This is a genomic window from Halobacillus sp. ABD4_316 (assembly GCF_056161385.1).
In genome coordinates this window covers 1,139,187-1,196,857 of record NZ_JBSWZA010000001.1, presented here as the reverse complement: position 1 = coordinate 1,196,857, position 57,671 = coordinate 1,139,187, and the positions used below count along the sequence as shown (strand labels likewise).

The window sequence follows — 57,671 nt, the reverse complement described above, 5'->3', positions numbered from 1 at the left end:
GTACACGCTCACCGGAATTTTCAACAAGCTGAACGTCCGATCCAGGACGGAAGCCCTTTTCAAAGCCCAGGAACTCGGGCTTGTGTCTAAATCATGAAAGCGTAGCACACGGGGGCTAATCCCCTCATACGATACAAAGACTAAATAATTCCCCTCAAGAAAAGCTCAGGAACAACAAGGAGGGGTACGCTTGTGAAGGAGGACGGCTATCGGCCAACACAAATTCTTACCAAGCGGGAGCGAGAAGTCTTCGAGCTTCTAGTACAGGATAAGACGACAAGGGAGATCGCAAAAGAGCTCTTCATTTCGGAGAAAACTGTGCGGAACCACATTTCAAATGCCATGCAGAAGCTAGGAGTGAAAGGCCGTTCCCAGGCAGTGGTTGAACTGCTGCGTATGGGTGAACTGGAACTTTAATTCCATGATGCAGCAGAGGCTTTGGTCTGTGGATTGGAGGGAGTCCTTTCAGGTAGGGTCTGTCACGCGGTGATGATCATACCTGAAAGGGTTTTTTGTATCACCGGATACATTCACCTTGAAATTTCAGAGAGAAACGACCACAATGATACTTATCAAGTCATTTCGTTAGGAGTGCTGAATGTGGCTGAAACCCAGCAGACATCTATGATCGCAGATGTAGAGAAGGAACTTCGTTACATATCCGGGATCATTAAACAAAGAGGACGAGTTATCCTGAATCATTACTCGATTACAGCTCCGCAGTTTGTAGCGCTGCAGTGGCTGATGGAAAAAGGGGACTTAACGATCGGGGAACTCTCCAATCATATACACCTGGCCTGCAGTACGACAACGGACCTTGTCGACCGTATGGAGAAAAACGAGCTGGTTGAGCGGGTCAGGGACCCGAAGGACCGCCGGGTCGTCAGGATCCATGTACTGAGCAAAGGACAGAAGATCATTCACGAAGTGATCGAAAAACGACAGAACTACCTGGAAAACGTGTTGAGAAATGTTCCGGAAGAAGATGTGGAAACGCTGAACCGTCTGCTCCACGTCCTTCATGAGAACATGATTGAAATCGATGAAGAAGAACATTAAGCCATAAAAGAGGGATGCAGAGTGAAACAGGCAATCGGAGTCATTGATTCTGGCGTCGGGGGACTGACCGTAGCGAGAGAGTTGATGAGGCAGTTACCAAAGGAAACCTTTATCTATCTTGGGGACACGAAGCGGTGCCCGTACGGTCCACGTTCAGAGGAAGAAGTGCGGGCATTCACATGGCAGATGGTCAATTATCTGCTTGGGAAAAATATTAAAATGCTCGTTGTCGCGTGTAACACAGCGACGGCTTATACGCTGGCTGAGCTGCAGGAAGAACTGGATATCCCGGTTATCGGGGTCATTGATCCGGGGGCACGTGCCGCCATCAAGGTGAGTCAGAACAAACGGATCGGCGTCATTGGTACAGAAGGGACTATTGAAAGCAAAGCCTATCCGCAGGCGCTTGCTTCCATTGATCAGGATATCCGGGTGAACGACCTGGCCTGTCCACCGTTTGTCCCGATGGTCGAAGAGGGGATATTATCCGGTCCGAAAGCGGAAGGAATCGTTTCCCGAACGCTGCAGCCATTGAAGGACATGAATCATATTGATACATTGATCCTCGGCTGCACCCATTATCCGCTCATCAAGGATCTGGTCCAGAACGAGATGGGGGATCACATCCAGGTCATCAGCTCCGGTGAGGAAACAGCCCGTGAAGCGAGCCTGATTCTTGCCTATCACAAAGCACTGGAAACCGATGACCATACACCAAGGCATGAATTTTACACGACCGGCGATATGGAGAAATTCCGTCTCGTCGCCAACAGCTGGTTTGAAGAGCCGATTCAGATCCTGAAATCGGTAGAACTGGAACACGTATCAAGCTCCGCCTGAAACAGGCGGAGCTTTTTCATATGCTGTTCTCCTCCAAATTACCCTGGTCTATTCCAATCGAGGGCTCGTATACATGGTAGTACAATCTATCTCAGGGGGGAAAAGAATGAGAAAATACAGCTATAAATCCTTTTTGACGGCCCTGGTGCTTCTAATGTGCACGGGGCTGCTTGCCGGATGCCTGTTTGAAGGAGAACAGTCGCTGGAGAAAATGGATGCTCCGGATGAAGCTGTGACAACATCACCGGAAGAGGATGGTTCAGCACCGGAGGAGGATGGAGAGAAAGCAGAGGATTCGACAGAACAGGAATCCACAGCAACCGTCCCTCGTGAGCTTTATTTAATGGATGCCAATGGAATGATCGCCCCACAGACTGTGGAACTGCCGGCTTCTCAGGAAGTCGCTTCCCAGGCGTTGGAATACCTTGTGAAGGATGGGCCGGTCACGAATCTGCTGCCGAACGGGTTTGAAGCCGTTCTGCCGGCAGGAACAGAAATTCTTGGGTTGAATACGGAAGAAAATGGAACGCTTGTCGTCGATGTGTCGGAGGACTTTAAAAATTACGAGGCCAAGGATGAAGAGAAAATTCTTCAGGCGATGACCTACACACTCACTCAGTTTGACAACGTGAAGCGGATTAAGCTGTGGATCAACGGACACGAGCAGGAAGTCATGCCTGTAGACGGGACCCCGATCTCACAGGGCGTCTCCCGGGCGGACGGGATTAATAACAACGTCGGCGTGCAGCGCGATGTGCTGAACAGCAAGGCCGTTACCGTCTACTTCCCTGCCCAGAACGGGGAGCAGGTGTACCACGTTCCTGTCACCACGCGTGTCGCTGAAGACAGTGATGAATATGCGGCAAGAGTAGAGGCCCTTTTTGAAGGGCCTGAGCTCGGCAGCTCTTTGACCAACCCCTTCCATGAAGGGGCAGAAATGGTCAGCTCCCGGCTGGAGAACGGCGTCCTCGCCCTTTCCTTCAATGAAAAAATCCTGACAGGATCAGATCAGCCGGCCCTGTCTGATGCTGCCCTCGCCAGTCTTGTGTTAAGCATGACGGATCTTGAGGATGTGGAATCGGTCGAAGTTCAGGTCGAAGGATCGGAGCAGGTCATCAATGAAGCGGGTGAACCGCTCGCCGAGCCTGTGTCAAGAACCGACATCAGCGGTGCTGAAGAAATGTAAAACCAGGCGCTTCAGAAGTGAATCACTTTTGAAGCGCCTTTTACGTTCATGAATAACTACCCGCACGTATGTAATTTGTGTTAAGATGGGCAAGGATAATGATGAAGAAAAAGGAGGTCATCATTGATGCGAAATGATCAACGCGAAGTCAATGAATTAAGAACCGTTACAATAGAAACCGATTATGTGAAACACCCGGAGGGATCTGTACTCATCAGCTTTGGAGATACAAAAGTGATCTGTAATGCCAGCATTGAGGACCGAGTGCCTCCTTTTTTACGTGGTCAGGGCAAAGGCTGGATTACAGCTGAATACGCCATGCTTCCAAGAGCCACGGAATCACGCAACATCCGTGAATCTTCCAAAGGAAAGGTGTCCGGCCGGACGATGGAAATCCAGCGCCTGATCGGCCGTTCCCTTCGTGCGGTCGTCGATCTTGATAAAATCGGAGAGCGCACCATCTGGGTCGACTGTGACGTCATCCAGGCTGACGGTGGAACACGTACAGCTTCCATTACAGGTGCCTTTGTGGCTGTTGTGCTTGCCCTTGGAAAGCTTGTGAACAAAAAATCCATCAAAGAACTGCCGATCACCGACTACTTGACGGCGATTTCCGTCGGTGTACTGCCGGACGGTAAAGAGATCCTTGACCTCTGTTACGAAGAGGACAGCCGTGCCGAAGTAGATATGAACGTCATCATGACCGGCAAAGGCGAGTTCGTAGAACTGCAGGGAACAGGAGAAGAAGCAACCTTCTCTATGCAGCAGCTTCAGAAAATGCTTTCTCTTGCCGATGAAGGTGTCCAGGAGCTGATCAAGCTTCAGGAAGAAGCAATCGGAGAGTGGGCAGACGTGATTCGTGCTAAAGCCGGAGCCGCCAAAGCATGAAGGAACTATTAATCGCCACTAAGAATGAAGGGAAGATCAAAGAGTTCCGCGAGATGTTTTGCAAATACGGCATCTCCGTCGTTTCCCTTCTCGATCATGATCCTTCCATCGATATTGAAGAAACCGGTAAAACGTTTGAGGAGAATGCCGTCATTAAAGCAGAAGCGATGATGCGTGCCTTGAACATCCCTGTTGTAGCCGATGATTCCGGTTTAGAGGTCGATGCCCTGAACGGAGAGCCGGGGGTTTATTCCGCCCGCTATGCAGGAATAGAAAAAGATGACGAAAAAAATACAGCTAAACTGCTGAACGAGCTGAACGGAGTGTCCGAAGAAGAACGGACCGCCCGTTTCGTCTGTGCCGTAGCCGTCGCACGACCGGGAGAAGCGACGTTTACGAAGCGTGGAACGTGTGAAGGCCGAATTGCCGGGGAGCCGCAGGGAGAGCAAGGGTTCGGATATGATCCTGTGTTCATCCCGGAAGGCTCCAGCCGGACGATGGCTGAGCACACGTCCGACGAAAAGAACGCCATCAGCCACCGTCATCATGCCATCGTGCAGATCGAAGACTGGCTGAAAACTCAATCCTGAAAGTGGGGATGAAGGATGCCGAAAGTACTCATCATCAGTGACACACACGGACTAACCGACGAAGTAATGGAAGTGAAAGAACGTCACAGTGACGTGGATGCTATGATCCACTGTGGCGACTCCGAGCTCTCCTACGGATCGAAGGAGCTGGAAGGCTTTCATTATGCCAAAGGAAACTGTGACTTCGAACCCGAAATGGAAAACGATCAGGTTTTCACTGTCGGAGACATCACATTCCTCGTCACGCACGGGCATTTGTTTCAAGTGAAATCCACCCTGATGCCCTTATCCTACAGAGCGGAAGAAGCTGGAGCCCAGATCGCCTGCTTCGGACATTCACATATTGCAGGAGCGGAAAAGGTGAAGGACGCCCTCTTCATCAATCCGGGAAGCGCAAGACTTCCACGTGACCGCGAAGAACCGACCTACGCCATTCTGGAGTGGGAGGATCTCGATCACGTCCGCCTGCAGTATTACCATGTGAACGGGCAGAAAATTGACGGTCTCTCCATGGAAACAGCAGTAGCAGCAAAGAATTAAAATTCTTTGCTGCAATCTGTTGACATATAAGCGAATCCCTAATATAATAATTCTTGTCCGCTTCAAAAGGACGTTAAAAAATATCTTTTGAAACACACATACATAGCTTTACATGCGAGTGTAGTTTAGTAGTAAAACCTCAGCCACGAGCTGAACTTCTACCGAATCCACTGCGAGTTGCCCCGACGGACTTTACTTCCCTGCGAAGCTTTCAGAGGAAGGGGCATGCTGCGAAAGATAAATGTGGCTGAAACACATTTACATATGCGGGTGTAGTTTAGTGGTAAAACCTCAGCCTTCCAAGCTGATGATGAGGGTTCGATTCCCTTCACCCGCTCCATACATATTTATTTGTCCCAGTAGCTCAGCTGGATAGAGCAACAGCCTTCTAAGCTGTGGGTCGGGAGTTCGAATCTCTCCTGGGACGCTAAATGAGAAAACGCTGAAACCTTTGATATATAAGGGTTTCAGCGTTTTTCTTTATATGTGATGATTTGAGCTGTTTGCATTAAAAAACCCCATTTGGGGCAGAAATGGGGCAGGATTTTACCAGATTCACTTTTATTGATCGATTAAGCTGAATTGCGCTAATGCATCAGATTTGAATTTATCAGGAATTTCTTTTTCATTATCAGATAGGTACATCTCCAGTTTAGGTTTCAACTCAGTCATGAGTTCATTGTATTCCGTTATGTATTCATTAAAGTGAGAATGATAATAGGACAAAAATCTTTTCTGAAATTTTTTTGTGAGCTCACCTTTGCTTTCATGTCCTGTAAAAGGATCCATGATTTTCGGGACATAAACTATGTTCCAAGGAGCTGTAAACAAGTAAGGGTTTTTCGTTCGTCCGAAGATATGCGAAACTTGAAAGTTCCTAAGCCTGTTATACTTAGTTGTGGGTTTTTCCTGTCTGGAATATCCTGTTAGCCTTTTTAATAACTTTGTTGGTTCAGCATTATTAGTTGGGTCTTTATAAAATCCCCCATGCTCAAACAGTGTCTCATATAATCTCAGGTATAAATCCGTTCCTTTAGCGTCTCTCCCATATCCTCTGACGAATATTTTTTCTTTTCCACTGTAAATATTCTTTTTTAAAATTTCCCATTCTCTTCTTACGAGATTGTCAGGAATTACAATGGTTTCATCAATACCAAATTCAATCATTTGTTTTTCATCGATGTTGAATTTCTCCATAAATAATTGGTATCCATCAATCACTTGTTTCACTCCTTGTATTTGAAAAATAAAACAGCGTACATAAAAATGCACGCTGTAGCTAATTATTTTACCACATACTTTAATACTTAGGATTCTTTTTGATTGAAGAAGGTGTTGAAGTGTTCCGCAGCTACTTGATCAACCTCTTCTATATGATGTCCATAAATGTCCATAGTAGTTCCAATCTTGCGGTGCCTTACCCTTTGACTAATGGACTTGGTAGGGACATTTTGTTGGATTAAGTAAGTCACGGAGTAGTGCCTCAAATCATGGAACCTAATACCTTCGATATTATGACGCTTCCTAAACCGTGCCCACCATTGACTGACACTATCCGGACGCATGGGCTTGCCTAATTCGTCAGCAAAAAGGAAAACCCTATTGGGATCGTATTGCCGATCCCTGGTCCGGATAAATTCTTTCTTACGCCTGGCTTTAATTTGAGTAACCATCTCCAACAGCTTACCAGGAATTGAAGCTGTACCCTCCATGCCGTTTTTAATTTCTTTGATAAGTAATTCTCCGTTCTGTTGTTGTGAAAGAGACTGTTCAAAAAGAATAGCGCTTTTTTCATTAAGTATATGTTTTTCCTCTAATGCAACGAGTTCGCCCTCTCTACATCCAGTTACAAATGCAATCCAAAACATTACTTGTTTCTCAAAAGGTTCATGGTTAATGCAATTGATGAGGTGATCTATCTTATCTCTTGAATAGGAGAGAGGTTTCTTCTGTTTAACAGTAGGCGGCTTTATATTCCTTGCAGGATTCTTTTTTATTAGGTCAAACTCATCTGCAGCTGTTAACATGCTTTTAAAAGCCTTGTAACAGTTTCTGATAGTTGAAGGAGATAATGCTTCATCTTTACCATCTAATCTATTTTTAGAGTACTTTAATTCATCTAGAAAGTTAACTACATGCATAGCGTTAATATCAGACAACTTTAGATGGCCGTAACCTGGTAGAATTCTTTTTTCAATTATACTCATATACTCTCTTAATGTCCGAGGAGAAAGTTTGTCTCCCGCATACTTCTTAACCCATTCCTGATAAAAGTCTTCGAGTCTTGTGTAGTTGGGTTTAGAATAATCCCCACTCAAAACTTCTGCTTCAAATTTTGCAAGCTCTTGTTTAGCAAGTGTTTTGTTCTTAACCTTTACGTTTTTTCTTTCTCGAATTGGTTTTCCTTTTTTATCGTAACCAGTTACTATAGACAGTCTAAATGAACCTTTACCACGTTTCTCAATACTTCCCATGAGATCACCCCTGTATCTAGTTTAGTTAAAGATCTAAAAAGAGCTGGTACAATAAGAACGTCTCTTTATTTGGTTCAATCGTTCTTTGCATAAATCATAAGAGACACCAAAATCATTTACCCATCTTTCTAACAGTTCTGGGTCGCCTATGTCGTACTTTTTAATCATATGTAAGGGAAGAGCAGCATAAAGAGTGAAATGCTTTGCATCGCGCTCTTGCAGCTCCCTAAAAGCTTCCGGCATCATGGACTGCTTGCCAACATGACGAATAGCGTGGCAGAGTTCATGAAAGAAGTGTTCACGTTGAACTAAATTATCAAGTGTATTATTGAGAACAATTTCTTTGTACCGACCAAATCGGACGTATCTACTTTGCATAGGTTTGTAGTGAATGAAAATTTCATATTTCATTGCAATTTTCCTTAGGCTTAAGTCCATAGGAGATATGAAACGGTGCTTAATGTACCAATTTGATACCCAGTCTTCTAGTGCGGTTGTAGTGTATTGTGGGAAATTCATACTAATCACCTTCCTCATTGGTTATTATAAGAACAAACGTTCCCTTTTTCAACGAAAAAAAACCGCCAAATAAAGGCGGTCCTAAATATTATTCACATCCAATACCGTCACCGTCGCGGTCAAGATGTGATCCATAACCTGGATCACCCCGCCGTACAGGCGCAGCGCCAGCTGCCTTGGCTGCACTACAATTTTTAAAATAGGTACTGCTACTACTCCCGCCACTATTACTACTATTGGAAGAATTACTTGAGGATGAATTATTTGAGCTAGAGCTGCTTGATGCAACTGATTGTAAATCCTCAACTTTCGCCTGTAAAGATGATTTATCACCCTCAAGTTGGCTAATTTGGTCTGCTTGGTCATCTATCTTATTTTTTAAGCTTTCGATTTCCTCGTTTAGCTTTTCTTTTTCACTGTCATAGCTTTTAGCAGAAGTTTTTAACTTATCTAATTCATCGGTCTTGCTTTTTAAATTCTTCTTGTTGTCTTCCAGTTTAGTTTCCAAATCCGTTTTGCTTGAAGAGACTTCCTCAAGCTGAGTAGACAAATCTTTGTTTTCTTCTTTTAGTGAATCTGCTTCTTCGGTTAATGATTCATTCTTCTCTATTTCTTCTTGCAATTGCGCTGCTGAAGTATCGTCATAAAACGATATTCCGGCTATCATAAAAATAAGGCCGCCAATCAACAAAGGATAGAGCATTTTTTTGGAAAGTACTCTTTCCTTCTTTTTTGCTTTACTGATTAAGTGATATGTAAGGTAGATAAGAGCAACCAGCAAAGCTAAAAGACCTAATAAAAATAGAAACACAAACATCTAAAAAACCCCCTTTATAGATAAGATAATTTTACTATAAATCCCTTATTTTAACTATATAAATAATACAAAAAGCACCTAATTAATTAGGTGCTTTCAAATTACTTATTTTTAAGTTTTTTCAATAAATTATCAGCAGCTTCTTGGGCTTGTTTAGTTTCTTCTGCTAAAATAGTGGCTGTTTTGATATTACCATCCTTTAATACAATATCTAAAATATCGCCTTCTTTAGCAGTAGTGGGTAGCTGATATTTTTCGATATTTACAAGTTGTTTTTCATTTGATCTATACAAAAGCACAGCATATTTTCCTTCGAAGCGATCAAGAGTGTATTTACCGTTTGAATTCATCAATCAATCCCCCTTGAGGATCATATAGTCTTGCGGTATCACCATTATTATCCCAAAGATAAGCTCTGGACCATTGTAATACACTGGGTCGATTCTCATAAGAGTTTCTTCCAGAGGTTATAGTGACGGTATCACCTTTCTTAAGTGTGTAATCACTAGGGAAGTCAAAGGTTTGATTGCCATCAACACTTACTAATATCCAACCTTCCATTGAAATGTTTCTGCTATCGATGTTTTTTATCTTAACAGTTTCTGCATCAAGGTCTAAGTTAGTAATATCAAGCTTTCCTGTGGTTGGTTCTGGATCTGGCACTGGATCGGGGTCCGGTTCAGGAGCTGGATTGTCTGACCCGCAAGCTGATGGAGAGGAACTTGCTGACATATTGTTACCATTTGTTGAAACAACTACATCTTCACCATTCAGTTCCCAAATAGTTGAGTAATCTAACCCTAGTCCTCTAAGTCGGTTAATTACTTCACTGTCAGGGTGTCCATAAGGATTATCAATACCTGCAGAAATAACTGCAAATTCAGGGTTCACTTCATTCAAGAACTTAGGTGTAGAGCTTGAGCTTGATCCGTGATGACCTACTTTGTAAATTTCTGACGAAACGTTGAAGCGATCTACCATATTAGATTCAGCTTCAGCTTCTGCATCACCAGTCAAAAGATAATCCATATCTCCATAAGTTACTTTTAAAGCTACAGAAGCATTGTTGTTATCAGAGTAACCCTTACCGTTGTTTAAAACTTGAATATCAATAAGAGGATCCACATCTACATAAGAACCAACTTCCGGAACTTCAAATTCGATATTTTTTTGATCAATTAAATTCAGGTAATCGTAGTATGTCTGTGAAGTATGTGATTTTCCACTGTCAATAACTTTCTCAACAGGGAACTCATTAAGAACATCGAGCAATCCACCGATATGATCAGCATCTGGATGGGTTGCTACAACTAAATCTAAAGAATCAACACCATGATCCTCTAAATAGCAAACAACATCGTCTCCAGCGCCTTGTCTACCTGCATCGATTAGAATGTTTTTACCATTAGGTGTTTGAATGAGTGTGCTGTCACCTTGTCCTACATAAATGAAGTGAGCTTCAAGGTCACCAATAGATAAAAGGTTAGAAGCAACCTGACTAGAAATGGCATTGGTTCCACCTAGGATGACTGCTTTACCATCAAGAGTAGAAATGTACTCTTTTGTTTCTTGGATAGTAGCAGTAGGGTGGGATAAAACGATTCCCATATCTAATTTATTTGCTAAGCCTGAGGCTGCTACAGCATCTGGATAATCTTCAGTAGTCTTACTTACAGATATTCCTCGTACAAGAATAAAATCATCGTTTGAAGTATTCAACTCCTTGGCAGCATTTATATTGGTAATGTAACGGTTTTTACCCGAGATACGATCAACTGTGATGCCATCCTGTTTAAGGGAAGATTCAACACCAGGACTAACTACACCTGTACCGCCATAGATCGTTACCTTGTCGACATTACTAGGTAAGTCGGATGGAATTCTATCTTTAGTAGAAAGATAGATTGGAACTTCATTAATAGCTGAATAGCTGGAAGCAGAGAGAGCGTCAGCTACAGTTTGACCGTTAACTAGTATAGCTTCTGAGTTATTCTCTGTTCCTGCTTCTTCGTTGATAGCCGATGCCGTTTCATATCTGTTCTTACCACTTACACGTTCAACAGAATAGTTTTTACTTTTAAGATCAGAAATAACACGGTTGCTAATGGCATTGGTTCCACCAAGAGCATAAATTTTCTTTGTTCCAAGTCTCTTTAGTTCATTATGTACAGAACTTGGAAGAGTGTTGGTGCTTGTAAGCAAGATTGGAGCTTCTTTAACACCGGCAAGACTTGCGGCAGCTAAAGCATCGGCTGGGTTATCAGCTCTTGCTAACACTACTGCCTTTTCACTAGTTTCTAAGCCATTAGGCCATCCTTTTTTAGAGATAGCAATAGCTGTCTCATAACGATTGTCACCTTTAACTCGTTCAGAACCATCAGCAGCGTTAACAGTAGTAGAAACCTGATATACTAATGACAATGAGAGCAGGAAAATAGTTATTAAACTAACAAACTTTTTCATTTATACACTCCTTGTAAATTTATGTAATACACTGATTATATTATCATATAAAGGATTGTATCAAACAGGTATTTATGAAGTTTGTACCAATTTGTGCTGTTGTCATATAATGTGGAAAATTCATGAATGTCACCGTCCTTAAAGTAGATCACACGAACTTTTGGTCTTATTTTCAACAAAATCGTTTCGGTTGCAAAAATGCCATAAAAGTTGTAAAGTATGTGCATAGATGAAATGTGGAAGGTGGTCTACTATTGGATAACTATATTGTTCCTGACAACGTTAAAGGTATGATAAAGGACAACATCCCAATAAAACTTAGGTTGGAATTGGTTAATGGAGTGAGGAAAGCTTATAAAATTGTTTATCAATTAATTGAAGATACTCCTTTGTTTAATTGGGAAATTGGTGAATATCATATAGGTTATTTAAAACACATCGCAGTGCAATTTGTTATTCAAAATGAAGTAGATTTAGAGGCGTATAGTTTTGAAAAGACCATATATAGAAGTACGAAAGGCTATCCCTATTTGCTGTTGCGGAATGATACATGCGAAATTACAATTAGCCAAACTTCAAGTCCAGAAACGATAGCTAGGCCAGCCTATTTTAGAAAGAAAAAGCAACAGGCTAACCAAATTCGTCTTAACTTGTTTAATGAAGACTTACAGAGTACAATTGACTCTCAACCAAGTTATCTTCTTTTGTCTCACGGTTATCAATCTAAAGTGCCAGAGTTCATTAACTTAGGTATGCCTAGTGAACAAGGTTGGATCGACCGAATTAATCTTGTAGAGCAACCGTTAATTGTAGAAAATGAACTGGAGCATGAAGAAAAGATTGATGAAGGTACGCTGGTTGGTTTTAAAGATTACTTAAAAGGAGTGGAAGAAGGTGAATAAGAAATCTTCATCCGGTGTTAATTCATTTCAACCCTCTAGATTGAAAGAAGCTCGCGAGTCAAGAGGGTTGACCATTTCTGAATTAGCTAAGGGTGTAGGGGTTTCTCACCAATCTATTTCGAAGTATGAAAATGGAAGAGCAAAACCAGGTCAATTAACTCTAAATAGGATTTGTAATAAATTAGAATTTCCTATTCAATTTATGTTAAAAGAGCCTTTAAGTATTAGTGAGAAAGTGACCTATTTTCGTAGTAGAGCTAACGCAACTGTAAAATCCAAAAAAATTCATCAATCGAGATTAGGTTGGGTAGAAGAGATTTATTCCTACATCCAAGAGATATTAGACTTACCTAAGGTAAATATTCCAATTGCAAATCATGCTGAAAACTTTGAACCAACGCCATTTTCTGAAATAGAAGATATAGCAAATGATTTAAGAAAACATCTTGGAATAGGAAAGGGGCCAATATCTAACGTTGTACTCTTATTGGAGAAAAATGGGGTAATTATATCAAGGTCAGAATTCGGGGATTATAAAATTGACGCTTGTTCTAAATGGAACGAGAATAACACGAGACCTTTCATGATGTTAGGTAATGATAAAAACTCTGCAGCAAGATCTAGGTTTGATGTTGCGCATGAGCTTGGCCACTTAATTTTACATCCGAATCTTTCGTGGAGAGAATTTAATAATAAGACCAATTTTAAGATTATTGAAAAAGAAGCAAACTACTTTGCAACGGCTTTTCTATTGCCATCTTCTAGTTTTGGAAGTGAAATATATTCCACATCATTGGAAAGTTTTATTAGCCTGAAGGAACGATGGAAGGTTTCAATTCAAGCTATGGCTTATCGCGCTAAAGAATTGGGGCTAATTACATCACACCAATTTATTAATGTGAGGAGAAGATTGGCAAAGAAAGATTGGTTACAAGTGGAACCTCTTGATCAAGAATTAAAACCTGAAAATCCTCGTATTTTAAAAGAGAGTCTTGAACTAATCTTAGAAAATAATGTAGTACCTAGAGAGGAACTCTCAAATATTATCGGTATTTCTTCAAAGGATATAGAAATTCTAGCTAATTTGAATAGTGGATACATTAATCAAGAGGAATCTAAAGTTTCCAAAGTGCTTACTTTTCCTCCAAGAAGTAAAAAAGGGAGTAATTCTTCCTTTAAATAATTTCGACTCAAGTGAATCTTTAATTACAGTTTCTTTGTTAGCAAGACCAAAAGAGTATTAAAAATGAACCATCCTCCTCATGAGGATGGTTCATTTTTTTAGCATTTTCTCTCTTGAAGGACTATTTTGGCATTATTCTTTTTATTATTAAAGAAATCAATTCTCAATAATTTCTAGTTCTTATCTGCTTATCATTCCTTTGTTACGACAGAATCTTTTGCGAAACTATCATAATAAATTTCAGTAAGCTTAGAGTGTAAGAAATCATCATTTAATAGTTTTACAAACAAATTTTTGGATTTCTTAGAAGTAAGGATAATCTTATCTTCAGAGTCATTGAATTTGAATCTTCCTGTAAGTGATGGGTATTCTTTTGCAAATTTTATAATTGATGACTTTGGAACAGTTCCAAGTACAGGGGAAGAAGCTCTTATTCTTGTTAATTTTCTTGCAAATGTCACATCATCAATCTCCTCTTTTAAATCTTCAGGATTGTCTAAGAGATCGGTTTCTACTATTGTTTCTATACAGTTTTCGGCGTTCTGCTTAATAATTCTATGAAATCCGAAGAATTTCTCTAATACTTTGATATTTTCGATAAATAGATTGCCGTTAATTTGAAATAAATCAAATGAAGAATTGACACGGACGATATCATCTTTCAACTTTGTAAATCTTGTGTTATTGTCAAAATTCATTTTTTTGAGACTGAAGCTATCTTTTCTAAAGATGTTAACTGGATAATGTTTTTTATATGTTACTAGCGTATTTTCATCATGAGAAATCATAGTAACTATACTATAGATTGCGCGCAAATCGTCTCTAATAAAAGAGAAAGTATTTAGATCTTGGTTCTGAATGATTTCACTAATCACTGTTAAATCCTCAGGCACCTCATCCAAATCATACTCATATAGTACATTGTTACGATCATCAGCATTTGAAATAGATAATACACTCAAATCTTTATCAGAGACTATGCTTTCTTCAATTTGCTCTACTAGCTGATCGGTTAACTCCCTTTGTGCATCATCTTCTAAATCGACAAATCTAATAGTGGTTTCATTATCTTTGCGCAGGACGAAATACACCTCTGCGAGTACTTCGCTTTTGTTATTTATAAAATTATTTAACAAGATATCCAAGTCATTTTTTTCCATTCTCAACCCTCGCATAAAAAATGTTGTCATTCAAATCTTTGTAGCTAACTTTTGACCCTACATCAACCCTTTCTCTGGTTATTATAATAATATCGTTCTTCATAACGTTGTTTCGAAACTTGCCGTTTACTTTGTAAATGCGATAACCTAACAAAGCTAATGATGGATTAGCGTAATAGATGTCAGTTTTAATATATATTCCGCCAATAGTAATAAGTAAAATGAAAAGTACAATAATATATTTTATTTTACTTAGGTCAAAAGCAATCAGAGGTACGATATATGTGGACAGAAATGTAAGGTGCTCATAGTTAACATTTTGCACTTTCATAACTTCAAATGGAGTTTTTTTACTTCCCTCAAGCTTGTACTTAAAACGTTGAACAAATATAATCCCTGTTATTAGCAACAAGATAGAGATGATTGGGATAATATTTGTCTTGAATAAATAAAAAGTACCTACATACTCCCAATTCGATCCAAAGTAAATTGGAATATCGATTGTTACTATAACTATTAGAAGAAATAGCAACCAAAGAGATATAATATATAATTCGACTTTTTCCCATAACGCTGACTTTGATTTTATTATGACTCACCCCTGGAATTATCCAAGCAAATAGTATGCTGCTTTTATTAATTAGTTTCTATTTTAGTGCAGAAAATCCTGCATAATTTGACAGATACTCCTGAATTACTCTAAAAAACAAGAAAGTTAGGAGCAATCTAGAGATATGTTTTTAGCATAGTACACTGTTAGTACCGTTCTTCATGAAATGCGCTAACATAAAATACCCATTTTGATTTTTATTCTTATACGGACGTTTTTTATTGGCTTCAATAAAAAACCCCCCCCTTAAAAACGGAGGAGTTTGCAGGTTTAATTTTTTTCAGGGAATACTGGTGTATGTTCATCCACTGTTTGATATTCTAAAAAATTCAGAAGCTCACTTACTTCATCGAAAACAATTTCTGCACCAGCATCATATAAATCGTTTTTTGAATGTACTCCCCAACTCACCCCATATGCACTTATCTCTGCGTTTAATGATGCTTCAATATCTTTCACATCGTCACCAAATGAGAGTACGTCAGAAGGATTTAACTTTAAGGAATTAATCGACTTCAACATGGGTTCTGGATTTGGTTTTCTGTTTTTTACATCGTGATATGCTATTAGCGAATCAAAAGCGATATTGTGATAGTTTAAGATTTTTTCTGCGTATGGGCGCGGTGCCATTGTAACAATAGCTATCTTCAAGCCTTTTTGATTGATATAACCAAGCAAGGTTTCTATTCCCTCATATAAGCAAGTGCTATTCAGGTTTACATAACAGCTTCTCCAGTCCCTGTTTGTTCTGAAGTTTTTTAACGAGGTTGAATCAATCAACGTTTCGTCTAAGTCGAAAATTATACCTTTCAACAACCTAGTCACTCCTTGTTATACCAATGTTTTTTCAGATAACCATATATCTCGTTCAGGTCAAAGCCTGATTGTTTACCCAAATCACAAAGTTCTTTCGCTGTCTTTTCAAATTTCTCATTTTCCTTTTTCTTTTCCTCATTTTTCAAATTGGAATTAAATAAGTCTTCTTGTACATTATTAGAGATTTCTTTAATGTTTACATACTTCTTATTTTTCGAGTCTTGTTTAGTTATGAGAGAAGACATAATTTTGTCCAACTCTTTATAATCCTTTTTGTTATTTAGGACGTATACATCTTCTTCAGACATTAACTTATGAATCCCTTTGTAAACTGAAATCTCTTCATGACCATCTTCTGAGGGAACCGGACAGAACAAAATTCTTTTTTGATCCCTTGAAAATTTTATTGTGTGCTGAGTGCCGCCCCTAATATCCGTTTGGACTGGGCATACTCCAAGGCTCATCCCACTTTGTAAACGGTCTCTTTGGACGAAACTTGCTTTATAGGGTCTGGAACCTGGAGGATATTCAGAAACCAACAATCCATTTCCCTGAACAATTTTTTCAGCAAGAGCTTTATTTTTTGCCGGGTAGATTGACTTGGCATCTACACCTCCGGGAAGTATTGCAATTGTCTTACCTTGTGCTTCTAGAGCACCTAGATGTCCTGCAGTATCTATTCCTTCAGCTAAGCCACTTACGATTACATAATCAAGACTAACAAAAACTGATGCCACTTTAGCAGCAGCGTTTCGGCCTTTTGGAGTTGCTCTCCTAGTGCCAATTACTGCAATTTTCTTTGGAATGTTCAATGACTCTAGGTTCCCCCTACAATACAGGATTGGAGGGGGGGATTCTATTTCTCTTAAGGAATCAGGGTATCTATGATCAGATATTGAAACTACTTCGATATCTTGCTTTTTGAAGTTGGATATTTCTTGTTCACTTTCGTACATCAAGCTTCGTAAATACTCCCTATCATTAAGTGCATTCGATACTTTTTTGTTATTAATAGATTGATGTAACAAATCTTCATTTGAAAATGCAATGTCTTGCAATTTTAAGTTCGGAAACAGCTTATATATATTGGCTAATGTTTTAGAGCCTACCCCAGGAATTTTAGAGAGGGTTAACCATAAAGTTGCGCTCAATATTATCACCTCTAATTTCTAATGGTTTTACCTAAGGCTAACATCACTACTCTTCTTGCACCACTCTCAATTAAAATGTCCCTACACGCCTCCAAAGAATTACCAGTTGTAGTTATATCGTCTAATAGTAACACTTCATTATTTTCTATTAAATTTTGATTAACTACTCTAATGCTATCGTAGTGTACCTCTTTGTTTCTATCGCCACCATGAGCAGCTTTCATAATGGAAGCATGGCGATCTAAACAGTGAGTTGCATCGATTCTGTTGGCTGCTGCTAATTGTTGAGCTAATTTTCTAATGCCAGAGTATTTATTCTGAGAATTAGAAGAGGGTACATGACAAATAGGAACGTTTTCATTCAAAAGAGGATTAATTCGATCAAAAAAATAGGAGATTCCAGCTTCTTTTCCATCCTTTAAATCAAGAATTAATCCACTATTTTTATCAAAGTCTGCGTTCTTAGTGCCGTCAGCGTTCCAGTATGGATGATATTCGTGAACCTTAATTATTTTTTTTCCACTGAATTGTTTATGATTAAAGACCAAAAGTAGAACCCCCTAACAGAATATAGTTCTATTATAGGGGGTAATTGGCATTATTGGTAGTAATTTCATTTTAATATTGTAAGGAAAAAGTCATTTTGTTATTGGCTTTATCTCAAATGTACTATTTTCTCGGAGTGTACACTGTTTTGTATGTCAGCAATGATTTATTAATTCTAAGGTTAATGTTTTTAAGTAAGGTCATTCTATTAATCAGAATTATACAGTTAACTATTAATTCGAATTCTTAGATTTCTGCACTAAATATTGAAAATAACTCTCTAGTTCCTTGATCTGTTCAGGACTCATCGACTTCCACTTCTCAATATCGAAGAAAGCCATATCATCGATTTCGTATTTCTCAAGAAGTCGGTTAATATCCTTTAAAGAATTGTCTTCACTATTAGAAGTCTCGGTGCTTTTTAGAGAATCAGATCTTCCTAGCAGATAATCTACGGTAACATCAAAATAATCAGCGATTTTTTGTAAGGTGTCATAATCAGGGTTTCTTTTTCCTTGTTCGTACATAGCGTAGGTGGTCCTCGCTACACCAAGCACTCTTGCTAGTTCATCCTGCTTTAGTTTAGAATCTTTCCGTAATTGAGCTAAACGCTTATTTAGCATAATTATTTACCTCTCATTTTCATATTAGTCTTATTATAACTTCACAATTTGTGAAGTTAAATAAATGACTCAAAACGTGTAATTAATTATTATTTCGGGTTGACAATTACACGTATAGTGACATATACTATGTACATCGAGACACATAATGTGTACATAGGAGGTGTCATTATGAGGAAGTGGCTTTACGATATCCGTAAAGAAAAAAAACTAACACAAGCTGAGGTAGCTTATATGTCAGGTATTGCTAGGACTACCTATTCCATGATCGAGACAGGGGAACGAGGGGTAAGTGTACAAAATGCTAAAGCTATTTCAATTACCTTAGGGTTTTCATGGACCATTTTTTTTGATGAATCATGTCACGAATCGTGTAATATATCTAAGGGGGTGATCTAAATGAATAGACGAACAATGACAGTCATAGAAGCAGCTGATTATCTCGGTGTATGCAAAGACACCATCTACACTATGGTACGCACTAATGAAATTCCACATTTCAGACTGCGACGCAGAATTTTCTTTTCACAAGAAACCATCGACGCTTGGATTAATGAACAAGAACAAAACCTCATCCAAGAATCAGAGGCTATGTAATAACTCAACTTTAGATTAGCACCATGACAACTAAATAATGGTACCTCGTTAGGTACAAAAGGAGAGCTATTAATGAAGAAAAGTAAAGCAGCTCGAATGATGAAAGAAGCAAGGGTGCAGAGTGGAAAGACTCAGCAACAACTTTCCATGGACATGTTCCAGTCACGTGAGTACGTAGCCAAGCAAGAGAATGGGGAGAGAAAGATCACACCCTCAACGGTCCAACATTTTACTGAAACATACAACGATCCTTGGCTAGCTTTAGAAGCTGCCTTTGAATATACCGGTTGGGGAGTAACCAGGTTGGATGGACCAGCCGTAGACCTTCACCGATCGGCAGTTAGAGAAAAGGCCATGGAAGAACTCCGAGAGGCTTTGGAAGCGATGGAACAAGTGAAGCTCACCAAGAATCCTTCATTTACTCAATCATTTGAACTTCAAGACATTGAACGTTCAGCTCGTGAACATATCGATGTTATCGGTGCTTCAATAACTTATGTTGCCACATTGTGTGATGAATATAACCTGAGTTGGAACCAACTTTGGGAGGATCATCATAGAAAACTTCAATCCAGGGGGTACGTTACGACATGAATAACTTAGATAACTACTTAGAGCAGGATGCAGGTGTAGCAGCAAAGGAAATTCGCTGTCTTTTTGATCTAAAGAGTAAACAGGAAGAAGCAATCGTCCAAGGGGACTTTACACAGGCAAAAATGATCGGTGCTGATATCTTAAATAGCTTAAACGAATTGGAGTTTTTACGCGAAAGAAAAATGAATCATGACAGCTTAAGAAAAGTGGCTGTAGAAATGAAGGACCAAGGGATTACAGTGGCGATTGTGAAGTATGCGTATGAGTAGGAAGAATAATTTATTGGACTTTACTTATGTGTTCTTGTTCTTTGTGTCATTCGGAATTTTATATTTCTCGTTTATTTCTTATTAAAAGGAGAGTTTTTAATGAAAGCATTAGGCATTATTCGAAAATTAGATGAACTAGGGAGAGTTGTCGTACCAAAGGAAGTCAGAGACGCTCAAGGCTGGGAACCAAGGCAACCTCTTGAAATGTTTATGGAGGAGGATTCTTTAATCATTCGTCCTTATGGTAGAGAGCAAGAAAAGCAACAGGCGCTCGAAGACTTGGCTTATATGCAAGCATTTTTACCTAAAGAAGCTCAAGAAGCTGTGAAGAGGGTTATGAATTATGTTGAATAATAAAATAGCCACCCGGATGGCGGTCCAGGTGACTAACAGCATAACCATAGCTCACTCAAAAGCTGATTAGATAATACCACGTTATGTAGTGTTTAGCAAAGTGCCACAGAAGTATTCGACAGGCTCAGCCTGTCGTTGAGACCAGAAATGTCCCCCCCTTTAAATGTGACGTTCATGCACATTTCTGGTTTCAACGATGCGCTGGCATCAGAAAGAAGGTGAGCATATGAATCATCCTGTAATTCAGCAGATTGAAAAGACAGGAAACCCTCTGGGGTTATATGAAACGAATCACTTTGGTTTGGACGCTTTAGGAAATGAAGTGTTTGATGGCGATGTGATTTATGAGCTAAATGAAGAGTTTTTCTTAAAAGAAGAGTTGTTCCAAGAGTCCATTGAAATTCTAGAGTCACTTGGAGCAGAAGAAAAGAAGGTATAAAAAAAGACCACGCTGCAACGTGAGTCTTAAAGAAAAGAACTTTGACAACATTATATCAGAAATCCTGAGGAGGTCCAATATGGGGATAACAGCACAAGTTCTTAAGAGTACAGCTGATATGCAGGAAGAAGAATGGCTGGAGTCACGCAGGAAAGGCATAGGTGGCTCCGATGCAGCTTCTATTGCAGGTTTTAATAAGTGGAAGTCTCCCATTGTCGTTTATATGGAGAAAATCGGAGAGGTAAAATCTGATTCCTCTAATGCAGAAGCTGCCTACTGGGGCCATGTAATGGAAGCAACGGTTGCACAAGAGTTTAGTAAAAGGACAGGCCTTAAGGTTAGGAAGAGGAATGCTATCCTGCAACATCCGGAACACAATTGGATGTTGGCGAATGTGGACCGGCTAATCGTTGGAAAGAATGAAGGTCTTGAATGCAAAACGGCTAGTGAGTACCTCAAGGATGAATGGGATGGAGAAGGGATTCCGATGGCGTATTTGCTCCAATGTCAGCACTATATGGCTGTTACTGGTGCTGATGCCTGGTGGGTTGCTGTACTTATAGGTGGGAATAAGTTTGTTTATAAAAAAGTTGATCGTGATGAAGACTTGATAGGAAACCTGATTGAGCTTGAAAAACAGTTCTGGGAGGACCACGTTCTTAAACAATCTCCTCCAGAGATAGATGGATCCAGTGCTTCTGTTGACTTCATTAAAGCTATGTACCCAGATGCAAATCCGGATAGTGAAACGGAGTTAGATGCAGATTCCGATAAGCTGATGGCGGCCTTGGAGCAAATTAAGGAAGAAGAGAAGGATCTGAAAACAAGAAAGAACGAGTATGAGAATCGTTTGAAACAGAAGCTTGAAAACTTCGAAAGAGGATTTACCAATCAGTATGTTGTTACTTTCAAGAACCAGGAAAGAAGAACGATTGATTCCAAACGACTTAAAGCTGAACAACCTGATTTGTATGAGCAGTACACCAAAGTAAGCAAATCCCGTCCACTCAAATTCAAGGAGGCTAAATAATGGCCACAAATAGTACGGCGAAGAACCAATTGGCTAATAAAAAGAACAGCAGCAACACTCCTCAACAATCTAGTAATCAAATGAACACTATTCAAGCATATCTCAAAAAGATGGGTCCTGAGTTTGAAAGGGCCCTTCCAAAACATATGGATGCAGACAGGCTTGGGAGAATTGCTATGACTACAATCAGGCAGAACCCTAAGCTTTTGGAATGCTCTATACCTTCTTTAATGGGCGCTGTTATGCAAGCAGCTCAACTCGGGCTTGAGCCCGGGTTAATCGGACATTGCTATTTGGTCCCGTTTTATAACGGAAAGATGAAAGAGACTGATGTTCAATTCATCATCGGGTATAAAGGGATGATTGATCTTGCTCGACGCTCTGGCCACATAGAAAGTATATACGCTCACACTGTCCATGAGAACGATGAATTCGAATATGAATTAGGTCTCCATCCAAAGCTCGTACACAAGCCTTCTACAGGCGAAAGAGGCGATATGGAGTTCGTCTATTCCGTTGCTCATTTTAAGGATGGAGGCTATCAGTTCGAAGTCTTTAGCCGTACGGATGTAGATAAGGTGAAGGAAAGATCTAAAGCTGGAAAGTTTGGCCCTTGGCAGACCGATTATGAAGAAATGGCTAAGAAGACAGTTATCCGTCGAATGTTCAAGTACTTGCCTATAAGCGTAGAGATTCAAAATGAGGCTACTAATGATGAAACAGTTCGTAAAGACGTGACAGAAGAGCCGGAGTCCGTTTATGATCAAGAGTTTATTGATATCCCTACTCAAGAGGATATTCCTGGCCAAGAAAAAGAAGAAAGGTCTAACTTATCTCCTGAACAAGCTGCCATGGATCTTGAATGAAGAAAATAACTATAGCCATCCCGCATTGCTATGTGTGGATGGCTCAACAGTCTATGAATCCTAAAACACTATACAAGAAGTATGTAAGAAGTTATGTGCGTAATACCTGCCCTGGTTGGGAGTTAGGACGAATCCAGGGTCTTAAGGCCATTATCGTCAATAAGTAAGCTGAGGGGAGGGACAGATAGATATGCAAGGGTGGATAAAGCTTCACCGAAGAATTATGGAGAGCGATACATTCCAGACATTGAAATTAAATCAAAAAATGATAGCCATCTATCTGCTATTGAAAGCAAACCACACAGACAGTGTTTGGACAGATCAATACAAGGGGTTACAGGTGAAAGTAAAAAGAGGTCAAGTTGTCACCTCCCCTCAAAAAATAGCTGAGGAATGGTTTGGTAAAGATAAAGAAATCACGAGGCAGGTTGTAAGGACGACTTTAAGCAAATTAGAAAAACTCGATTTTTTAACCAAGGAATCAACCAAGCACTATACCCTTATAACCCTTGCCAACTACGGTCTTTATCAAGAAGAGGACCACCCATCTAACCAACCGGATAACCATTCGTTAACCATGCATCAACCAGGCATTAACCATGCGTTAACCACAAACAAGAATGATAAGAATGATAAGAATGTAAAGAATGATAAAGAACTAGATAATAATAAAGGCTCGGAGAATCCACACACTTTCTACGAGCAGAACTTCGGGATTCTTAAACCTTTCGTGAGCCAGAACATAACTGAATGGGCTGCAGAAATGTCAGACGAGATCGTTATCGCGTCTATGAAGCTAGCAATAAAAAATAACAAAGCTCACTTCGGCTACTGTGAAGCTATCTTACGTGACTGGCAAGCCAAGGGAGTTCAAAGCTTGGAGGATGCACGAGCCACCCAGCGAAGTAACACGGTATCTAAACACTCAAATGTTACGCCAATCAGACAGCCTGAGAGGCAGAAAGAATATAATTACGGATTTTAGGAGGTAGTTTATGCAGGGCTTAACGCAAGACGGCCAAATCTTACAGCCGGAAAAACAAGTGATTGATTTTTATACTTGTGATGGCTGTCAACAACAGGTGGAGCGAAGTCAGATGAAAATCCCACTGGGTCCTCACAAAGGAGAATGGACGACAGTGGAATCTGGATGTAAGTGCGAGGATATTGCTCTTGCACAACAGGCTCTTACACAGAGGAATCAAGCCATATACAAAAAAGCCTTCCGGATATTTGATCAGCATTCGTTGATGAACAAGTCTTTACAAAAAGCGAACTTTGATAATTATCGTGCACCTACGCAGCAGTTAGGACAAGCCAAAGAAGACCTTTTGGATTATGTGGCCACCTTCTCAGAGGATTCTAGCAACCTTCTTCTCGTTGGCCCTTACGGTACTGGAAAGAGTCATCTTGCTGTCTCTGTTACCAAAGAATTGATGAAGCAAGGCAAGAGCTGCTTGTTCTTATCGGTGCCTAAGCTGTTTACGAAAATCAAGCAGACCTACAACGAGGATAGCCAGTTTAGTGAAAACCAGATTCTTGAATTGATTCAGAGCATGGATTTACTGGTCTTGGATGATCTGGGGACGGAATACACCAACGCTAAAGACGGGCAAAGCAGCTGGGGCCATACAAAGCTCTTTGAGGTCCTGGATGATCGATCAGGAAAGCCTACACTTTTTACAACCAATTTAAAAAGTGATCAGCTTGAGAAGAAGCTGAATGAACGGAATTTCTCAAGGCTTATGGACGGTACAGAGGTAATCAAAATGGATGGGCCGGATTACCGGAGGAAGGGGTTTTAGAATGTGTGATATATGCAATGGAACAGGCCGTGTAGTTCACAAACTGGGTAATAAGGGGAGACTTGGTGCTTCATTTATTCCATGTCCAAATGGCAGTTGTCAACGAAAAGCTCAAGAAAGGACAGATCAAGCTATTAGACGGTTAAAGCTTGAATTGGCGAAATTAGAAGAGATTTCAGCATGAAGGTTAGTGAATTGGAACATAAGACAGCGCACGTGAAGGGCCAGCTTCACACTAGGGGAGTATTCGGCACAGCAGGGCTTACTTATGATGAACTTGTTAGAAAGTTAGCTCTGAATAAGGTATTTGAGATAGATAAGAGTAGTGAACAGAATAAGTGGTTTTAAAGGAAGGATAGCTTGAAATTGTCAATATCAGATAAACAAAAGGTTAGAGAGGTAGCAGACCGAAAGGAAGATTTAAAGAATTACCTTTATCGTGTAGGCATTACTGAATCCCATGATGGGAGAGATATAGAAGGATTAAGCTTGTTTTCACTCGAGCACCTAACGATTTCGATAAAAGCCAACCAATTACGAAAATGAAATTATCAACAAAAAAAGAGTGAACCAATAAAGGTTCACTCTTTGGAATTTATCGTATAGAAGGAGTTTCGAGTGTTCTTACTTCTTCTTCAATAGAAGAGTATTGTGTTTGCAACACAGTTATCGCATCGTTCACCGCATTATTATAAAAGTGAGAGGCTAACGAATCTTTAAAGAAATCCAGAATGCTTTCCGCAGCAAACTCAGACAGTTCTTCATCTCTTTCTCTCAAGAAGAACTGTTGGATTTCTTCAACCATCATTTGTCTCTGTTCTTTAGTTAATTTGTATTTCATATGATCACTCCTTTTTAAACAACAGGAGTATTATATAACGCTGCTAATATGCTTTGAAGACTTTAATTTTATCGATATCTGTGTACAACGGTTGTTAGATATTTTAGAGAGTTCTCACAATATAAAGAGCATTTACAAGGAAAGGACGTTATTGGCAGATTCTCATAAATCTGTTAAGCAGCACATCAAGTTCTTGAGATTTAGTAACAGATTTAGAGTAATTCTTTTCGACAAGGTAGGCATGGTGCATTTCTTCACGTTTGAGGTCAATTTGGTGTTTTAAGTTTTCGCAAATATCCATGCTGAAGCCTCCTTTAAAGTTTGGACTGAATGATTATACCAAAACCTTTAAAGGAAAATCCCGCCAAAATGTGCTCGTAAACTAACATTATAATGAAATGAGAGAGAAGACCTAGCGCTGATTTGGGATAACTTGAATGTCCATCAATCCGCACTTAGGACATTGTATCCAGAGGATGGTTACGTAGGTATCTTCCAATGGCCTAACTATCAATTGGGTTATTACTGAGTCTTTATAATGGCAATTCGTACATCTTCTCTTTATGTATTGTCCTACTTGGTGCTTTGTCACGGTTTACCTCCATTGGAATAAATATCTTTTAGAGGTATAGAGTAACCTGCATACAAGTATATAAGCAAGAAGAATATTAAAAAGTTAAAGTGACTCACCAGAGAAGACGGGCATTGTCATGTATGGTTTGGTGAGCCACCAAAGGTATTATCTCCTTTACGACTAGAGAATATACAAAAAAAAGCTGAGAGCAGCGCCCTCAACTTGAATCTGACAATTCAATTATAACACGGGGGTTTGCTTTATGCGATTGAATCAATTACCGATAGAAATAGCAGATGGGAAAATAAATTTAGAATTAGATATTAAGGAAGGAGATACTCCGATTTGTGTCGTATTTTCAGATGGGAAAGTTAAAATGACAACTTTGCCTGATCATGGTGAGACGAAAGTTGTGACTCATCAAGGGAAGGTGAAGAGGGTTAAGTTTGATGAGGGGGAGGAGTTTTAGCAACTATTCATAATTAATACCCTTCACCAAAATGTATGGTAAGAGGATAAAGGTACTATTGGGAGGAGAATATAAAGGTTATCCTCAGGTATAAAGGGGGCTATATTTTGGGGAAATATTATATGAGATATGTATGGAGTAGATTTAAAATCAAATTCATTGCAATCATTAAAGGGATTTTTATTGCTCTCATGTTAACCTTATTGGTTTTCTTATCCTATCATATTCTAAAACAGGTTATGAATCAAAATAACGAGGGCGTATTAGGATTGTTCATAGGGTCATTATTAACAGGTATCGTTACTTTTATAGGTGGATATTATATTAAAAAGAAAGAATTTAATCTCAATCTTTTAACTGAGAAGAATATGAATATATATTGTCCACTGTATGATAGTATAGGAGATTTTATACGTGAGTTTGAAAATAAAGTTTTTCCCACTAAAGTAATTACATTTGAGGATGAGTGTTATCCATCTGAAAATATCAAATATATGTTATGGAACGATATAAAGAAAGACCGAAGGATCTTAGAAGTTAATCCATATATAAAACATATGTTTGATTCTTTTCATAATTCATTGAATAAATACAACTCTAAATCTGATTTTTTTTTGAGTGCAGTGAATTCAATTGTGCATTCTACATTGACAGATTATATTAAAGAAACTAAAGGTAATGAATATAATATATTTGTAGATGAATTATCTTTCCAAGGGGCCGTGACTTATTTTAACATCTCTTCGGAATTTGCAAACAACCTAAGATACCTCACTTATGAAACATATAAAGATAATGAAGTTCCAAATTCACCTTGTTCAGCAGTGGCCTATATAACTAATGATGAAGAAAAATTAGGAGAAATCTTGGTGAAAATCAGAGAAGGAGTAGATACAAGCGAAGAAGTAAAAGATTTTAAGGAATATCGAAATACACTTTTTAATCATGCTAAAGAAATCCAAGACATTATGGGTATTCATATTTCAAAAATAAATAAGAAACTGCAAAATCATGATTTTTAAATAACTTTAATTTATTTTTGGGTTATTGTTCTACCAGCCAACTGGAGGACACAAATTGATTGTGTATCACACTCAATTTGTGTCCTTTTTTATATATTTGAGGAGGGAATGTGCATGAATAAAAAACAAATCGAAAATACACTACGTGATTACAACTGGATTATTAATGAGATAAAAAGGCAGCGAAACTTATTGAATGATGCTGGCACTAACCTTGTAGCTCAGTCGGGGATTGAATCGACTCTTCCTAAGGCTCAAGGACAAACCGGTGATCCAGTAGCTCGTGAGGTAGTTCGTCGAGATAAAAAGCATTCGTGGATTCAAAAACTGGAGTTTAAAGTTTCCTTCATCCAGGAACGTATTTCTGTGATTGAGGAAGAAAGGGAGAGGGCAGTATTAGAATGTTTACTTGATGGAATGAGTATGGTAGCCATTAGTACACACATGGGCTTATCGAGAAGACATATCTATAATATTAAGGAAAATATAGTTGAGCGACTCATGAATTGCTATATTTTACAATGAGTGCATTGTTATTAGGGGGTATTATTGGTATCATACTCTTTTATAGATTGTTTAATGAGGAGCCCTTTGAGATGAAATTCAGTGCTATATATCTTGATAAAAAGAGATTGGGTGTATCAGGGTGTTATTCTCTAAGGTTAGGTGGAGCTCTGGTTTGTGAATTTGATAGGTCAATGCCGTATACACAGCTTAAAGCCTGTTCGAATTTAAAGGTACATAATATTTGTTTGGTAGATGAGGGTGGAGAAGAGTATTTGTATGGCGGCCCTTTCTATTGTGAGGAAAAGCTTGGTTTGTTGATTTTTACGCCAGAATTTTAATTCACACAATGCACACATTTCCCGAAAGATGACACGAACTGACCAGGGTGTGTAAACTGGATGGCAGGACGGACAGGAAGACATCCCAGGCCAGGAAACAAGAATAACTTATTAAGGAGGCACCCTAACGGGTGTCCTTTTTTAGAAGGTATTTATTTCTTTTTGCCGAATTAATCTTTTGGAAGGAGGGATATCAATGGAATTTAAAATTTCAATTCGATTCGGTAAAGAAGAAAGCGTAGTAAATAGGGTGAATGCGGAAACTCAGGAAGAGGTTATGGAGAACATTCCTGAAGGAGGCATTTATACTTTTACAGACTATAGAGGCGTATTGCAACGCGTTAATCTTGATTTAGTAACCTCTATATCCGTGAATCAGATAGGTAAATCAAGGGCCTCTGCACAGAGTGGTTGGTAATAAAGAGAATTAAAGCACTCCATTAAGGGGTGCTTTTTTATGGTAACAACTGAATTAGCGATTAGCGCAAGGGGGAAGGTGTTATGTAATGGGCAAGATGACAGAAAAACAGAGACGATTCGCAGATGAATACATTAAGACAGGGAACATTTCGAAATCATATAAAGTTGTATATCCTAACGTGAAAAAGGATTCAGCAGCGAGAGCTTCTGGAAGTAGACTGCTAACAAAGGCTAACGTAAAATCCTATATTGATGAACGATTAGAGGAGTTGAAAAAGGACTCCATAGCTGATCAGGATGAAATACTCCAATACCTCACATCTGTTATGAGAGGACAAGTTACAGATGAACAGTTACTTGTGTTAGGTGATGGTGACTATGGTTCTGAAGTAGAGCGTCATGATAAGCGTTCAGATACCAATGATCGAACGAAAGCAGCAGAGCTCCTGGGAAAACGTTACGTTATGTGGACCGAGAAGAACCAAGTGGAAAATGTGACTCCTGTATTTGTAGAGGATGTACCTGATGAAGACTGATCAACTTAAGATCTCCATTAGAAAAATTATAGGTGAAGGCTACAACCGGTTCTGGAACAATAAACAATTCTACAGGGTGGTTAAAGGATCCCGTGGTAGTAAAAAGTCCAAAACCACTGCTCTAAATTTCATTCATCGCATCATGAAGTACCCTTGGGCCAACCTACTCGTTGTCCGGCGATACTCAAACACGAACAAGCAATCAACCTATACTGATTTAAAGTGGGCAGCTTCCATGTTGGGAGTTGCCCATTTGTTTAAGTTTAATGAATCGCTACCTGAAATTACTTATAAACCTACGGGCCAGAAAATCTTGTTCAGGGGCCTTGATGATGAGTTGAAAATCACCTCTATTACGGTTGATGTTGGTATCCTATGCTGGTCCTGGTTTGAAGAAGCATACCAAATAGAAACAGAAGAAAAATTCCGTACGGTCGTGGAATCCATCCGTGGTATGTACGAAGCTCCAGACTTTTTTAAACAAATTACAGTGACCTTCAACCCGTGGTCTGAAAGACACTGGCTTAAGAAGGTGTTCTTTGATGAAGAGACAAGGGAGAAAGACACCTTTGCTATTACAACTACTTTTAGAGTAAATGAATGGCTGGATGAAGTTGACCGGTCCCGTTATTTGGACTTGTACAGAACGAATCCTCGAAGAGCAAGAATAGTTGCTGATGGTGAATGGGGAGTTGCTGAGGGTCTGGTATTTGAGAACTTTGAAGTGAAGGACTTCAATATCCAGCAGAAGATTAAAGAAATCCAGGAAACAGCCCACGGCATGGACTTCGGATTCACTAATGATCCAACGACGGTTGTAAGCTCAATTGTTGATTTGGAAAACAAAGAACTATGGATTTATGACGACCATTATGAGAAGGCCATGTTAACAAAGGACATCTACGAAATGTTAGGTAATAAAGGATTGAATGAAACACCTATTACCGCGGATTCCGCTGAGAAACGGTTGATTCAAGAGTTAATCAATAAAGGGACCAGGAGAATGAGGGGATCAGTTAAAGGGTCCGGCAGCATTAATCAAGGCATTCTTTTTATACAGGGATTCAAAGTGTATATCCACCCACGATGTGTATATACAGTTGAGGAGTTCAACACATATACATTTGATCAGGACAAAGAAGGTAAATGGCTGAATACACCTATTGATGCTAATAACCATATTATCGATGCTCTCAGATATAGCCTGGAGCAATATCATCTGGGTGTTGAGAAGAAAACAGACACTTATAAAGCCCTGCAGAATTTAGGCTTATAGGAGGTGAGAATGTGGCAAGTGCAAAAGAGTTTGAATATGGTCTTCACGAATCAGATAACAATAAGCGCCGTTTTAGTAAGGAAGCGAATATCCAATACACTTATGAGTCGTTGGATGAGCTCTTGAATAACACCGAAGATTTATCAGCTATGATTAAGCATCATATTGAACACCAGCGGCCACGTTTGGATGAGTTAGATGATTATTACAAAGGTAATAATGCAGCTATTTCAGTAATGAATAGACGAAAAGAAGACGATAAGGCAGACCACCGGGCAAGGCATAACTACGCTAAATACGTTTCGAACTTCATGCAAGGTTTTCTTGTCGGTGTACCTATTGCAATGAGTCATACAGAGGACGCTGCTCAAAAGAGAATTGACGAGGTTAATAAAACTATAGAGAGTGATTCCTTAAATGCTGATCTCATCCTAGACTTGTCTATCTATGGTCGAGCTTATGAATTAGTGCACAGGAATCAAGAAGATCTAACGAAGGTTTACTTATCTTCCCCTTTAGAGACTTTCTTAATTTATGACAACACTATAGAAAAGAATATTGTGGCTGGAGTTAGATATTTCGTAGTTGGATACGGTCATGATAAGAAAATAAAGGTTTTGTTCTATACGCCTAATAAGATACACACATACTACACTTCAAATTTTGGTGACTATAACCTTACTTTTGACAGCACGGTCGAACATCCTTTTGGAAATGTGCCGATTAACGAGCATTCCAATAATCGATTCAGGCAGGGTGACTTTGAAAACGTACTGGATCTCATTGATTTGTATGATGCAGCTCAATCCGATACTGCCAACTATATGACAGATTTAAATGATGCCATGTTAAAGATTGTAGGAAATGTAGAATTGGATCCAGAGGAAGCAAAGAAGATGAAACAATCTAATATTATATTCCTTAAACCTTCTGCAAATAACGTAGAAGGCAAGGAAAGTAATGTGGATGCTGATTACATTTACAAACAATATGATGTATCAGGTGTAGAGTCTTATAAGGATAGGCTTCAGACAGACGTTCATAAGTTTACGAACACGCCTGATTTGACGGATGAAAACTTTAGTGGCCAGCAAACAGGTGAAGCGATGAAGTATAAGTTGTTTGGCCTGGAGCAAATCAGGATTAATAAGGAGCGTCTCTTTAAACGTTCTCTGAATCGTCGGTATCAGTTGATTGGTAATGTTATGAGCCTGGCGAGTGAAGCAAGTAAGAAAGACTTTGAGGGAATCACTTATAAGTTCACACCCAATCTTCCTAAGTCTACAAAAGATGCTGTTGATATGTTCAATAACCTCGGTGGAGAGCTTTCTCAAAAAACAACGCTTAAGACAATTCCTATGATCGTGGAAAATCCCGAAGAGGAAGAAAAGCAAATTGAAGAGGAACGCAGCACTCAACGCCAAGCTTCAAATTACATGGAGAACTGAGGTGGTTAGTTGGCACAGGGGAAAGAATACTGGATTCAACGTGAAAAAGATAATATCACTCGAGAGCAGATGAAGGACGAAGAAGTTGCGCGACAATTGGAAAGGATTACTCAGCAAGCCTTAAGAGAGGCTGAGAAAGAGATTTATTCTTTCTATGGTAAATATGCGGAAAGCAATCAGATTAGCCGTACGGAAGCTAAAAAGCGCGTTTCTGAGTTTGACATTCAAGCGTATGAAGAATTAGCAGCTAAGTACGTAAGGGATAAGAACTTTAGTAAAGAAGCCAATCAAATGCTCATGGCCTATAACACTAAAATGAAAGTGAATCGCCAAGAGCTTCTGATGATGCAGCTGAACGCCCATTTAGTTGCAATGGCTAATGGACAGGTTAATGTCTTTCAAGACTACTTTAAACAAGCTGGAGTAAGTGAAGTGGCCAGACAAGCAGGAATACTTTGTGCCAATATAGTGATATCTCAGGAAACGCTTCTATCTATCGTAGGGGCGTCTTTTTATGGTGCAACATGGTCTTCACGTATATGGAATGACATGGCTTCACTGCGGAGTGAGTTGGAAGTGATCATTAATAGCTCCATTGTTCGCGGAGTGCATCCATATAGGTCGGTGGCCAAGATCAAAGAGCGCTTTAAAGTGAATACATTTGAGGCACGCCGTTTATTGATTACTGAGACAGCACGTGTTCAAACGGATGCTCAGAAGCTATCTTTTGAAGCTTTGGCAGAAGATGAAGTAGAGCAAGAGTACGAGTTTGTAGCTAAATTAGATGATAAAACTTCTGAGACTTGTGAAAAACTTGATGGGGAGAGGTTTAGAGTTGCTGAAATGACACCTGGTATTAATGCCCCTCCTATGCATCCTTTTTGTAGATCCGGAACAATGCTGGTAGTAGGAGAGTGGCGTGAGCAGTTCTTTTCTGATCGGAAGAAGAAATATATTCTGTAGTTTTGTCTTTTATAAAATGCTCTGCTAGTATTTATTGTTGCTATCGTTGAAAAAAACAAATGCAGCCTTAGAAGGGGGTGATTGATGTTGCGCAGATATCTTGTATTCTTATTTCCTGTCTTACTTGTTCTATCTTTACTTGTAGACGCTTATTTATTTACGACTTTTATTATTCTTGTGGCAGGGATAATATATTCTACAGTTCAAATCATTTTGAGAAGAGAATTAATCATTAATTTGTTAAATGTTATCTTACTCTTGATACCTGTACTTTATATATTCGCTTTACAGATTTCTTCAGGCTATTGGTAGTAAATACGTATAGATGCTTAGCAGTTTGAGTATTTATAGATAAATTACAATACTATCCGGGCTTTCAGCAAATAATTGAATAAGTTCTATAAAGGTAAGCACTAAACGGGCCATCATGGACTGTAAGGGGCTTATTTTTTATGGAATTAAAAGATATGTGTTAGGGACTGGATGGGATAAGGAGAATGAATGTGACTGAATGGCAAAGTAAATTATACCCGTTGAATCTACAGTTTTTTGCAGATGATGATTCCGGAGGTAAGGGCGAGGATAACCAAACCTCAGACGAAGATGACTCAGAGAACAATTCTGACCAAACTTTCACGCAATCTGATGTTGATTCGGCAATTAGTAAAGCAGTGGATAAGGCATTAAAAAATCAAGCTTCAAAGCTGGAGAAAGAAAAACAGCAAGCTATTGATGATGCAAAGAAAGATGCTGCTAATTACGCCAAGATGACAAAGGCTCAGCAGGAACAAGCTGATTATAATCAACGGTTGAAAGATTTAGAGGATCGAGAGCGCGAGTTAAACCTAAAACAACTTCATACAGAGGTAGAAGGGGACCTTAAAGAAGCAGGGTTACCCACGGATTTTGCAGGCTCATTAGTAGCACTGGATGATAATGAAAAGATTAAAGAGTCCATTTCTAATATCAAAAGGGTATTTGATGAAGCAGTTAACAATGCTGTTAAAGAAAAATTGAGACAAGATCCACCCCAGGAAGCTCAGTCCTTTAAAGGGCGACCATCCACTAGCAACAATTCACGTGCTGAAATGGCCAAGAAAGCAAGAATTATTTAATGAATAGGAGGATATAGAGTATGAGCAACCAACCATATTTGAAACTAAACCTTCAGCACTTTGCTGAACAAACATTTAACCCAGAAAACGTTATGATGAGTGACTCTAAGGAGGGTACGATCCCGAAAGATTTTGGCACATTAATCATGAACGATATGATGCAAAACTCTAAGATCATGCAGCTTGGTGTTTATGAGGAAATGAATAAGCAAGAGAAGGAATTTGATTATTTTGCTGAGGGTCCTGGAGCATACTGGGTTAATGAAGGAGAACGTATTCAAACATCCAAAGCTAAATGGCTGAAAGTTACCATGAAAGCTAAGAAACTCGGTGTCATCCTTCCCGTTTCTCGAGAGTTTCTGCAGTATAGTATGTCTGATTTCTTCGAGCAAATGAGGCCTAAGATTAGTGAAGCATTTTATAAAAAGTTTGATGAAGCAGGTATCTTAAATGTTTCAAATCCTTTTTCACAATCCATTGATCAATCTGTTACTGCAGCTGATCACGTAGTAGAAGGGGATATCACCGGAGATAACATTCTGCTGATGGAAGATGAACTCCTGGAAGATGACTTTGAAGCGAATGCATTTATTTCTAAAGCTCAAAATGCTACAGCTCTTCGCCAAGCAACTATAGGTGAAGGAAACCTGCAACAATCTATTTATGATCGCTCAAACAATCGAATTGATGGCCTACCTGCCGTGAATTTCAAATCATCTAACCTTCCAAAAGGCACACTTTATGCTGCAGACTTTGATCATCTCCATTATGGAATTCCTTTTGATATCTCATACAAGATAGCAGAAGAAGGTACCATTTCTACAATTGTTGACCAAGACGGTGAACCTATTAACCTATTTGAACGTGAAATGGTTGCTCTAAGGGCCACAATGGATGTAGCAATGATGATTGTTAAAGATGATGCCTTTGCTAAGTTAATGCCTGCTCCGGCAGTTTAAATGAGAAAGGGTGAATGAAAGTGCCTTATAAAGTAATTAGAGGTTTTCGAGATAAAAATACTCAAATACACTACCGGGAAGGGATGGAATATCCAGGAGGTAGCGTATCAGAAAAACGACTAGAAGAATTGATGTCTGAAAGTAATTCTATAAGCACTCCAGTATTAGAGGAAGTCGAAGGAGAGGCATTAGTTGGTTCCTTAAATGAAAACAATGCTTTCCAAAAAGAGTTCCCCCAGCATAAAGGAGGCCCATGGTACTTGCTATCAAATGGTGAAAAGATTCAAGGCAAAGAAGAAGCTATCCAAGCTGAAAAAGAACTGACGTGATGTAATGGATATAATTCTTAAAAACGTGAAAGTAGTCTTAGGCATAGATGATAATCTCCAGGATAGCGTTTTGACCATTCTTATTAATAATGCACGTTCTCATCTTGAGGTTTGGTTAAAAAAGCACGCTGATATAGAGGGGGTTCCTAATGAGCTAATGTTTATCATTGAGGAAATGGTTATTAATAGGTTTCAAAAATTGGGGAGCGAAGGGATGAAATCGGAATCAATTGAGGGAAAGTCAGTCAAGTACATGGAAGATGACATTAAACCCTATTGGTCTATTTTAGAAACGTACATTCCTAAACCAAATGAATCTGGAAAGGTTTCGTTCTTCTAATGAGATATGCAGATCGCGTTACTCTTCACAAAGTCGTAGGCAGTGGGTACAACCCACAAACGGGAAAGAATGAAGTTCAGGTAGATAAAGGGATAACTCTTCCCTGTAACAAATCGCCTGTGAGCCTGGAGAAAACAAAAGCTATCTTTGGATCAATCAACAAGGAAGTCACATCAGTTAGGTTGCAGCGTCCTTTTAAGGGAAACGCGGATAAAGCGAAGGTAAATAAAAAGATATTTAACGTTCTTCGACATGTAGCGTATAAGTCGGAGAGCGTTTTTTATTTAGAAGAGGTGAGTGCATGGAATTAGATGGATTAGATGCGTTACTTACCAAACTGGATAAGATGCAAGAGGATATTGATGATGATGTCGATACAGTTGTAAAAAACAATACCATAGAGATGACCGACAAAGTTAAAAACAACGAAAGGTCACGTTTTAATAAGGGATATTGGACAGGTCATACCTTAAGGAATACCAAGACTATGAAGATTGGAGAACTGGAATATAGCACATTAGTGGACTCAGAATATGCTGGGTACCTTGAATTCGGTACCCGTTTTATGGATCCAACTTGGTTTTTAAGAGATGCCTTCCACGAGCAGAAGGAGCAATTGCAAAAAGATTTAGACAGACTTTTAAAGTAGGTGAATAAATGCTGTCACCCCAGATTCAATTATTTAATGCTGTTTTCACATCGTCTCTGAAACTTGGCTATAAAACCATAGATTATTCTCCTGCAACGGATGAAAGTCTTCCATATCCATTTGTATTTGTAGCTGAGACAAACAGCGAAGATGTTGTGAACAACAAGGATGTTATAACGGGGAACTTGAGACAAACGGTACATGTATGGGGGTATGCCCGTGATCGATCATTATTTACAGAAATGGTCTACAACATTGAGATGAAACTGAGACATTTAACAAAGTTAAAGAACTATTGCTTAGAACTGACTGGATTAAGTTCTAATCAGATATTCGATAACACCACACAGGAAAATTTACTCCATGGAACGATTGAGGTGGAGTATAAAGTTACGTAAGGAGGAAAAGTAATGGCCGATATTGCTAAAGGGGTACACAAGGTATTGTACTTTCGTAAGCTTGGGGAAGCTGCAGAGGGTGCAAAGTTGGTTTTTCAGACAGAACATTCTAAATCATATTCTCGAGAAAGGGAGAAAACAGAAACAAAAGATGGGCCGGTTTCCGGCTCCTCAGTCTTAGAGGACGAAGTCAGTATCTCTGCCCTACAGTCTAAAGACGACCCTACATTCAAAATGTTAGAGGATTCTATCGTTGAAGATTTCCCTATTGAAATGTGGGAAGTTGATTTATCAACGAAAAATGATGACGGGACAAGCACAAAGTTTAATGCAGAATATCGACAAGGATACATCACGGAATGGGAACCCACAAATCCTGCAGAAGGAGATGCAGAAGTAGAAGGGACATATATGACAGAAGGGACCCGTCGAAAAGGGCAAGTAACACTCCCGGATGGAGACCTTCAAACTTTATCCTATGTATTTCATGACCTTCTTTCAGAGGATGTAGCTGATGATGGACTGGCTCCTACGGGTCCTGCTGTTTAAGAGAGAGGCTTTCCTCTCTCTTTTTCTATATAAAAATTTAAAGGTGGAATTAAATTATGCATATCAACTTTAATGGAAGAGAAATCCAATTGGTTTTTGGACTACGAACCCTCACAGAAATTGACAGAGAACTAGGGTTTGAAATTGAAGGAGCTAGTTTGGGGGAAGGGCTGGAAATGCTAATCCCTAAGCTCCAGACAGGAAATATTGTAGGTCTTTCTAAAATTATTAAAGCAGCGACCTCTCATGATAAAAAGTCACCTACTACTTTTGAGGAACTTGAAGAAGTCCTTGATGATATTGCATCTAATGAAGGTTTTGAAACTTTTGGATCGCAGATCATTGAAGAATTGGGAAAGCGACCTATGACCCGAAGCCTTCTACCGGAAGACCTAAAAGAACAGGAGAAGAAAGCCAGTCTCGAGACGGTTTAACTTACACCGAGATTGTTATATACGCTCTTAGAAAATTAGGGGTGGAGCGACTAAACGATGTTGAAATGATGACTTTATCTGAGTTTCACTACAAGCGTTATGCAGAAGAATATAAGGAAATTGACGAAGAGTATCGACTCCATAAATTAGCTTTTCTAATTAGGAATGCGAAAGCTACAAAGAATACCGGGACTGAGAAAAAACCAAAAGAAGAATATCAATTTAAAAACTTTGATGACTTTTTCGATTATGAAAAAGCATTGAAACTTATTGATGAACCATTTGAAGAGAAAAAAGAAATGGTATCGACTGCGAAATTAACTCCAGCACAAATAGCGGCTCAGCATAATAGCAGGAAGGGGGGATGTAATGGGTGAGTATTCTATTGAGGCCGAATTAAAGGCTAATGCCAGTAAATACAAGCGTGCGATCCAATCTGCTAAACGAGTAACCGAGAAATTCAAAAAAGAGTCAGAGTCCATTAAAGAAGCTCATTTAGATGCTGATGCTTCACCTTTGAAACGTAACTTGAAAAAAGCGCGCAAAATGATGAACCTATTTGCTCGAAACAAAGCTAAGGCAGAAGTCGATGTTAGTGTCGATGATTCAGAAGCAAAACGGAAAATGGGATTTCTAATGGCTGTGAAAACGGCTTTAAATAAGAAAGTTGTTATACCAATAGAAGCGCGTATTAATAACTTTCAACAGACCATGGGGCGGATAGCTAATTCTATCCAGGCATTTGGAACAGTAGCAGGTAATACGTTCAGAGGATTAGGAATCATGGTTTCTTCAAGCCTTGTGCCGATCATTGCATCCATGGTTCCGGCTATCATGGCCGTTGGTAATACTTTGGGTGTTGTAGCTTCTGGCGCGGTTGCTCTTGGAGCTGCCTTTGGTATTGCCGGTAGTGCTGCTATTGCTTATGGGGCGGCCGCAGCACCTACGATTAAATCTATAATTGATGGAACAGCAGAATCCACAAAAGAGAACCTTAAGGCTACAAAGCAATTAAACTCCATGAAAAGTTCTTGGGAGAAGGTTCAGGAAGCTATTGCTCCTCAGGTAGCCTCTGCTTTTGGAGATGCAATGGCAGGTCTAGAAACTATCATTGATTCCTTGAGTCCCATGTTTGAAAGTATGGCTGATACAGTGACTCAGCTATCTGATCGTTTTAAGACTTTTTTTGAGTCTTCAGCTGCACAGTCCTTCTTTGATTACTTAAACACGAGTGCAGCGCCTATTCTTGAGAAGTTAGTCAATGGAATATCAGGGTTTATTGAAGGACTCATGAACCTTACCGTGGCTTTTGCTCCTTTAACTGATTTTATGAGTGCTGGCTTTGAGAGTATGGGGAAGTCTTTTGTTGGGTTTACTCAACGTGTAGCCGGGTCAAAAGAATTAGAGTCTTTTATTCAATATGTAAAAGAGAATCTCCCTATTATAAGAGGCATCTTTGGCGACGTATTTAAAGGAATTATAAATTTATTCGTTGCGTTTAGTGATAATAGCTCCACTGTCTTTGACTCATTATCTTCAATGGCGACTAAATTTAGAGAGTGGTCTTCTACGATAGCTAAATCTGATGGGTTTCAGAAATTCATTCAGTATGTACAAGAAAACGGCCCTAAGGTGGTTGACCTGATCGGTAATGTGATTACGTTTATAGTCAACCTTGGCATTGCATTAGCTCCAATGGGAGCAAAAATATTAGAGCTATCCAATCAATTCATCAGTTGGACAAATTCAATGATGGAAAGTTATCCGATGATGGGGCAGATCATTGCTTGGGTTACAGTGTTATCTGGTGCGCTGATTGCATTCATACCTAATATAGTAGCCTTTCAGTCTGCATTTGGTGGTGCTTTTAAGGCAGTTTGGACTGCCACCGGTTTATTAAGAGCAAAGATGATTACTGGTTTAACTATGATGGCTAAGTCCATGGCTACTACTCTAAAAAAAGCTGTAGTATGGGCTGGTAAGATGGTTGTTCAATTAGTAAAGGTTGGAGCTAAATATGCATGGCTGGGAATCAAATCACTTATCCATGCTGCAAAGATTGCGGCTTCATGGTTTATTGCCATGGGACCGGTAGGATGGGTAATAGCAGGAGTTATTGCTCTTGCAGCCATTATTATTGCGAACTGGGATAAGATTGTATCTTTCACAAAAAAGTTAGCTAAGGTCGTATCTGAAAAGTTCATTGAGATAAAGAACAAAGTCACGAAGAAGGTTGCTGAGTTAGTAGCGAAAGCAGTTATGAAGTGGCAGCAATTTAAAACCAAAGTTCAAGCTAAAGCTGCTGAAATGCTTGCGATTGCTAAGATGAAATTCAATCGTATAAAAGCGGCTATTACTTCAAAAGTTCGTGAAGCTGTTAAAAATTCAGTTAATAAATTTATTGAGTTGAAGAACAATATTCAGAATAAAATCCAAGCAGCGAAGCGAATTGTTCAAGAAAAGTTTGAGCAGATACGTTCTGCTATTCGGGACAAAATTCAGCAAGCTGTTAGCTTGGCCAAACAAAAGTTTGATGATTTGCGTAATGCGATTAAGAATAAGATCGATCGAGCGAAGGCTATAGTTCAGAATGGTATGGATCGCGTTAAATCAATTTTTGACGGTCTTAATTTATACAAGTCGGGGAAAGCCATCATTCAATCGGCTATTGATGGATTGAACGCAATGAAATCAAAGATTACAGGAACTGTTGAAAATATTGTTGGAGCTGTTCGGGATTTTTGGCCATTCTCTCCAGCGAAACGAGGCCCATTAAGTGATATTCATAGAATGGACTTTGGCGGGCCAATTAGCAATTCGATCAAGAAAGCTAAATCGGTTATTACAAAATCAACTGAAAAACTGGCTCAAAAAACCTCCGATTCTTATAAGCCTGATTTGAAGGTCGGAAGTCATAATATCCGATCAAGTCTTAGAGGGTTAAAACGAAAAAGCGCTGCTAAGGTTCAAAGTGGAGTAAATGCTAGTGTTGAAGTTCAGCAAAAGCAACCGGCAAATATTAATGTAACTATCGGGAGAAATAGTTACAGAGCATTCGTAGAGGATATCACTAACGAACAAGAGCTAAGAAAGGAATTACAACGTCACTTTTCATAAAGGAGACATTTTGATGTATGAATTTGTGGATCTAACTGAGAAGGGTACAAGGAATGTCTCCTCTTCTATTCAAACCATTTTTAATGATATCAACTTAGATAAATCATTAACTGATGAGAGGGGAAGTTTTCAAACACTTACAGTTCAGGGGAGATCTAATGTTATAAATAGGATTGCTACTCAGGAAGTCGTGGGTATGGACGGGCTTTTAGAATCTGAGAGAGCAACATTAAGTGAACGTTCTGTTACGGTAAAATACCAAATTGAGGATCAAACAAATCGCGGTTTAAGAGCTAGATACAACGAATTAAATCTAAAATTGCAAGGAAGTCAACAACAACTTAAGTTCACCGATGAAGAAGCGTATTTTTACGGTACTTTGAGCAAACATGAAGTACCGGAAGAAGAGAGCAATACACTTGTAGGGAAGATAACCTTTCTTTGTTCCAATCCCATAAAATATGGTGAGGAATATGAGGCTTTTCTAAAAAGTGATGAATCTACAATCGTTGAAGTGATGGGTACGGCAGCTACAAAGCCAGTTTTTGAATTAGATATCTTGCAAAAAACCACGTACGTCTTAGTAGCTAAAAGTGACCAAGAGTACATGATGATCGGACAACCTCACGATGTTAACAATGAGGCATTTGAAAAGTACGAAACTATATTATTTGATGATGCCTCCAGTATCACTGGGTGGACATCAGCAAATGCAGGTGAGATTAATGGCACAATAACTGGAACAATGAGTTCAAATGGCTATCGATTTCAGACGGTTGACTATGGTGTAGGATCCTCGTGGCATGGGCCAGCTATTAAGCAGGGGTTGGTTAATCCTATTTCAGATTTTCGAGTGGAAGCAAGAATGACATTTAGCAATACTGAGGCTGAAGATATTGGACGTATTGAAGTGTATGGTTTGGACATTAATGGAAACCAACTGTTTAAGTTGGCCATGAAGGATATCTTAGGCGGAAAGAGAAAAGCTTTTGGCGAAGCTCGTGCAGGTGGAGGTGTTACTAATCATTTCTTAATTGCTGAATCTGGAGATAAAGGTTGGGAATGGAACGACTTTGAGGGGTTGTTAAGAGTAGAACGAGATGGCCGTGAATGGCGTGCATATATTGCTCAAATTACAGATGGACGACACACAGCTTCAAGAACCTCGGATGTTTGGACAGATCATGAGGGGAGTTTTACAGCTGAGTTAGCACAGGTTGTTTTCCATTCTGCTCAGAACAGCACGTTCCAATTTCCAATGCAAGGGCTGGACTCCATACGTGTAGAGAAGATAAACCAAAGTCCTAAAGGAGTACCGTATATTGTTGGTCCTGGTGACAGAGTCATCTTTGATCATAAAACTAATGAGGTTTTTATAAATGGGGAGCTTCGAAAAGATTTAAAGAATCTTGGTGCTCGCCATTTTTCAATTTCTCCTGGTGAAACTATTATATCCCTTCTTCCAACAGAGAATTTAGCAGGGAGAATGAGTTGGGCGCCGGCTTACATTTGATAGAGAAAGGGAGGTGTATAGATGGAACAAAGTGAGACGCTACTTCATATTTTTGATAAGCAATCCGGGGCGATGCTGGATTACGTCAGTGAAGAAGAATACTGGGCAGACGAACGCGTACGAAAACTTGATAAGCAACAAGATACTCTTATTTTTGAAACTTATTCGGGTCGCTCTTTTTCGAGATATCTTCGGGACCGCAATCTATTGTTGGTTAAAAATAAAAAAAGCCATGGGTATTCTGAATTTATAGTAGAAGAGAACAAACCTTATTTAGATGTAGACGGATTAAGAAAACTCATGGTTTATACGTCTGCTAGTTACGTTGAGATTAAGAAGCAGAAAATCATAGACCCCCAAGAAACGGGAGCTTTAACCGCGGATCAACATGTCACTGCAGCAGTAAGTGGAACAAGATGGACAAAAGGAAGGGTTGATTTCGAAGGCGTAAGGTCTATTAATTTCAAGGAACATACAAATCCATTGGAATATTTGCGGATAATAGCTCGAGAGTTTGGCCTCGAGTTACATTTTAGAGTCGAGACAGATGGTTTAAAGGTCACAGGTCGCTATGTAGATTTAGTAGAGCACGTCGGTGCTTTCCGCGGCTATGAGGCAACGATTGATAATAATCTACAAGGGATAGAAAGACACGAAAATAAACGTAATATCGTCACTGCTCTTGTTGGTGTTTCTCCCTCCGATGAAAATGGTCAGCGCAATACGGTTTTCGTGAGTGATGAGGATGCTTTGCGTCGTTGGGGAGATAAAGGTAATCACTTGATTGAAGCCTATTACCCTGAATCTACAGACCGAAATATGACAATTGAAAGGTTAACAACTCTAACAAGGAATGAATTAAACAAGAGGGTTAACAGCACTGTTAGTTATTCCGCGCAATTAGCAGTAATGGCAAAACGAGCAGGCATTAAGGAAGTTGAATTGCATTTCGGGGATAGCATTAGAATTAAAGATGAAAATTTCAGTCCTCCTCTTTATTTAGAGGCTAGAGTTTATGTGATGAAAGAGTCCATAAAACAGGATGGGCTTGTAGAGGTGGAGCTTGGCGATTACGTCGAGTATTCGGAAGAAGAGGTATTTTCTTTTTGGCGGGAAATACAAAAGGAAGTATCCCAAAAAGTTACAGATGCTAAGCTGAGAAGGTATGCTGAGCCAAAGAAAGTAAGAAGCACTACTCCTCCTGAGGACAAAAGAGCAATATGGATCAATACTTTAGGTGAAGAAGATGTATGGTTCACTTATGATTATAATAAAAGTAAATGGAAGCCAGGACCGAGTGGTCCTCAAGGTGTTCCTGGTCCTCCCGGAGAAGATGGCCGAAGTTTATATACCTGGATTAAATTCGCTGATTCGATTACTGGAGAATCTATGGACGATAATCCAAACGGTAAAAAGTATATTGGTATCTCGTATAATCGTAACTCTCCAGAAGAGTCTACAGATCCAAGTATGTATCATTGGAATCAACTAACCGGAGACCAAGGTGTCCAGGGACCTCCAGGAGATAATGGTCACCCAACTTACACTTGGATTAAGTACAGTAGCAATTCTCAAGGTAGTGACATCACAGATGACTCTGTGGGAGCTGAATATATTGGGCTGGCTTATAATAAATCATCGCCTGCAGAATCAAGCGATCCAAAGGATTACACATGGTCAAAGGTTAAGGGTGATAAAGGAGATCGTGGTAAGCAAGGGGAACAAGGCCCCCAGGGAATTCAAGGACCTAAGGGTGCTGACGGGAATCCCACTTATACCTGGATTAAGTATGCTGATAACGCTCAAGGCGAAGGAGCAAGTAATTTTCCGATCGGTAAAAACTACATCGGTTTAGCTCATAACAAAACGTCTCCAACGGAATCATCTAATGCAAATGATTACATGTGGACACGGATTTTAGGACCGAAAGGAAATACGGGTCCACAAGGTCCGCAGGGGGATACCGGAGCCAAGGGTCGTACAGGTGACAGGGGACCTCAAGGTGATGAGGGTCCGCAGGGTATCCGAGGCCCTGCAGGTGAGGACGGAAAACCGACTTACACGTGGGTGCGTTACGCTGACAACGCTCAAGGCGACGGTATCTCAAATTACCCTTCTGGAAAGTCTTACATCGGGATTGCTACGAATAAGGCTACGTCAACAGAGGGCAGTAACCCATCGGACTACACATGGAGCCGTTACGAAGGGCCTAAAGGAGATAAGGGTTCCACCGGCCCGCAAGGACCTGAAGGCAATAAGGGAGACAAAGGGGATCGAGGTCCGCAAGGTATCCAAGGACTAAAAGGAGCCGACGGAAATCCGACTTATACGTGGATCAAGTACGCTGACAACGCACAGGGAGACGGTGCAAGCAACTATCCCTCCGGTAAAGAGTACATCGGTATTGCGTATAACAAATCTTCTCCGACGGAATCCACTAATTCGGACGATTACACTTGGACGAAAATCCTAGGCCCACAAGGCCCGACCGGCCCGAAAGGAAGCCCCGGCTCACAAGGACCGCGAGGCCCCGAAGGGTCTCGAGGCTCTACCGGCCCGGAAGGACCGAAGGGGGACAAGGGTAACACCGGCTCCCGAGGCCCAGAAGGACCAAAAGGGAATACCGGCCCGCAAGGTATTCGAGGACCATCCGGGGAAGACGGAAAGCCTCGCTACACATGGGTTCGATACGCCGACGACGCCCAGGGCAATGGAATCTCGAACTATCCTTCAGGAAAATCCTATATCGGTATCGCAACGAATAAAACGACAGCTGCCGAAAGTACCAACCCGAGCTATTACACGTGGAGTCGTTATGAAGGACCAAAAGGTGATAAAGGGGCCACCGGCTCTTTAGGTCCCCAAGGCCCTATAGGAGATCGTGGTCCCTTGGGTCCAAAAGGGGAAAAGGGTGATACGGGTTCTCGCGGTCCAGAAGGTCCCCAAGGCCCGAATAGAATTGATGGAATGACAGACATTGAGTTCGGAATCATTAATGAGGACCACATAGGTGTTCGTGATCTTTCTGCTATTACGGCTAACCTTGGTAAAGTTACAGCTGGGAATATTACCACTCAGGCTTTTATTAATGTGGGAACAAACTTAGGTGTAGGGGATACATTGTTCATTGGGACTCCAGGTGACTATGTCAATTCAAAAAAAATAATTTTTGAGCCGGAACAACCTGTTGATCCCCAAGGGCAACCGACTATATATGGACACCATATTGAAGCAAATGGTCCAGGTGGAAAAGGAACTCTAGACCTCGGAGGAACAACAAAAATCTTTAGTCCGACCAAAGTGGAAATCTATTCAGACCGAACAGAGTTTGGTGCTTTTAGTGATGGTATATGGACAGAGTCGGAAATGATTGGGTATGCCGATGCTATTATGAAGTTTTCTGATGCAAATGTTTCACATGATGGAGCATCCTACGGTGGTTATTTCAAATTTGAAAACGACGGATCTGTTAGCAGTTCGTTACTAACCGCAGGTGGAATACGGCTGCATAAGATGCTTCATTTCACAGAAGGTCCCTTTATTGATTCTTCATCTGGCCATTTAAGACTTTACCGTGATGGTGGTAAGGATGCCATTAAAATCCTAAATAATAAAATTTACTTCCACATGAATGATGGAGGATCCAAAATTCAATTTGAATATCTGGATAACGATCACGGGCATAGAATGATAGACTTCGGAAGCTTGAAGCTTAAGGCTTTGGCCAGTGGGTCACAGATACAAGTTCGTAATGGAAATGATACTGGGTACACTCAAGTTACTGCCAGTGATTTTGTGACAGCTTCTAAGAAAGAATTCAAAACCAATATCCATCCTTATGAAAAAACAACACTTGAATCTCTAAAAAAATGGGGTGTCTATACTTACACTCTTAAGGATTATGATCAACATTATTCCGGTGAAATCAATGATAGGTACCACTTAGGACATATGTTTGAAGAAGTACCCACGCTTTTACAACGCGGAGATGGAATCGACTTATATGCTTTGTCAGCTTTTCAGACCAAAGCTTTACAGGAGCTTATAAAGTTTATTGAAAATCAGGAGGAAAGGTTGGAGCAGATTGAAAAAGAGAACAGCGTGCTGAGAGATAAAAACGCAGCATTAGAAAAAAGGATAAGTAAACTAGAGGAACTATTGCTAAACGCTGACTAGGCGTATTTTTTTATGTCCAAATACAGGGGGGAGTCCATGGATGAAAATTATGTGACCAGAGATGAATTCAATAAGTTAGATGAAAAGGTGGATGTTCTACAGATTGAACAAACGCGTACTAAACAACGAGTAGAACATGTGGAACGAAAGCTAGATAAAATTGAAACCAATACTACTTGGATTTTAAGACTAATCCTAGGGGCTATCATTGCTATGGTATTAGGTTTACTATTTCAGGCTCCGGGAGCAGCTATGACCTTAGGAGGTATCTAATTGGAAAATGAAATGATGACGAAGGTATTAATGTTTGCAACAGTAATTAGTCCGTTTGTAGCTGGGGTTTTAGAGATTGTAAAGCGGTCAACTTCTCTTCGGAAGAATTATATCCCTTTAATAGCATTTGTAATTGGAATGGGGTTAGGGGCTTTTGCATTCCCTTTTACTGATATGAATATAGCATTACGTTTATGGGCCGGAGCTGGAGCAGGACTTTCAGCAACCGGTCTTTTTGAATTGGTTCAAAAGCGTGATGGTTATACAACTACATTTAAGGAGGAATAGTGATGACATATTCATTCGAATCATTAGATCAATTGGTTAATTTAAGAGGTAAGCTTCCCCATGATGGGTGGTATAACGTCTATTCAGAGCATTATAAAACAGATATAGCTATTCACCATTCTTTAACAGATACAGGAGATTCAAAAGCTTTCGCGATGTATCATGTCTATACTCATGAATGGCCTGAAATAGCCTACCATTTTGTCATTCTCAAAGATGGAACAATAGAGTATAACCATCAATTAGGCGTATTGTCTTACCACGTAGGCAATAGCAACAAGCAAGCAGTGGGCATATGCCTTGTAGGTGATTTTAGATATTCAGATCCTACGCCGCAGCAGGAGAAGTCTTTATATGAGCTCCACCAATGCCTAATAAAAGATTTACCAAATTACCAGAGGACTCGTGGACATGACGAGTTTCCAGGTTATGCTTGGAAAGCTTGTCCAGAGTTTGATTATGAATCGGTAATACAAGGTGATCTTGATCCCATTATAAAATGGTTGTCAGGAAATGAGGGAAAACAGTTTACTGTAATTTATGATAAGCCTGATGAGGTTAATATCTATAGTAAACCAGATTGGAATTTAAAGCCTTATGCCACTTACGGAAAAGGGGTTACCAGGGATATATTGGCTACTCTCAGTGTTGATGGGCATAACATGTATAAGTTTCGTGGTGGGGATGGTGAAATATATTACATTGCAGCTAGAGATGATCTTCTTACTGTGAACGATAAGGAATTCGTAGAATTACAATCTAAGGAGGAAGACAGAATGGAACAGAACATATTCGTTGTAAATAGTAACGTAGACGCGGTAGTGGTAACAAAAGCGGTAATTCGTAATGATGGTGTTATTAAATTTCGCAGCAATGCAGAGAGAGAAGAGGTGAAAGCAGAAAAGAACGTTTATATAATTGGTGGTGGGAAAGAAGGGATTAAAGTAGAAGGTGCAAGGGTTATAGATTTATCTGGTGATACGGCTGAAAAGACCGCTTACAACGTCTATAAGCATTTTGATATACTGTAAATAATAAAAACAAGACCCTTAATATAATTAAGGGTCTTGTTTTTTGAATATTAATACGTATGTAATGAAATTCAGTGAAATGTAGTCATAGTCATTATGTGATGTGAAACCAACATGCTACATTTTACTAATAGATGAGATCGCTAACCACAAGAAGAGAATAATCAAAGATAATGCAATATTTACATAATCCAACTTTGTTGGCACTTTCTTTATAATTGCAATCATGCCAAAAACAATTCCCACTATTGGGATGGCTATCCATACAATATCTTGTGCTAGAATGCTTCTGCTTCCAATGGCTCCTAGAATATTAGTGAAAAACATTATAAACCAGATAACTATTAAACTAAAAGCCACTTTTTTACCTACGTTTAAAGCATTGCTCATAAAATTCACCTCCTTTCAAGATTTAATAAAGAAGGTCGACAGGATCAATTAATCCATTACCATAAGCTTGAGTAGTTCCAAATGGAATTGCACTTTCTTTCAAAGAATATAGGATTTCATTTGGATTTTTACTAGGATCTTTTTGCAACAACAATGCTACATAACCAGTTACATATGGGGCAGCCATAGAGGTGCCATCCTTAGCAATATATCCCCCATCGTAAAAGGTACTTAATACATTTACTCCTGGAGCAACAAAATCTAATTCCTCACCTTTTGCAGAGAAGTCAGCAATATTAGATTTTTTATCAACTGCGCCTACACTTATGACAGTATCATACAAAGCTGGATATTTTAATGAGTCGGAATTACCGGATGACGCTACTAAAATTATCCCAGATTCATGAGCTAACTGTATAGCAGACCTTAACGCTTCAGTATTATTGTCGGTACTTATACTCATAGAAATTATATCTGCATCTTTTTCTATAGCCCATAATATTCCCTCGGTTAGATCACTTACATGTCCTGTCCCTCTGTAATTCAGCACTTTTCCAGAATATAAGTCTGCATTTGGACTTATTCCAATAATTCCAACATCATTATCACTTGCTCCAATAATTCCTGAAACGTGGGTTCCATGACCGGCGTCGTCATTGTAACTAGATGTGTAAGAAACAAAAGACTTCCCATCCGTAACTTTTAAATCTTCATGATCAAGGTCGATACCTGAATCTAAAATAGCGATAGAGATATCATCTCCAGTAAGGTTTAACTTGTTATGTATATGCTTAACTTTAGAATCTTTAAACCCCCAGTTAGTTTTTTGCTTAATACCCTTTGGGAGAGGATCATAATAGTTTGAGTAGATTTTTGAGTCTTTGTCAATTTGCTTAATTTTTGGTTCTTTGCTTAAAGCATCGATCTTATCAAAAGGTAAATTTGCTTTAACTACTCCTATAGATGGGTAGGAGTGCTCAATTTGTCCTCCATGTTGGAATATTAAGTCTTGCTCTACATCATCATAAAATGAAATTAAAAAATCCCCTGTAGACATTGAACTTAATGTAGTGGCACTGGTTTTGGTAATGGGAGTTAATAAAACAAAGAATATAATTGAGAAACAAATTAGCTTACTGTACATAGGTAATAATCACCTTCCAATTATAAATATATTTAAGAAACGTCTTATTTGCACCCTTTCATCATTTATTTCAAAAAGCATTATATACATAAAGATGAACATATGTAAAATAATTTATTAATTTCAAAAAAATGGTTGAAAGATGTTTTGATCCTATGATAGATTGATAATCGTGATGTTTGAGATTGTTTTTTAGGGGGAAAATACACATGAAAATTTTCAAGAGTTTAGGTGTTTCATTATTAGTGATTTTTGTAGTGTTCGGTACATACAGCCCTATGGTTAGTGCTGAAAAAAAAGTTAAAGATAGTATCGGGAAAGCTTACACTAAATTGGTGGCTGACATGGGTAAAGAATTGAATGAAGAAGAAAAAGCACAGCTTACGGAAGCAGGTTGGGAATTTAATGGCGAGAATTGGGAAATAACAAGAAAAGTTCAATCAGGTCAACTAGTTGTAAATGGTGAAAGAACAACAGTTGAAGATGGAACATTTGTAGTAAAAGGGGCTCCAAGTGTAATTGAGGTTATTGTACAAGGTGAAACAAAGTTAATTGAAAGAAATAGTGATGGAGAGTACATATTGGTACACGAAGAAAATTGGAATGAACTAATGGATCGAATGGACAGTATGGACATGGAAGGTATGGATCATGACGTTCATGCGCAAGGGTATGGTGACAAATATTCTTATGGTGATTGGGTACACTGTAATCGGTTTAATGGGGTCTTCACTGACGATGTCCACTATAGTAAATCTGCTGACCCAGTTGGTGCTGCACGTAATTTTGTAGGGAGTGACTGTGATGTAGCATTCCTTTCTTGGTTAAAGTGCTATTCACATGATTATTGCAACATAGATGGGCCTGCTGCTGCATGTTCAGATGAAATTGGACATAAATCTTTTTATCATAGTCATAACTAAGTAATTATTGTTAGATTAAAATAATAAAAAGGTCTAAACATCACATATCCACTCTATGTTATAGAGTGGATTAATTCTTTGAGAGGAGACAAAAAATGAACAAATCTTCTAAAGTGCTTTTATTTATTATTCCAATTACTTTAATTGCGATCAGTTATTCAGTCTTCCAAATCTACGTAAACAACTTCAAGGTTATTGCAGCAGTTGATGAAACTCCTGTAAGGGTTACAGAGGATGAGGTTATACAAGAATTAAAGAGCGATTACCTAATGGAGTCAGTAAACGCAGTTTTAAATGATAAATTAGTAAATTATGAAACAAATAAATTAGAAATACCAGCACCTTCTGAAGAAGATTTAAATTCCATGGAGGATATTGTCAAAGGGAGCGACATAATTAGCTTGTCTGAAGAGGCGAAAGTTAAGTACTTGGAGAATACATATTATACTTACAAGGTTGCTTTAGAAAATACTATTAATAGTTCTGAATTAGAGGGATTCTTGATGTCTAAAGGTAAGAGTTTAGATCCTTATAATAATAAAGCATTTAATGTAAAGACAATTAGCTCTAAAGACCAATACTTATTGGACAATATATCTTTTCAAATTTCTGATGGAAAGACTATTAAAGAGGTTGAAGAAGAAAAGGATGTTCAATTTAAAGACCAATTATTGTCAAACTTTAATGAATATGGGCTATTATTAAGTGATTTGAAAGAAGGGGAGTCGGTGGTTACTTCCTTGTTAGAAGATAATGATTCCGTGTACACCCTTCTCTATATGGATGAAGTGCGCGAAAAACAAAAGCCTGAAAAGTCCAAAGTTGAAAAATTAAAAAAAGAGTATTTGAAGGAAAATTACCAAATTGAAAAAAATCAAGTATTCTCTTATCTGAGAGGTAAGTATAATGCTGATTACACTAATATTAATAATTGAAACCTAGAAGCTTGTGCACTAGATAACTTAAATGGGGCAGTAATTGGGGCATAATTTTAATATTATTGCCCCATTTTAATTTGTTACCAACCATCTTTGTCATTGAGAACGTTGATTTAATAGCATTGTGTAAGGTCTCATCAATTCCAATCATATCCATTCCAACAGCCTTCTAAGCTGTGGGTCGGGAGTTCGAATCTCTCCTGGGACGCTAAATTTAAAAAAGCTGAAACCTTTTAAAGGTTTCAGCTTTTTTTGTTACTAGTAAAATTGATTAGGAAATTTAATTTCTATGATAACAAAATAGTTGGAAAAACATGGACACACGCATGATATAATAGTATTAGGTATATAAAACTAAATAAGGGGAGATTCATGAGTGGAATCATTCTTAATGATTTTAATGCTGGCGACTTTAGCAGGGATGATAACCTTCGTCATTTTAGCATTCAGCAAAGGGAAAGATAACAGGATCAAGAACCTTGCAAGATCCGGAGGATGTTTATTTGTTTTTATCGTATCAGCCTTAATTATTGGATCAGAAAATGGTATTTTTCAAATGTTATTAAGTATTTTGATGTTAACAGCTTTAGCGGGGAACGTTGTCTTTTTTGTATCCGCCTTTATAAAAGGCAGGGAAAATAGAAAAAGAAACTTTGCAAAAGCAGGAGGAAGCCTAGTTGCGGTGATTGTCATAGCTTTAATATCTGGATCATTCAATCAAGACGATTCACCTGTTGTTCAAGAGGCTGAAGCCGGCACTACCACTGAAGAAATAGAAGTTGAAGAGAAGGCAAAAGAGGAAGAAGAACGTAAGGCAGAAGAGGAAGCGCAGAAAGAGCAGGAAGCAGAGGAACAGGCGAAGAAAGAGGAAGAAGAGCGTAAGGCGGAAGAGAAAGCGCAGAAAGAGCAGGAAGCACAGGAAGCGAGAGAAGCAGAAGAACAGGCGAAGAAAGAGGAAGAAGAGCGTAAGGCAGAAGAGGAAGCGCAGAAGGAGCAGGAAGCACAGGAAGCGAGAGAAGCAGAAGAACAGGCGAAGAAAGAGGAAGAAGAGCGTAAGACAGAAGAGGAAGCGCAGAAAGAGCAGGAAGCACAGGAAGCGAGAGAAGCAGAGGAACAGGCGAAGAAAGAGGAAGAAGAGCGTAAGGCAGAAGAAGCGCAGAAAGAACAGGAAGCCGAAGAAGCTGTGAGTGTCTCTGCTTCGCAAGAACAGGCCGTTTACATGGCCCGGGATTACTTGGATTATAGTCCATTTTCAAAATCAGGGTTGGTTGATCAACTAAAGTATGAGGGTTTCTCTACAGAAGATGCTGCTTATGCAGTAGATAACATTCCTGTGGATTGGCAGGACCAGGCGGTTTACATAGCTCAGGACTATTTAGATTACAGCCCATTTTCAAAGTCCGGGTTGATGGATCAATTAAAATATGAGGGTTTCAGCAGCGATACCGCTTCGTATGCAGTAAAAAACATTAGTGTAGATTGGCGTGAACAGGCAGTCTATATGGCTCAGGATTATCTTGATTATTCTTCTTTTTCAAGATCAGGTTTAATTGACCAATTGACTTACGAAGGATTCAGTACAGAAGATGCAGTCTATGCGGTGAACCAAGTTGGTTTGTAATGGCAGAAGGAGCAGTGAATAGCTGCTCCTTCTTTTATTTACAGCCCTCTAAAAGAATTGAATTTTCAGACTAATTAACCTATACTAACAAGTAAACCCTATATTTTTTGACCGCTACATACCAACCAGTCAGTATCTAAAGGAGGTTCTTATGAAAACAAACGAAAAACAAACCGATTCCTCTACAGAACAGAAGCCTATTAAGCTTACCGCTCATGAAAGAATTCACCTGCTTGCTGATGACGGATCCTTTCTTGAACTCGGAAAATCTACCCATTCATCTGTCCCGGGAATGGAAGAACGGACGCCTGCCGATGGGCTGATCGGCGGTTTGATCCGTGTCGATGGCCGGGAAGCGGTCGTTCAGGCCATGGATGTGAGTGTGTTATCTGGAACGGAAGGGGAGGTCCACCTCAGGAAGAGTGAGTATTTTCATCAATACGCAAAAAAGAGGAAGCTGCCGCTATTTAATTTATGTGAAGGCGGAGGGCTGCGGATGCCGGACGGGATGGGTTCAGACGGAATCAGTGACAAGCTTTTTCCGAACTGTCTGCTGGATCACTCCAGAGAAACCCCGATCCTTACCGCCATTCTGGGGGACAGCTTCGGCGGTCCGACGTGGATGGCCGTGACATCGGATTTTGTCACACAGGTGCGAGGAACGGGAATGGCCGTTGCCGGGCCGAGGATGTTGGAGATGGCGAGTGGAGAAGAGATTACAGCCGAAGAACTTGGGGGGGCTGATATGCATGCGGCATATACAGGACAGATTGATCACGTCGCTGACAAAGAGGAAGAAGCGATAACGGCTATGAAGCGGTTTTTCAGCTATCTGCCTTCTTCATATGAAGACACGCCTCCTTTTAAAGTATCTGTGCCTTCGCCCTCATCTTCAGGGGAAAACGCAGCGGCTGTTGTTCCTTCGAACATGAGACGTCCGTATGACATGAATAAACTCATTCGTGAGATTGTCGATCCGGAATCTTTTATGGCTTTCCGACCTTTTTATGGAAAAGCGCTCCTGACAGGTGTTGCGCGTATGGACGGGCGGGTCACAGGAGTGGTGGCGAGTCAGCCGCTTCATATGGCGGGAGCTCCAGGTCCGGAGGAGTGTGATAAGGCGGTGGATTTCATCTGCCTCTGTGATTCGTATCATATTCCATTGATTTTTCTTCACGATACTCCCGGGTTCAGGATCAGCAGTCAGGCAGAAAAGCGGAAAATGCCTTCAAAGATTATGAATTGGAATACGGCGCTTGCAAAATCCACTGTTCCCAAGTACTCCATCGTCATTCGCAAAAGCATTGGAGCGGCGTATGGAAACATGGGTGGTCCAGGCATGGGGGCGGACGTGGTGGCTGCCTGGCCGGAGGCTGAAATTAACTTTACCGGCCCCGACGTCGGTGTGAATGTTGTGTACGGAAGGCAGATCAAACAGGCGGACAATCCTTCTGAAGCCCGTGCGGCTTATTTGGAACAGTGGAGCTTCGACAGCTCACCAGCGAAAGCCGCGGGTAAGTTCTTGGTTCAGGAAATCATCGAGCCGGAACAGACCCGGGATTTTCTGCTTCGGTTTTTACGAACGGCGTCGGATAAAAGTGAAAGACGGCTGGCCGACTGGCCGATGTCCACATAAGGAGGAATCGAATGAAAAGCGAAATGAAACGGCATCAAATAGAGAACATGTACCCTCTTGGAAAACACCCGCTTCTCGTATACGTCCAGCACCACGCAGAGGAGCGCCCGCATGAGGCTGCTTACTTTTATTATGGATCCACGCTGACGTGGGCGGAGCTTTTGAATGATATTGAAAAGATGGCTGGATTTTTGTCACAGAAGGGCTTTGAAAAAGGGGACCGGATCGGACTCTACATGCAGAACAGCCCGCAGTATATCATTGCCCACTATGCCATCCAGTCGATCGGCGGAATCGTCTGTCCATTGAACCCGATGTACAAGTCGAGCGAGTTAACCTATTTAATGAAGGAAGTCGGCATGAAAGGACTATTTACCGGCGGGGAACTGTTAAGTGAGGTGAGAAAAACAGACAGCGACCTTCATGCGGTTCTTGTCGTTTCCTACGAAGATTATATACCTGAGCAGACCGAATGGGAAGTGCCGGGTGACTTGAGGGTTCCAGATCTAACATTAAAGGAAAAGGAAACCCACTGGAGTGATGCTGTAAACGAAGCAGAACCGCAAAAAGCGTCTGAAAATGTCGATTTGGATGATACGGCGCTGCTTGCTTTCACGTCAGGAACGACCGGAAGACCGAAAGCGGCGATGCTTACGTATGAAAATGCTCTATATAAAACGGCAGCGGCTGTAGAAGCGAATGGGGTGGAAGAGGAAGAGGCGTGGCTTGCGGTGATGCCGCTTTGTCACATTGCGGGAATGGTGATGGGCGTGAACATCCCGGCGTTTACCGGTTCCCCCTGTGTGCTGTTTGCCAGGTTTGATCCTCGGCAGGTGGTCAAAGCACTGACTGCTTACGATGTGTCGGTGTGGTACAGCATCGCCCTGATGAATGAGGCTGTGTTATCCGTGGTAGACGGGGAAAAAGCGGATGCTCTGCGACTCAATTTATGTACGAGCTTCGGTATGCCTGTGACAGAAGCCCTGGCAGAACGCTGGCGTTCTTTTGCGCCGGACAGTTCGTTGTATGAAGCGGCTTACGGCTTGAGTGAGACCCATACCGTGGACACCTATATGCCCGGTGCCGGTGTGAAATTCGGATCTGTCGGCCTTCCGGTTCCTGGGTCATCCCTGACTGTCCGCGATCCATTAACAAAAGAACAGCTGCCCGTCGGTGAGTCCGGGGAAATCGCAGTGAAAAGTCCTGGTGTTTTCAAAGGCTACTGGGGGCGGCCTGAGGCGACAGCGGAAGTGTTGGTGGACGGATGGATGCATACGGGTGATATCGGCTATTTCGACGAAGACGGCTATTTATATTTTCAGGGGCGTCTGAAGGAAATGATCAAATCGTCAGGATTCAGCATTTTCCCTGAAGATGTCGAAGCATTACTGAAGGAACATCCCGCCATCTCCCAGGCGGCTGTCATCGGTGTGCCGGATGAATCAAAAGGGGAGGTCGTCAAAGCGTTCATTGTTCTGAAAGAGGAAGCAGCACTGGAGAAAGAAGCATTGATTCAATGGGCAAAAGGTCATATGGCCCGCTATAAAGTGCCGGGTTTTGTCGAATTCCGCACGTCTCTTCCTCAGACAGGAGCAGGTAAAATCCTAAGGCGCGTGCTGAAAGAAGAATCCTGAGACGGAAAAAGAAGCACAACAAGGTGAGCCTCTCCACTTATAAAGAATACGGGTGATCCCACAGCAGTCATCCCCTGATAAGCAGCACGTGACCATCCATACGAAAGAGACATCCATAAAAAAAAGAGGCGCAGCTGAATGCGCCTCTTTTTAATGAATTTCTTTTTTCTTAAAGCGTCCGCCCCGCACTTCGGCAATATCCCCGATGGCCATGAAGGCTTGTTCATCGTGCTCCTGGACGAGCGCTTTCAGCTTCGCTTCCTCCAATCGGTTGATGACGCAGAAGATCACTTTTTTCTCATCATTGGAGAAGGCTCCTTCTCCTTTTAAAAAGGTGACGCCGCGGCCAAGGCGCTGGATGATGGCTTCACTGATGCTCTCGTATTCATCGCTGATGATATGTACAGCCTTCGATTCATCCAGTCCTTTAATCGTAATGTCGATCATTTTATAAGCGACAAAATAGGCAAGCAGGGAATACATCGCCCGGTCCCACCCGAAGACGAAGCCCGCGCTTCCAAGGATGAACAGGTTGATGAACATAATGATTTCGCCGACAGAAAAGGGGATTTTGCTGCTGATCAGAATCGCAGAGATTTCTGTCCCGTCGAGACATCCTCCGTAGCGGATGACCATTCCTACACCGATGCCGAGGATAAATCCCCCGAATAATGTCGCAAGCAGAATATCATCGGTAAAAGCAGGCACCGGATGAAGCACGGTTGTGGCCGTTGAAAGGATGGCAATGCCGTACACCGTTGACCAGGCAAATGTTTTTCCAATCAAGTTATATCCAAGAAAGAAAAAGGGGATATTCAATAGGAAGATGAACAGCCCGAGTTTCCATTCCGTCAAATGCGACAGGATAATGGAGATTCCGACGATTCCACCATCGATGACTTGATTCGGAACGAGGAAAATTTCCAGTCCTACCGCCATAATGATGGCACCGAGCGTGATGAAAACCGCGCGTTTCGTAAACTCTTTGGACGTAATTTTCAGATGCTGGACTTGTTGACCGCTGATGGCAGGTCCCTCCATTTAAATGAATTTTTATAAAAAACGTTTCCGGACATCCGGCGTCGGTATCGGGCAGGAGTCGTCTTTTTTTCCGAACCATTTGTAACGATTGGATGCAAACCACCGGTAAAAAGCGTTGCGCAGCGGTCTTGGGATCAGAATCAACAAGTACGCAAGCTGCCAGAATCCTTTCAACTGCCGGCTGATCGTCAAAGCGGCGGTGGATTCCAGGCGGGCTTTTCCGTTCTGGATTAATACAAGGCTGTCGGTGTCATGGGGAATGTTATACTGCAAAAGCAGTTCCCGGCCCTTGTCACTTTGAAGCGATGCAAATTGAAACCGGCTGCGGGGATCTCGTTGAATGATGAACTGGACACTTTTGTCGCAGAAATGGCACTCCCCGTCGAATAATATGATGGCACTCATAGGTATCACCTCATGTATGATTATACCATTTTATGCAGGGATCCTCTAAGGAA

General features: G+C 40.2%; 66 protein-coding genes and 2 tRNA genes (1 of these 68 only partly in view). 50 read left to right on the top strand and 18 right to left on the bottom strand.

Translation table 11 applies throughout. The features are described from left to right. The 10 genes from ACXAJH_RS06500 to ACXAJH_RS06455 all read left to right on the top strand — a co-directional run. A protein-coding gene (locus ACXAJH_RS06500; protein WP_027955211.1) for a response regulator transcription factor crosses the window boundary here: on the top strand, positions 1-97 show its 3' portion. The gene continues 554 nt to the left of window position 1, outside the view; only the last 97 of its 651 coding nucleotides appear in the window; its start codon lies beyond the left edge, outside the window; it ends in the stop codon at positions 95-97. 95 nt (positions 98-192) lie between these two features. Further along, positions 193-417 carry a helix-turn-helix domain-containing protein gene (locus ACXAJH_RS06495; protein WP_008635211.1) on the top strand — a complete coding sequence of 75 codons (225 nt, stop codon included), beginning with the start codon at positions 193-195 and terminating at the stop codon, positions 415-417. Positions 418-624: 207 nt separating this feature from the next. Next, positions 625-1,059, top strand: coding sequence for a MarR family winged helix-turn-helix transcriptional regulator (locus ACXAJH_RS06490; RefSeq protein WP_474972295.1), 435 nt, complete (start codon positions 625-627; stop codon positions 1,057-1,059). 21 nt (positions 1,060-1,080) lie between these two features. Beyond that, positions 1,081-1,899 carry a glutamate racemase gene (gene racE / locus ACXAJH_RS06485; protein WP_027955213.1) on the top strand — a complete coding sequence of 273 codons (819 nt, stop codon included), beginning with the start codon at positions 1,081-1,083 and terminating at the stop codon, positions 1,897-1,899. Positions 1,900-2,005: 106 nt separating this feature from the next. After that, positions 2,006-3,085 carry a GerMN domain-containing protein gene (locus tag ACXAJH_RS06480; RefSeq protein WP_474969141.1) on the top strand — a complete coding sequence of 360 codons (1,080 nt, stop codon included), beginning with the start codon at positions 2,006-2,008 and terminating at the stop codon, positions 3,083-3,085. Positions 3,086-3,211: 126 nt separating this feature from the next. Further along, on the top strand, positions 3,212-3,973 hold the full coding sequence (gene rph / locus ACXAJH_RS06475) for a ribonuclease PH (RefSeq protein ID WP_160840747.1): 762 nt from the start codon (positions 3,212-3,214) through the stop codon (positions 3,971-3,973). After that, entirely contained in the window at positions 3,970-4,563 is a 594-nt protein-coding gene (locus tag ACXAJH_RS06470; RefSeq protein WP_474989511.1) for an XTP/dITP diphosphatase, read from the top strand. Before rph ends, ACXAJH_RS06470 begins: the two co-directional genes overlap by 4 nt. 15 nt (positions 4,564-4,578) lie before the next feature. Further along, complete coding sequence (locus tag ACXAJH_RS06465; protein WP_474993401.1) at positions 4,579-5,103, top strand: metallophosphoesterase; 525 nt, start codon at positions 4,579-4,581, stop codon at positions 5,101-5,103. 266 nt (positions 5,104-5,369) lie between these two features. Beyond that, positions 5,370-5,443, top strand: a tRNA-Gly gene (locus tag ACXAJH_RS06460). Positions 5,444-5,456: 13 nt separating this feature from the next. Beyond that, positions 5,457-5,530 (top strand) — tRNA-Arg (locus ACXAJH_RS06455). 134 nt (positions 5,531-5,664) lie between these two features. Here the strand turns inward: ACXAJH_RS06455 and ACXAJH_RS06450 are convergent. The 6 genes from ACXAJH_RS06450 to ACXAJH_RS06425 form a co-directional block, all read right to left on the bottom strand. Further along, a complete protein-coding gene (locus ACXAJH_RS06450; RefSeq protein WP_474993399.1) occupies positions 5,665-6,324 on the bottom strand; it encodes a hypothetical protein in 660 nt (219 codons plus the stop codon). 86 nt (positions 6,325-6,410) lie between these two features. Further along, complete coding sequence (locus ACXAJH_RS06445) at positions 6,411-7,577, bottom strand: tyrosine-type recombinase/integrase (RefSeq protein WP_474993398.1); 1,167 nt, start codon at positions 7,575-7,577, stop codon at positions 6,411-6,413. A gap of 33 nt (positions 7,578-7,610) precedes the next feature. Then, positions 7,611-8,096, bottom strand: a complete 486-nt coding sequence (locus ACXAJH_RS06440) for an ImmA/IrrE family metallo-endopeptidase (protein WP_474993396.1) — start codon at positions 8,094-8,096, stop codon at positions 7,611-7,613. An 88-nt stretch (positions 8,097-8,184) separates the two neighbouring features. Next, positions 8,185-8,913, bottom strand: coding sequence for an excalibur calcium-binding domain-containing protein (locus tag ACXAJH_RS06435; protein WP_474993394.1), 729 nt, complete (start codon positions 8,911-8,913; stop codon positions 8,185-8,187). A gap of 101 nt (positions 8,914-9,014) precedes the next feature. Next, positions 9,015-9,263: a DUF3006 domain-containing protein gene (locus ACXAJH_RS06430; protein WP_474993393.1), complete on the bottom strand. Its 249-nt coding sequence runs from the start codon at positions 9,261-9,263 to the stop codon at positions 9,015-9,017. Continuing rightward, on the bottom strand, positions 9,247-11,376 hold the full coding sequence (locus ACXAJH_RS06425; RefSeq protein ID WP_474993392.1) for a cell wall-binding repeat-containing protein: 2,130 nt from the start codon (positions 11,374-11,376) through the stop codon (positions 9,247-9,249). The genes ACXAJH_RS06430 and ACXAJH_RS06425 overlap by 17 nt, the downstream gene beginning before the upstream one ends. 254 nt (positions 11,377-11,630) lie before the next feature. On the opposite strand from ACXAJH_RS06425, the gene ACXAJH_RS06420 reads away from it, so the two are divergent. Next, the gene (locus ACXAJH_RS06420; protein WP_474993390.1) at positions 11,631-12,278 is read left to right on the top strand and encodes a hypothetical protein; all 648 of its coding nucleotides are present in this window, start codon (positions 11,631-11,633) and stop codon (positions 12,276-12,278) included. Further along, positions 12,271-13,461 carry a helix-turn-helix domain-containing protein gene (locus tag ACXAJH_RS06415; protein ID WP_474993388.1) on the top strand — a complete coding sequence of 397 codons (1,191 nt, stop codon included), beginning with the start codon at positions 12,271-12,273 and terminating at the stop codon, positions 13,459-13,461. The genes ACXAJH_RS06420 and ACXAJH_RS06415 overlap by 8 nt, the downstream gene beginning before the upstream one ends. Before the next feature lie 191 nt (positions 13,462-13,652). Here ACXAJH_RS06415 and kwaB read toward each other — a convergent pair whose 3' ends face one another. From kwaB to ACXAJH_RS06385, 6 genes are all read right to left on the bottom strand, one after another. After that, positions 13,653-14,621 carry an anti-phage protein KwaB gene (kwaB, locus tag ACXAJH_RS06410; protein ID WP_474993386.1) on the bottom strand — a complete coding sequence of 323 codons (969 nt, stop codon included), beginning with the start codon at positions 14,619-14,621 and terminating at the stop codon, positions 13,653-13,655. Further along, a complete protein-coding gene (kwaA, locus tag ACXAJH_RS06405; RefSeq protein ID WP_474993474.1) occupies positions 14,608-15,210 on the bottom strand; it encodes an anti-phage protein KwaA in 603 nt (200 codons plus the stop codon). The genes kwaB and kwaA overlap by 14 nt, the downstream gene beginning before the upstream one ends. 291 nt (positions 15,211-15,501) lie before the next feature. Beyond that, positions 15,502-16,047, bottom strand: a complete 546-nt coding sequence (locus tag ACXAJH_RS06400; RefSeq protein ID WP_474993384.1) for an HAD family hydrolase — start codon at positions 16,045-16,047, stop codon at positions 15,502-15,504. Between the two features lie 5 nt (positions 16,048-16,052). Beyond that, positions 16,053-17,198, bottom strand: coding sequence for a DNA-processing protein DprA (locus ACXAJH_RS06395; protein ID WP_474993383.1), 1,146 nt, complete (start codon positions 17,196-17,198; stop codon positions 16,053-16,055). An 11-nt stretch (positions 17,199-17,209) separates the two neighbouring features. Further along, a complete protein-coding gene (locus tag ACXAJH_RS06390) occupies positions 17,210-17,746 on the bottom strand; it encodes a ComF family protein (RefSeq protein WP_474993382.1) in 537 nt (178 codons plus the stop codon). A gap of 231 nt (positions 17,747-17,977) precedes the next feature. Further along, on the bottom strand, positions 17,978-18,367 hold the full coding sequence (locus ACXAJH_RS06385) for a helix-turn-helix domain-containing protein (RefSeq protein WP_474993381.1): 390 nt from the start codon (positions 18,365-18,367) through the stop codon (positions 17,978-17,980). A gap of 171 nt (positions 18,368-18,538) precedes the next feature. On the opposite strand from ACXAJH_RS06385, the gene ACXAJH_RS06380 reads away from it, so the two are divergent. The 10 genes from ACXAJH_RS06380 (at position 18,539) to ACXAJH_RS06335 (ending at position 24,321) form a co-directional block, all read left to right on the top strand. Continuing rightward, positions 18,539-18,766 carry a helix-turn-helix transcriptional regulator gene (locus ACXAJH_RS06380; RefSeq protein ID WP_474993379.1) on the top strand — a complete coding sequence of 76 codons (228 nt, stop codon included), beginning with the start codon at positions 18,539-18,541 and terminating at the stop codon, positions 18,764-18,766. Next, complete coding sequence (locus ACXAJH_RS06375) at positions 18,767-18,964, top strand: helix-turn-helix domain-containing protein (protein ID WP_474993377.1); 198 nt, start codon at positions 18,767-18,769, stop codon at positions 18,962-18,964. A 72-nt stretch (positions 18,965-19,036) separates the two neighbouring features. Beyond that, on the top strand, positions 19,037-19,558 hold the full coding sequence (locus ACXAJH_RS06370) for a helix-turn-helix domain-containing protein (RefSeq protein ID WP_474993376.1): 522 nt from the start codon (positions 19,037-19,039) through the stop codon (positions 19,556-19,558). Then, the gene (locus ACXAJH_RS06365) at positions 19,555-19,827 is read left to right on the top strand and encodes a hypothetical protein (protein ID WP_474993375.1); all 273 of its coding nucleotides are present in this window, start codon (positions 19,555-19,557) and stop codon (positions 19,825-19,827) included. Before ACXAJH_RS06370 ends, ACXAJH_RS06365 begins: the two co-directional genes overlap by 4 nt. A gap of 99 nt (positions 19,828-19,926) precedes the next feature. Beyond that, a complete protein-coding gene (locus tag ACXAJH_RS06360) occupies positions 19,927-20,181 on the top strand; it encodes an AbrB/MazE/SpoVT family DNA-binding domain-containing protein (protein ID WP_474993374.1) in 255 nt (84 codons plus the stop codon). Positions 20,182-20,407: 226 nt separating this feature from the next. Then, positions 20,408-20,620, top strand: coding sequence for a hypothetical protein (locus ACXAJH_RS06355; RefSeq protein ID WP_474993372.1), 213 nt, complete (start codon positions 20,408-20,410; stop codon positions 20,618-20,620). 79 nt (positions 20,621-20,699) lie between these two features. Beyond that, on the top strand, positions 20,700-21,650 hold the full coding sequence (locus ACXAJH_RS06350; RefSeq protein ID WP_474993370.1) for a YqaJ viral recombinase family nuclease: 951 nt from the start codon (positions 20,700-20,702) through the stop codon (positions 21,648-21,650). Continuing rightward, positions 21,650-22,516: a recombination protein RecT gene (recT, locus tag ACXAJH_RS06345; RefSeq protein WP_474993369.1), complete on the top strand. Its 867-nt coding sequence runs from the start codon at positions 21,650-21,652 to the stop codon at positions 22,514-22,516. The genes ACXAJH_RS06350 and recT overlap by 1 nt, the downstream gene beginning before the upstream one ends. A gap of 190 nt (positions 22,517-22,706) precedes the next feature. Then, a complete protein-coding gene (locus tag ACXAJH_RS06340) occupies positions 22,707-23,501 on the top strand; it encodes a DnaD domain-containing protein (RefSeq protein WP_474993367.1) in 795 nt (264 codons plus the stop codon). Between the two features lie 10 nt (positions 23,502-23,511). Continuing rightward, the gene (locus ACXAJH_RS06335) at positions 23,512-24,321 is read left to right on the top strand and encodes an ATP-binding protein (RefSeq protein ID WP_474993365.1); all 810 of its coding nucleotides are present in this window, start codon (positions 23,512-23,514) and stop codon (positions 24,319-24,321) included. 595 nt (positions 24,322-24,916) lie between these two features. On the opposite strand, the gene ACXAJH_RS06330 is transcribed toward ACXAJH_RS06335, so the two are convergent. Beyond that, positions 24,917-25,162: a DUF2164 domain-containing protein gene (locus tag ACXAJH_RS06330; protein ID WP_474993363.1), complete on the bottom strand. Its 246-nt coding sequence runs from the start codon at positions 25,160-25,162 to the stop codon at positions 24,917-24,919. A 148-nt stretch (positions 25,163-25,310) separates the two neighbouring features. After that, complete coding sequence (locus tag ACXAJH_RS06325; RefSeq protein WP_474993361.1) at positions 25,311-25,463, bottom strand: Spo0E family sporulation regulatory protein-aspartic acid phosphatase; 153 nt, start codon at positions 25,461-25,463, stop codon at positions 25,311-25,313. Between the two features lie 535 nt (positions 25,464-25,998). Between ACXAJH_RS06325 and ACXAJH_RS06320 the strand changes: the two genes are divergently transcribed. The 23 genes from ACXAJH_RS06320 to ACXAJH_RS06210 all read left to right on the top strand — a co-directional run bounded on the left by ACXAJH_RS06320 (position 25,999) and on the right by ACXAJH_RS06210 (position 47,886). Then, the gene (locus ACXAJH_RS06320) at positions 25,999-26,205 is read left to right on the top strand and encodes an XtrA/YqaO family protein (protein WP_474993359.1); all 207 of its coding nucleotides are present in this window, start codon (positions 25,999-26,001) and stop codon (positions 26,203-26,205) included. 107 nt (positions 26,206-26,312) lie between these two features. Next, positions 26,313-27,227, top strand: a complete 915-nt coding sequence (locus tag ACXAJH_RS06315; protein ID WP_474993358.1) for a hypothetical protein — start codon at positions 26,313-26,315, stop codon at positions 27,225-27,227. A gap of 114 nt (positions 27,228-27,341) precedes the next feature. Next, positions 27,342-27,752: a DNA-binding response regulator gene (locus ACXAJH_RS06310; protein ID WP_474993356.1), complete on the top strand. Its 411-nt coding sequence runs from the start codon at positions 27,342-27,344 to the stop codon at positions 27,750-27,752. Between the two features lie 71 nt (positions 27,753-27,823). Then, positions 27,824-28,072, top strand: a complete 249-nt coding sequence (locus ACXAJH_RS06305; protein ID WP_474993355.1) for a hypothetical protein — start codon at positions 27,824-27,826, stop codon at positions 28,070-28,072. Positions 28,073-28,268: 196 nt separating this feature from the next. Further along, complete coding sequence (locus ACXAJH_RS06300; RefSeq protein ID WP_474993353.1) at positions 28,269-28,490, top strand: hypothetical protein; 222 nt, start codon at positions 28,269-28,271, stop codon at positions 28,488-28,490. 88 nt (positions 28,491-28,578) lie between these two features. Then, positions 28,579-29,028 (top strand): terminase small subunit, encoded by a 450-nt coding sequence (locus ACXAJH_RS06295; RefSeq protein WP_474993351.1) that lies wholly within the window; start codon positions 28,579-28,581, stop codon positions 29,026-29,028. Next, positions 29,018-30,304 (top strand): PBSX family phage terminase large subunit, encoded by a 1,287-nt coding sequence (locus ACXAJH_RS06290; protein ID WP_474993349.1) that lies wholly within the window; start codon positions 29,018-29,020, stop codon positions 30,302-30,304. Before ACXAJH_RS06295 ends, ACXAJH_RS06290 begins: the two co-directional genes overlap by 11 nt. A gap of 11 nt (positions 30,305-30,315) precedes the next feature. Continuing rightward, a complete protein-coding gene (locus tag ACXAJH_RS06285; protein ID WP_474993348.1) occupies positions 30,316-31,752 on the top strand; it encodes a phage portal protein in 1,437 nt (478 codons plus the stop codon). Between the two features lie 9 nt (positions 31,753-31,761). After that, complete coding sequence (locus ACXAJH_RS06280) at positions 31,762-32,715, top strand: minor capsid protein (protein WP_474993346.1); 954 nt, start codon at positions 31,762-31,764, stop codon at positions 32,713-32,715. A 503-nt stretch (positions 32,716-33,218) separates the two neighbouring features. Next, positions 33,219-33,830 carry a DUF4355 domain-containing protein gene (locus tag ACXAJH_RS06275; RefSeq protein WP_474993344.1) on the top strand — a complete coding sequence of 204 codons (612 nt, stop codon included), beginning with the start codon at positions 33,219-33,221 and terminating at the stop codon, positions 33,828-33,830. 20 nt (positions 33,831-33,850) lie between these two features. Beyond that, positions 33,851-34,789 carry a phage major capsid protein gene (locus ACXAJH_RS06270; RefSeq protein WP_474993343.1) on the top strand — a complete coding sequence of 313 codons (939 nt, stop codon included), beginning with the start codon at positions 33,851-33,853 and terminating at the stop codon, positions 34,787-34,789. A 14-nt stretch (positions 34,790-34,803) separates the two neighbouring features. Further along, positions 34,804-35,118 carry a hypothetical protein gene (locus tag ACXAJH_RS06265; RefSeq protein WP_474993342.1) on the top strand — a complete coding sequence of 105 codons (315 nt, stop codon included), beginning with the start codon at positions 34,804-34,806 and terminating at the stop codon, positions 35,116-35,118. A gap of 4 nt (positions 35,119-35,122) precedes the next feature. Continuing rightward, positions 35,123-35,458 (top strand): phage head-tail connector protein, encoded by a 336-nt coding sequence (locus ACXAJH_RS06260; RefSeq protein WP_474993341.1) that lies wholly within the window; start codon positions 35,123-35,125, stop codon positions 35,456-35,458. Between the two features lie 301 nt (positions 35,459-35,759). Next, on the top strand, positions 35,760-36,107 hold the full coding sequence (locus ACXAJH_RS06255) for an HK97-gp10 family putative phage morphogenesis protein (protein ID WP_474993340.1): 348 nt from the start codon (positions 35,760-35,762) through the stop codon (positions 36,105-36,107). 410 nt (positions 36,108-36,517) lie between these two features. Continuing rightward, positions 36,518-37,054: a phage major tail protein, TP901-1 family gene (locus ACXAJH_RS06250; protein WP_474993339.1), complete on the top strand. Its 537-nt coding sequence runs from the start codon at positions 36,518-36,520 to the stop codon at positions 37,052-37,054. 56 nt (positions 37,055-37,110) lie between these two features. Continuing rightward, the gene (locus tag ACXAJH_RS06245; RefSeq protein ID WP_474993337.1) at positions 37,111-37,488 is read left to right on the top strand and encodes a tail assembly chaperone; all 378 of its coding nucleotides are present in this window, start codon (positions 37,111-37,113) and stop codon (positions 37,486-37,488) included. Positions 37,489-37,529: 41 nt separating this feature from the next. Continuing rightward, complete coding sequence (locus ACXAJH_RS06240; protein WP_474993335.1) at positions 37,530-37,865, top strand: hypothetical protein; 336 nt, start codon at positions 37,530-37,532, stop codon at positions 37,863-37,865. Beyond that, positions 37,858-40,605, top strand: a complete 2,748-nt coding sequence (locus tag ACXAJH_RS06235; RefSeq protein ID WP_474993334.1) for a phage tail family protein — start codon at positions 37,858-37,860, stop codon at positions 40,603-40,605. The genes ACXAJH_RS06240 and ACXAJH_RS06235 overlap by 8 nt, the downstream gene beginning before the upstream one ends. Before the next feature lie 13 nt (positions 40,606-40,618). Further along, positions 40,619-42,118 (top strand): distal tail protein Dit, encoded by a 1,500-nt coding sequence (locus ACXAJH_RS06230; protein ID WP_474993333.1) that lies wholly within the window; start codon positions 40,619-40,621, stop codon positions 42,116-42,118. A gap of 21 nt (positions 42,119-42,139) precedes the next feature. Next, positions 42,140-46,294, top strand: a complete 4,155-nt coding sequence (locus ACXAJH_RS06225; protein WP_474993332.1) for a phage tail spike protein — start codon at positions 42,140-42,142, stop codon at positions 46,292-46,294. Between the two features lie 36 nt (positions 46,295-46,330). Then, entirely contained in the window at positions 46,331-46,567 is a 237-nt protein-coding gene (locus tag ACXAJH_RS06220; RefSeq protein WP_474993331.1) for a hemolysin XhlA family protein, read from the top strand. Positions 46,568-46,582: 15 nt separating this feature from the next. Further along, a complete protein-coding gene (locus tag ACXAJH_RS06215) occupies positions 46,583-46,855 on the top strand; it encodes a holin (RefSeq protein ID WP_474993473.1) in 273 nt (90 codons plus the stop codon). 2 nt (positions 46,856-46,857) lie between these two features. After that, positions 46,858-47,886: a peptidoglycan recognition protein family protein gene (locus ACXAJH_RS06210; RefSeq protein ID WP_474993329.1), complete on the top strand. Its 1,029-nt coding sequence runs from the start codon at positions 46,858-46,860 to the stop codon at positions 47,884-47,886. A 117-nt stretch (positions 47,887-48,003) separates the two neighbouring features. On the opposite strand, the gene ACXAJH_RS06205 is transcribed toward ACXAJH_RS06210, so the two are convergent. Further along, positions 48,004-48,276 carry a hypothetical protein gene (locus ACXAJH_RS06205; protein ID WP_474993327.1) on the bottom strand — a complete coding sequence of 91 codons (273 nt, stop codon included), beginning with the start codon at positions 48,274-48,276 and terminating at the stop codon, positions 48,004-48,006. Positions 48,277-48,298: 22 nt separating this feature from the next. Continuing rightward, the gene (locus ACXAJH_RS06200) at positions 48,299-49,420 is read right to left on the bottom strand and encodes a S8 family peptidase (protein ID WP_474993325.1); all 1,122 of its coding nucleotides are present in this window, start codon (positions 49,418-49,420) and stop codon (positions 48,299-48,301) included. 209 nt (positions 49,421-49,629) lie between these two features. Here ACXAJH_RS06200 and ACXAJH_RS06195 point away from each other — a divergent pair, with 209 nt between their 5' ends. From ACXAJH_RS06195 to ACXAJH_RS06175, 5 genes are all read left to right on the top strand, one after another. Beyond that, complete coding sequence (locus tag ACXAJH_RS06195) at positions 49,630-50,343, top strand: hypothetical protein (protein ID WP_474993324.1); 714 nt, start codon at positions 49,630-49,632, stop codon at positions 50,341-50,343. Positions 50,344-50,438: 95 nt separating this feature from the next. After that, positions 50,439-51,278, top strand: coding sequence for a hypothetical protein (locus ACXAJH_RS06190; protein ID WP_474993323.1), 840 nt, complete (start codon positions 50,439-50,441; stop codon positions 51,276-51,278). Between the two features lie 379 nt (positions 51,279-51,657). Continuing rightward, entirely contained in the window at positions 51,658-52,902 is a 1,245-nt protein-coding gene (locus ACXAJH_RS06185) for an Ltp family lipoprotein (RefSeq protein ID WP_474993321.1), read from the top strand. Positions 52,903-53,053: 151 nt separating this feature from the next. After that, complete coding sequence (locus ACXAJH_RS06180; RefSeq protein WP_474993319.1) at positions 53,054-54,538, top strand: acyl-CoA carboxylase subunit beta; 1,485 nt, start codon at positions 53,054-53,056, stop codon at positions 54,536-54,538. Positions 54,539-54,549: 11 nt separating this feature from the next. After that, entirely contained in the window at positions 54,550-56,172 is a 1,623-nt protein-coding gene (locus ACXAJH_RS06175; protein WP_474993318.1) for a class I adenylate-forming enzyme family protein, read from the top strand. 150 nt (positions 56,173-56,322) lie between these two features. Here the strand turns inward: ACXAJH_RS06175 and ACXAJH_RS06170 are convergent, their stop codons facing one another. Then, positions 56,323-57,213: a YitT family protein gene (locus tag ACXAJH_RS06170; RefSeq protein ID WP_027955232.1), complete on the bottom strand. Its 891-nt coding sequence runs from the start codon at positions 57,211-57,213 to the stop codon at positions 56,323-56,325. A gap of 12 nt (positions 57,214-57,225) precedes the next feature. Then, positions 57,226-57,618, bottom strand: coding sequence for a thiol-disulfide oxidoreductase DCC family protein (locus tag ACXAJH_RS06165; RefSeq protein ID WP_474993316.1), 393 nt, complete (start codon positions 57,616-57,618; stop codon positions 57,226-57,228). Positions 57,619-57,671: the final 53 nt, after the last annotated feature.

Coding starts and splice junctions, on each gene's coding strand:
- ACXAJH_RS06490 (WP_474972295.1), top strand. CDS start 625: ATGATCGCAGATGTAGAGAAGGAACTTCGTTACATATCCGGGATCATT.
- ACXAJH_RS06480 (WP_474969141.1), top strand. CDS start 2,006: ATGAGAAAATACAGCTATAAATCCTTTTTGACGGCCCTGGTGCTTCTA.
- rph (WP_160840747.1), top strand. CDS start 3,212: ATGCGAAATGATCAACGCGAAGTCAATGAATTAAGAACCGTTACAATA.
- ACXAJH_RS06470 (WP_474989511.1), top strand. CDS start 3,970: ATGAAGGAACTATTAATCGCCACTAAGAATGAAGGGAAGATCAAAGAG.
- ACXAJH_RS06465 (WP_474993401.1), top strand. CDS start 4,579: ATGCCGAAAGTACTCATCATCAGTGACACACACGGACTAACCGACGAA.
- ACXAJH_RS06445 (WP_474993398.1), bottom strand. CDS start 7,577: ATGGGAAGTATTGAGAAACGTGGTAAAGGTTCATTTAGACTGTCTATA.
- ACXAJH_RS06440 (WP_474993396.1), bottom strand. CDS start 8,096: ATGAATTTCCCACAATACACTACAACCGCACTAGAAGACTGGGTATCA.
- ACXAJH_RS06435 (WP_474993394.1), bottom strand. CDS start 8,913: ATGTTTGTGTTTCTATTTTTATTAGGTCTTTTAGCTTTGCTGGTTGCT.
- ACXAJH_RS06430 (WP_474993393.1), bottom strand. CDS start 9,263: ATGAATTCAAACGGTAAATACACTCTTGATCGCTTCGAAGGAAAATAT.
- ACXAJH_RS06425 (WP_474993392.1), bottom strand. CDS start 11,376: ATGAAAAAGTTTGTTAGTTTAATAACTATTTTCCTGCTCTCATTGTCA.
- kwaB (WP_474993386.1), bottom strand. CDS start 14,621: ATGGAAAAAAATGACTTGGATATCTTGTTAAATAATTTTATAAATAAC.
- ACXAJH_RS06385 (WP_474993381.1), bottom strand. CDS start 18,367: ATGCTAAATAAGCGTTTAGCTCAATTACGGAAAGATTCTAAACTAAAG.
- ACXAJH_RS06380 (WP_474993379.1), top strand. CDS start 18,539: ATGAGGAAGTGGCTTTACGATATCCGTAAAGAAAAAAAACTAACACAA.
- ACXAJH_RS06375 (WP_474993377.1), top strand. CDS start 18,767: ATGAATAGACGAACAATGACAGTCATAGAAGCAGCTGATTATCTCGGT.
- ACXAJH_RS06370 (WP_474993376.1), top strand. CDS start 19,037: ATGAAGAAAAGTAAAGCAGCTCGAATGATGAAAGAAGCAAGGGTGCAG.
- ACXAJH_RS06365 (WP_474993375.1), top strand. CDS start 19,555: ATGAATAACTTAGATAACTACTTAGAGCAGGATGCAGGTGTAGCAGCA.
- ACXAJH_RS06360 (WP_474993374.1), top strand. CDS start 19,927: ATGAAAGCATTAGGCATTATTCGAAAATTAGATGAACTAGGGAGAGTT.
- ACXAJH_RS06355 (WP_474993372.1), top strand. CDS start 20,408: ATGAATCATCCTGTAATTCAGCAGATTGAAAAGACAGGAAACCCTCTG.
- ACXAJH_RS06350 (WP_474993370.1), top strand. CDS start 20,700: ATGGGGATAACAGCACAAGTTCTTAAGAGTACAGCTGATATGCAGGAA.
- recT (WP_474993369.1), top strand. CDS start 21,650: ATGGCCACAAATAGTACGGCGAAGAACCAATTGGCTAATAAAAAGAAC.
- ACXAJH_RS06340 (WP_474993367.1), top strand. CDS start 22,707: ATGCAAGGGTGGATAAAGCTTCACCGAAGAATTATGGAGAGCGATACA.
- ACXAJH_RS06335 (WP_474993365.1), top strand. CDS start 23,512: ATGCAGGGCTTAACGCAAGACGGCCAAATCTTACAGCCGGAAAAACAA.
- ACXAJH_RS06330 (WP_474993363.1), bottom strand. CDS start 25,162: ATGAAATACAAATTAACTAAAGAACAGAGACAAATGATGGTTGAAGAA.
- ACXAJH_RS06325 (WP_474993361.1), bottom strand. CDS start 25,463: ATGGATATTTGCGAAAACTTAAAACACCAAATTGACCTCAAACGTGAA.
- ACXAJH_RS06320 (WP_474993359.1), top strand. CDS start 25,999: ATGCGATTGAATCAATTACCGATAGAAATAGCAGATGGGAAAATAAAT.
- ACXAJH_RS06310 (WP_474993356.1), top strand. CDS start 27,342: ATGAATAAAAAACAAATCGAAAATACACTACGTGATTACAACTGGATT.
- ACXAJH_RS06305 (WP_474993355.1), top strand. CDS start 27,824: ATGAAATTCAGTGCTATATATCTTGATAAAAAGAGATTGGGTGTATCA.
- ACXAJH_RS06300 (WP_474993353.1), top strand. CDS start 28,269: ATGGAATTTAAAATTTCAATTCGATTCGGTAAAGAAGAAAGCGTAGTA.
- ACXAJH_RS06295 (WP_474993351.1), top strand. CDS start 28,579: ATGGGCAAGATGACAGAAAAACAGAGACGATTCGCAGATGAATACATT.
- ACXAJH_RS06290 (WP_474993349.1), top strand. CDS start 29,018: ATGAAGACTGATCAACTTAAGATCTCCATTAGAAAAATTATAGGTGAA.
- ACXAJH_RS06270 (WP_474993343.1), top strand. CDS start 33,851: ATGAGCAACCAACCATATTTGAAACTAAACCTTCAGCACTTTGCTGAA.
- ACXAJH_RS06265 (WP_474993342.1), top strand. CDS start 34,804: ATGAAAGTGCCTTATAAAGTAATTAGAGGTTTTCGAGATAAAAATACT.
- ACXAJH_RS06260 (WP_474993341.1), top strand. CDS start 35,123: ATGGATATAATTCTTAAAAACGTGAAAGTAGTCTTAGGCATAGATGAT.
- ACXAJH_RS06255 (WP_474993340.1), top strand. CDS start 35,760: ATGGAATTAGATGGATTAGATGCGTTACTTACCAAACTGGATAAGATG.
- ACXAJH_RS06250 (WP_474993339.1), top strand. CDS start 36,518: ATGGCCGATATTGCTAAAGGGGTACACAAGGTATTGTACTTTCGTAAG.
- ACXAJH_RS06245 (WP_474993337.1), top strand. CDS start 37,111: ATGCATATCAACTTTAATGGAAGAGAAATCCAATTGGTTTTTGGACTA.
- ACXAJH_RS06235 (WP_474993334.1), top strand. CDS start 37,858: ATGGGTGAGTATTCTATTGAGGCCGAATTAAAGGCTAATGCCAGTAAA.
- ACXAJH_RS06230 (WP_474993333.1), top strand. CDS start 40,619: ATGTATGAATTTGTGGATCTAACTGAGAAGGGTACAAGGAATGTCTCC.
- ACXAJH_RS06225 (WP_474993332.1), top strand. CDS start 42,140: ATGGAACAAAGTGAGACGCTACTTCATATTTTTGATAAGCAATCCGGG.
- ACXAJH_RS06220 (WP_474993331.1), top strand. CDS start 46,331: ATGGATGAAAATTATGTGACCAGAGATGAATTCAATAAGTTAGATGAA.
- ACXAJH_RS06215 (WP_474993473.1), top strand. CDS start 46,583: ATGACGAAGGTATTAATGTTTGCAACAGTAATTAGTCCGTTTGTAGCT.
- ACXAJH_RS06210 (WP_474993329.1), top strand. CDS start 46,858: ATGACATATTCATTCGAATCATTAGATCAATTGGTTAATTTAAGAGGT.
- ACXAJH_RS06205 (WP_474993327.1), bottom strand. CDS start 48,276: ATGAGCAATGCTTTAAACGTAGGTAAAAAAGTGGCTTTTAGTTTAATA.
- ACXAJH_RS06200 (WP_474993325.1), bottom strand. CDS start 49,420: ATGTACAGTAAGCTAATTTGTTTCTCAATTATATTCTTTGTTTTATTA.
- ACXAJH_RS06195 (WP_474993324.1), top strand. CDS start 49,630: ATGAAAATTTTCAAGAGTTTAGGTGTTTCATTATTAGTGATTTTTGTA.
- ACXAJH_RS06190 (WP_474993323.1), top strand. CDS start 50,439: ATGAACAAATCTTCTAAAGTGCTTTTATTTATTATTCCAATTACTTTA.
- ACXAJH_RS06180 (WP_474993319.1), top strand. CDS start 53,054: ATGAAAACAAACGAAAAACAAACCGATTCCTCTACAGAACAGAAGCCT.
- ACXAJH_RS06175 (WP_474993318.1), top strand. CDS start 54,550: ATGAAAAGCGAAATGAAACGGCATCAAATAGAGAACATGTACCCTCTT.
- ACXAJH_RS06170 (WP_027955232.1), bottom strand. CDS start 57,213: ATGGAGGGACCTGCCATCAGCGGTCAACAAGTCCAGCATCTGAAAATT.
- ACXAJH_RS06165 (WP_474993316.1), bottom strand. CDS start 57,618: ATGAGTGCCATCATATTATTCGACGGGGAGTGCCATTTCTGCGACAAA.